We start from the raw sequence: 57,671 nt of genomic DNA, 5'->3' as shown, positions 1-57,671 counted from the left end.
CATCAATTGATGAGACTTATATTGTTTGAGCAAGTTTATCGTTGGTTTAGTATATTAGGAAATAGTAAATATCATAAGTGAGGTGGGAAAAATGTATGCTGTTGGAGAAAATTTTGAATATATGATAGAAGATGAAGAACGTGACATGTCCGTAGTAGGAGATATAATGATGTTCGGAGATGAATATTTAATCGGAGAAGACCTAGATGGAAAAAGGTATGTTTTTATATATAGAGAAGATGAAGAAATAGTGGAATTAGTAGATGAAGAGGATGAAGCATCAGATATATTAGATAACTGGGAAGATGAATATTATGCCGGTGGAACAAATATTGGTGACTGGGATGATGATTCTTATTATGAAAGAGAAGATAAAATAACTACTGGTTCTGAGGAGACAGAAGAGTATTTTGAAGAGGAAGATTATTCTGAAATTGAAGAAGATGTAGATTCATTTATATCCGGCTTAATGGGAGACTAGAAGATGAAATTAAGGATAAGAACAACAGATAGTTTTGGAGAAAAGTATGACGCTACCTTTGATGCGACTAGAGAAGAAAATGAAAAAGGTGTTAAATACACTTATGCTGATGAATATGCAAAGGTAAGAATATTTATCTTAAAGGACAAGATGCAGATAGTAAGAGATGGAGATATAAAGAGTAATAAGCTATTGAAAGAAAATCAAAAGACAAGTTTTTCTTATAGGGCATCATATATGAATAGAAATTTTGAAATTTTTACAAAATCTTTAATCATAGAAGAGAAAAAGATCAGTGCTGAATATTCTATAATTGAAGAAAATGCAGTTGTGAATGAATTGACACTAAAGATAGATGAACTATAATTTATGGTAAAAATATAAAAAATTTGATATAATAGAGCAAGAGATTGCTCTATTTTTATTTAAAATTAACCTTTGGAGGATGAGATGAAAAAATTAATATTATTTATGACCATCTTATTGGGGGTTAATATAGGATCTTATGGTGCTGTGAACAGTTCTAAAGAGGTAGATGAGGTCAATAAAAAAATAATTAAAGAACTATCTTTATTCTATGGAGGATATGAAAAAATATATTCTAGTGGGATAGATAAACAAAATATTAATTTTCTTTTGGGAGAAGTAGAACCTAAGGGAGCTAAGAAGGTTGAATACGACTTTCAGACCATTCCAAATGGGAAGAAAATAGACCTGGCTTTGGATGAGAAAATTGAGCTTAAAAACATATCTGAGATAAAAAAACTAAAAGTAATAGGAAAAACTTATAAAAATTCCCTTGTAGATCTGAAGAAAGAGGGAGAAAATCTGAGTATTACTTTTTCTAGTATAGGGGAATACAAGATATCTTTTACAGAAAAAAATCAGGTAACTAAAGAGATAATTTTTAAGAAAATTTCAAAGTATCAGCCGTTTCCTGAAGATATAGAAAATAATATAGAAGACTCCTACAATGATGGAGATTTTAAATTCTTAAATAAGAATTTATTGCTTTTAGAAACTTTTTTCCCTGATTCAGAGGAGATAGAAAAGGGCCTTTTTTATGCTTTGGAATTAAATGAAAAAAATAAAAACTACCATATGGTGAGAAATATCTCAAAAGTATTGGTAAGTAAATATAAATTAGATGATGAAAAAAAGGCAGAGATAATAAAAATTTATCTAAATGCTTTAAAAGAATTAGGAGAAACAGAGGAATATCTTAAGTTTTTAGAAAAATTATCCACCTATGATAAAAAATATGAACTAGAATACTTAGATGCTTCTATAAATTATAAAAATTATAGTTCAGGAGCTGTTAAATTAGCTGAAACTCAAATTTTAATTGAACCTGTTCCAAAGATATTAGATTATTTAGGAGATTACCATTATCAATTAAAAGATTATAATAAAGCAATTACCTATTATAAAACAAGTGGAAACTTAGAAAAATTAGCTCTTATATATTTGGAAACAGATGATAAGAATAGCTACGAGACCCTAAAATCAGGGGTGAATCCTGAACAATTGGATAAAATTAAGCAAATAGAAATAAAATATTTAGACAGAAAAAAACTTGAAAAATATATTGGAACTGCTGAAAAGTATGTTCAAGAGGGAAGGCTTCAAGAAGCCGAACTTTATTATAAGAGGTCTCTAAAAAAAGATATATCATCTGAATTAAAAAATAATATCTATTATAAATTGGCAGATTTGTATTATAATTTAAATGAGTTAGAATTGGCAGAAAAAAACTTAAAATTTATAGATGTTAAAATTTTAGATGAAGAGTTTTTTGGAGATTACTACTATTTAGGTGGGATGATCTACTATAACTTAGAAAACTATGATGAAAGTTCTAAATATTTCAGAACATTGATCAAAAAATTTCCAAACACTACCCTTAGCAATAGGGGAAGGATATATATATTAAAAATAGAAAAATTAAATAAAAATAAATTAGAGAAAGAGGTAGAGAATGAATCAAACAGTTGAAAACAATGACCACATTGTCTTAGACAAGTGGAACAAGGTAGAAGAGATCAAAGCAATGGGAATCGAACCATTTGGTAGAAAGTACAGCAAGTTAAATATGGTAGAAGATATTATAAATTCAGAGGTTGAATTTGATAAAGATCCTGAAAATTATAATGAAACATTCCAAACTGCAGGAAGAATCATGGCATTCAGACCAGCAGGAAAAAAAGCAGTATTTGGTCATATTGAAGACCAAACTGGAAGAATCCAATTTTATATCAGAAAAGATGTAGTTGGAGATGAAGCATTTGAAGTAATCAGTAAAATTGGAACTGGAGATTTCATCGGAATCAAAGGTGGAGTATTTAAAACAGGAAAGGGAGAATTCACTCTAAGAGCAGTTGAATTTGAATTTTTATCTAAAAATATCAAACCATTACCAGATAAATTCCATGGTTTAACAGATGTAGAAACTAGATATAGACAAAGATATGTAGACCTTATCATGAATAGAGATGTAAAAGAAACATTTATAACTAGAGCAAAAATAGTTAGTTTTATAAGAGCATTCTTAACTAAGAAAGATTTCTTAGAAGTGGAAACTCCTATTATGCATCCAATCGTTGGTGGAGCTTCGGCAAAACCATTCGTAACACACCATAACGCTTTAGATATGGAATTATACTTAAGAATAGCTCCAGAATTATACCTTAAAAGGTTAATTGTTGGTGGATTTGACAAGGTATTTGAAATCAATAGAAGTTTTAGAAATGAAGGAATATCTACTAGACATAACCCTGAATTTACAATGATGGAATTATACCAGGCATATGCTGACTTTGAAGATATAATGGATCTTACAGAAGAGATCATCACAAACACTGCAAAAGAAGTACTTGGAACGACTGACGTTGTATACAATGGTAAGGAAATAAAATTAGAAGGGTTTGCAAGAATACACATGGTTGACATAATCAAAGATGTTACAGGTGTAGACTTCTGGCCTGAGATGAGTGTAGAAGCTGCTAAAGAATTAGCTGAAGCAAATGAAGTACACTTAGCTCCTCATATGGATACAGTAGGACATATCATCAATGAATTCTTCGAGCAAAAATGTGAAGAGACAATAGTACAACCTACATTTGTAATGGGTCATCCAGTAGAGATCTCTCCATTAGCTAAGAGAACAAAAGATGATGGTAGATTTACAGATAGATTTGAGTTATTTATCGATGCAAGAGAATATGGAAACGCATTCTCTGAGTTAAATGATCCAGCTGATCAAAAATCAAGATTTATGGACCAAGTAGCGGAAGCTACAAAAGGTAATGACGAAGCCAATGCAGTAGTAGATGAAGACTACATCAACGCATTAGAATATGGTCTTCCACCAACAGGAGGATTAGGAATTGGTATCGATAGATTAGTAATGTTATTAACAGGATCTGAATCTATTAGAGACGTATTATTATTCCCACACATGAGAAAAAAATAGACTCCTACTTCGATGGTTTTTATAACCTGGGCAGGAATCAAAATTATAAATTATAATATGAAAGGGCATAGAGAGATCTATGTCCTTTTTATTTGAAAAAATATTAATTTCAGAAGAAGGATAAAGGTTGTTTATAAAACTTTACCCGATGAGTAAGAAATAATTGTTGACAGGGTTAGTAACCTATGGTATTATCATTTCACAGATAACTACTTAATTCCTATGTATTAAGTGTATTTTAGGAGGAGGAAGATGACAACAACTAAAAAAAGTAAATATGGATTGAGAGCTTTGGTATATATGGCATGTAATCCAGAAAGAAAATTTAGTGTTAAGGAGATATCTGAAAAAGAAGATATTTCTAAGAGATATTTAGAGCAGATATTTTTAACTTTAAAAAAAGCAGGATTAATAATAAGCAGTAAGGGAGCTCAGGGAGGATATGTTTTAGCCAGGTCTCCAAAGGAAATAAGTGTTGGAGATATTTTAAATATATTGGAGGATACTCAAGATTCACCCTGTTGCAGCAGCTATAATTTAGAAGCTTTAGAATCTGTCTTGGAAAAAGAAGTATGGGAAAAGATAGATGATAAAATAAAAGAATTAACTGAAAATATAAGTTTAGAAAGCTTAAAAGATAAATACAATGACGGCCGTACGGATATTTATTATATATGATTAAATAGGAGGAGATTATGAACAGATTTAAAATTTTATTATTGGGAATATTATTAGGAACTTTATTTATAGCATGTGGAAAGGAAGAGTCTAAAAAAGAGGTTATAAGAGTAGGAACTTCTGGTGGATACTATCCATTCACTTATACAGAAAATGATGAACTTAAAGGTTTTGATATAGATGTCTGGAATGAAATAGGAAAAAGATTAGGAAAAGATATCGAGTTTAAACAGGCTAAATTTAGTGGCTTATTTGGGATGTTAGATACGGGAAAGATAGATACAATATCTAATCAAATTACCATTACAGATAAAAGACTGGAAAAATATAATTTCTCAGTTCCGTATGTTTATTCTGGAGCTCAGTTCTTTGTGGCTAAAGGAAATCCAAAAGGAATAATGGGAATAGAGGATCTGGCAGGTAGAAGAGTTGCCACTGAAGTAGGAACAAATTATGAAGAAATAGTCAGAGAACTATCTAAAAAAATAGATTTTGAAACTGTGGTTTATAATTCAGGAAGTTTAGTTAAAGATGTAGAGCTAGGAAGAGTGGATACGTTTATGATGGATAAGGTATCTATCATAGAGTTGATCAAAAAAAATGATCTTCAAATTGAACTACTAGATAAACCGGCTAAATATATAGCCAATGCTTTTCCTTTTGTAAAGAAAGAAAAAAATGAAATTATGATGAAAGAGATCAATGAAACTTTAGATGAGATGAGAGCAGACGGAACTCTTGTAGAGATCTCTAATAAGTATTTTGGGATGGATATAACTTCAAATTAATTTTGAGTTAATTTATATCTAATTACATAATTAATAGGCATTTTAATTCTGAAGAGAGAAAACTTTTTCAAAGTTAAAATGCCTATTTTTTTAAAAAATAAAATTAAAGAGAGGGAAAAAATGGATTTTAAAATAGAAGCAATGATAGGGTTGTTCCCAATTTTATTTAAAGCTTTGGGACTGACATTAAAAATAACATTTATATCAACAATTATATCGGTTTTACTGGGGATACTAGTAGCAGTTATCAGATTTTTTAAAGTGAAAGTTTTATATGAGATAACGGGATTATTTGTATCTTTCTTCAGGGGAACTCCATTATTGGTACAATTATTTTTAATCTACTATGGATTGCCTCAGGTATTTCCTATATTTATAAATATGAGTGCATTTACAGCTACTGTACTGGGACTTAGTCTGCATTTTTCTGCTTATATGGCTGAAACTATAAGGGGAGCCCTGTCATCGGTAGATAAAGGACAGTTAGAGGCTGGTTACTCCGTTGGGATGAATACTATTCAAGTGATGGTAAGGATAGTTATACCTCAGGGAATAAGAGTTGCAATTCCTTCAATTGTAAATATCTCTATAGATCTATTGAAATCTTCATCTTTAGCATTTACCCTGGGGTTAGCCGATATCATGGCAAAGACACAACTGGAAGCAGCCAGTTCATATAGGTTCTTAGAGAGTTATCTAGCTGTGGCTTTGGTTTATTGGGCATTGGTAATTTTACTTGAAAGGGTTCAAAAAATACTAGAAATCAGATTAAATAGAGGTTATTAGGAGGGGAACTGTGAATAGAAATAATATATTAGAGGTAAAAGGATTACATAAAAATTTTGGAGAATTAGAAGTTTTGAAAGGAATAGATTTTTCTCTGAAAAAAGGAGAGATTGTATCTATTATTGGGCCCTCTGGAAGTGGAAAATCAACTTTTTTAAGGTGTTTAAATTATTTGGAAGAGCCTACAAAGGGGTCTATAACAATAGATAGTTTAAAGCAGGAAGCGAGCAATCATAAGAAGAAAGATATAGTATCTTTTAGACAGAAGACATCTATGGTATTTCAAAACTATAATCTATTTAAGAATAAAACAGCACTAGAAAACATAACAGAAGCTCTTATAATAGTAAAAAAAATAGATAAAAGATCAGCTGATAAAAAAGGCAGAGAGATAATAAAAAAAATAGGATTAGAGGGGAAAGAAGGGTTTTACCCCAGTGAACTCAGTGGAGGACAGCAGCAAAGGATAGGAATAGGAAGGGCTATGGCTCTTGAAAATAAATTGATATTGCTGGATGAACCTACATCAGCTTTAGATCCAGAATTAGTAGGAGAGGTTTTAGATCTCATAAGACTATTAGTTTCTGAGCATATAAGTATGATAATAGTAACCCATGAAATGAAGTTTGCCAGAGAGGTATCTGACAGGGTTATCTTTATGGAAGACGGAATAATTGTAGATGAGGGAACCTCTGATGAAATTTTAGTATCTCCTAAAAATAAAAGGATAGAGTCATTTTTGGGGAAAGTATAATATTGTTATCTAAATGAGAGTAATTTTTTCGGATTACTCTTTTTTATTGTGTACATTATAGCTTATAAAGTTATAAAAAAAAGCGATTAATAGTTTTTTCCTATGAATAACCAATGAAATTCATATATGGTATATATTGACAAAGAATAATATATATACTATACTGATGGAATAAATAAATAATAAAGCATCAGGGAGGAATAAAGTATGGTAGATTTTTTAAATAACATTTTATGGTCATATGTATTGATAGTAGGTTTAATAGGTGTAGGGATATATTTCTCTGTAAAAACAAAGTTTGCTCAGTTTAGAATGTTAAAGGAGATGGTAAGACTTTTAACTGAAGGAGCAGCAGATGGAGTAAAGGGAAATAAAGAGGAAAAAGGGATATCGTCATTTCAGGCTTTTTGTATAAGTACAGCTTCTAGAGTAGGAACTGGAAATATGGCAGGGGTTGCGCTGGCTATCGCAGCAGGTGGACCAGGAGCAGTATTCTGGATGTGGATGTTAGCACTTATTGGTTCTGCATCAGCTTTTGTAGAATCTACTTTGGCACAACTATATAAGGTAAAGGATGGAGACGCATTTAGAGGCGGACCTGCATATTATATGGAGAAGGCTTTAAAAAATAGAACATTAGGAATAGCATTTTCGATCTTAATCACAGTATGTTTTGGACTGATATTCAACTCGGTTCAATCAAACACAATAGCTATGGCATTTAATGGGTCATTTGGAATAAGTAAAACTGTAGTTGCAGTTGTATTAGCAGTATTAACAGCTGTTATAATATTTGGTGGAGTAAAAAGAATAGCAAGTTTCGTAGAAAAAGTAGTTCCTGTAATGGCAGTATGTTATGTTGTTGTTGCAACGGTGGTTATAGTAATGAATATTACACATATACCAGCAGTATTTGGAATGATTATTGATGGTGCATTTAACTTTAAATCGGCAGCAGGAGGAGCACTGGGTGCGGCTCTTATGCAGGGTATTAAAAGAGGATTATTTTCCAATGAAGCAGGAATGGGTAGTGCTCCTAATGCAGCAGCTACGGCTACAGTAAGTCATCCGGTAAAGCAAGGGCTTATCCAAGCATTGGGAGTATTTACAGATACAATATTAATCTGTAGTGCAACAGCATTTATAATCTTATTATCAGGATACCAATCACTTAGTGGAGACGGGATCCAAATGACTCAGTCAGCACTTAGTATGCACTTAGGAAACTTCGGTGGAATATTTATAGCTGTATGTATCTTCTTATTCGCATTCTCTTCAGTAATCGGAAACTATTATTATGGGGAAGCAAATATTGAATTTATGACTGAAAATAAATTATGGTTACAAGGGTATAGAGCAGCAGTTGTTATGATGGTGTTATTAGGAGGAATTGCAGGATTAAAAGTAGTATGGGGATTAGCGGATCTATTCATGGGATTCATGGCTTTATTAAACCTGTATGCGATCTTAAAGTTAGGTCCTATTGCATTCAGATTATTAGCTGATTACTCAGATCAAAGAAAACAAGGATTGGATCCAGTTTTAAAAGCTGAAACAGTGGCAGACTTAGATGGTGTAGAGTGCTGGACTGGTTCTGAAACAGCTACACAAAAAGCAGGACAAAAATTAAAGACTATATAATAATATGAAATACCTCCCGATAATGGGAGGTATTTTTTTCTAAAGAATAAAAAAACTCCTTCATTGAAGGAGTTTTTTAAATAAATTTTATAGATCGAATCTATAACCAGCTGAAAGCACAACTCTTCCATAGTCGTTATCTTCTTTTCCGTCAAGTTCTTTAACTTCAGTTTCTGCTTTAGTTACAGCATACATTAGATCTACAGTAAAATTCTTATACTCTACTCCTCCACCTAAAGCCCAGTAAAGACCATTTTCTACATCTGCATTCATTTTATAATTCTGACCAGTGTTTGTTCCTGTTCCTTTTGCTTCTAAATCAGATCCATCAAAGTTAAACGAATACCCTAAGTTAGCTTTTAAATATGGCTTGATATCTGAATCTAAATTAAAATTATATTTTGCAGTTAGATAGATGGGTAAAGATTTATATTCTGCCCCAGAAACTTCTCCTTCATTTCCAACTTCAGAAATTCCTTGTTTTTTTCTGTCTGCATGGAATTGATATGCCAGACCTAAACCCAGATCAAAATTATCAGTTATACTTTTATAACCTTCCAATGCTAGCTCTCCACCGAATCCATCTGTTTCATCATTTAAGAAATCCATTCCTTCTTCCTTATACCCAGTATATGAAGCTCCTAAATCTCCACCAAATCTTGCGTTTAAATATGTGTCTCCCTGTGCAGCAAATGATACTGCTGATAATGCTGCTAATCCTAATAATACTTTTTTCATGTTTTTTTTCTCCTTAAATGTCTATATTTATAATATCGTCCAATAACTTTACTTACTTAGTTGTCTAAATTTTTTAAATCTTTCTTGCTTTTTCATGAGATAAATAATAACATTTAATAGAAACAAAAGTGTCCAATTGGTGGACATTTTTTAGATTTTTTTAGTTTATTTAATTAAAAAATTAAACAACAAGTTGGGGGTCAATAAATGGAAGGTAAATTTGGGGTTTTAGAAAAAATAATGTCTAAAGATTTAGTTAAGAATCTAAGGATCAAAGAATACCATAGGGGAGAATTTCTACTGACCATAGATGAACATAAAATTGTATATATTCTTGAGGGGACAGTATATGCTGTAAGATATCATGGGGAGAAAAAAATAATTAATCCATATTTTTTTAATAAGAATCAATTTATAGGTGTAAATATGTATCTGCAAAAAGATATAAGAGATTGGGAGATGGTGGCAGCATCTAAAACCGTAAGAGCAGTGGTACTAGATGAGAAACTCCTGGAAGGACATCTGTTAAATGATGCTAAGATCCTTAGGTTTATTTTAGAAAGAGGTGCGGGGGCCATAAGAAGAGGGATGAGAGGGTTCTTTATTCGTTCTCATGGAGGAGCCAAGGTATTCTTTGCATTTTTACTTATAAGTAATTCCGTGAACGGAAAGATGTATTTTTTGAAGTATGGTGATATTGCTGATGTTCTTAATGTAGGGAAGAGTATGCTCTATAAATTAACCGGTGAATTAACAGAGGAAGGGTGTATAAAAAAAGAAAAAAATTATATAACGATATTGGATGAGGAAAAACTTATGAAATATTATGAGGAGTATCAGTATTAGGGTAAAAAATTATATAGATTAAAAGTGAGGAGTAAAGATCCAAGAACCATTGCTTCTCACTTTATAAAAGTTTTGTATTAATTTTATAAACTTATAAAAAGTCTATTTTAAACTTCATTTAAAGCTCTTTCTAAATCTAAGATTAACTCTCTAGAGCTTTCAAGGCCAACGGAGATTCTGATTACTCCAGGGGAAACACCCATAGATTTTATTTGATCTTCTGGCATCTCTTTTAATATAGATATTATAGGAGCATAAGCTAAACTTTCATATCCTCCCCAGCTGACTCCAATACTAAAAATTTCAAGAGTATTTATGAAATTTTTGATGCCTTTGACATTAGTATTAATTTCAAAACTCATAAGCCCTGAAAACCCTGTCATTGTTTGTTTAGCTATATTGTGTTGAGGAAATGACTCTAACCCAACATAGTTAACTTTTTTTATTTTAGGGTGTTTTTCTAAAAATAGAGCTATTTTTAGAGCATTTTCACTGTGTTGTTTTAACCTTAGTGGTAAAGTTCTTAGTCCTCTGAGTATTAACCATGCATCAAAGGGTCCTAAGACACCACCGAGGTAAGAAAACTCCTCATAAAACATCTCTTTGATATCTTTTTCCTTTCCAATGACACATCCTGCCACTACATCACTATGTCCACTTATATATTTACTAGCACTGTGTACTTCGAGATCTATTCCAATCTCCATAGGCCTTTGATAAACAAAAGTAGCCCATGTATTATCAAGGATGGTTTTTATATTTTTGGATTTTGCTAACTTTACAACTTCTTTTAAATTTTGAATGGAAAAAATTGCACTTGAAGGACTTTCAAGGTAAAAAAGTTTGGTATTTTCTTTAATTTCACTTTTAAATTCTTCAATATCATTTCCACTGATAAATGTAATTTCTACATTAAATTTTTCTTTTAAATATTTATTTAAAAAATTATTAGCTGGACCATATATATTTTTTATAGCAATAATATGATCGCCACTTTTTATATAGTGAAGGATAGCGCTTGAAATTGCAGCCATTCCCGATGAAAAAAACTTACATGCTTCTCCGCCAGCAGCAGCAGCCACTTTTTCTTCTAATATCCTTACTGTAGGGTTATTTCCCCTAGAATAAATCGGGGTGTTATATGGATCATCAAATGCTTTTGAAATCTCCTCATATGAGTCAAAAGTGAATAAGCTACTTTGGCAAATAGGAGGTGCCACTCCCATTTTGTTTCTTTTTTCTCCTGCGTGTGCAATAATAGTTTCTAAGTCTTTCATAGCAATCTCCTATGTACCTTACTTTTTATACAAATGTTTTTAAATCTTTTAAAAAATTAGAATCTAATTCTTTTATAACCTTCATAAATAGCTTTGTAGCATTTTCTAAATCATCTGTATTAATTATGCTGTTATGTGAGTGTCCATATCTTGTTGGTATTGAAATTGTAACTCCAAATGCTCCTCTTTCATTTAAGTGCATAGCACCATTATCTGTACCACCATTCATCATAATATCTAATTGGTATGGGATATTGTTTTCTTTGGCAACTTTTTTTATTAATTTAATAAGTTTTTTATTCCCAAGGGAAGTGGCGTCAAATATACAAATAGCAGGTCCTTTTCCACACTCTAAAGTGGAGTCATATTTATTAAAAGAAGGTGTATCTCCATAAGCTCCTATATCAATAGAAAAACAAATATCAGGATTAACAACCTTTGATGCTGTTTTTGCACCTCTAATACCAACTTCTTCTTGAACTGTTCCTGCAAGGAATAAATTACACGGAATATCCTTTCCTTTTAAATTTTTGATGAGCTCAGAGATAATAGCACAACCAACTCTATTATCCCAAGCTTTGGTGGCAACAAATTTTGGATTTATAAGCTTTTTGTAGGAGGACAGTGGGGTAATAGGATCACCTATTTGAACCCCAGAACCTTCTAATTCCTCCTTAGAATTAACTCCAAAATCAATATAAATATCCTGCCATTCAATTTCTTTTTTCTTTCTCAACTCTCCAACAGCTTTATGACCAAATATTCCTATATATTTATCACCATTTTCAGTTTCAACTTCAACTTCTTGAGTTAATAGCTGAGTAGGATACCACCCACCAATTGGTTTTACAAAACAAAATCCTTTTTCATCAATATAGTTAACAATAAAGCCTATTTGGTCTATGTGTGCAGCAATCATAACATTTACATCTTCTATAGCCGTATCTTTTTTTTCTTTCTCGAAAATAATGCTGCCAAGATTATCAAAATGAATATTATCCACATCATCTTTTAAGTAGTTATATAATTCTTTTCTAATTTTCTCCTCATGACCGCTTATTCCATTGATTTGAGTAAGTTTTTCAATAAATTCATAATTAAATTTCATTTTTTCCTGTATGATAAGCGTATAGGATTCCTACCACACCCTCCTCTCTTATTCATTTTAAATACCCTATAAAATATTTTTTATGGTTTCTAAGTGTAAAATATACTAATACTGTGAACTTCTTCCTCTTTTTTTCTAGATTTTCAGTATATAACTGTTAGTTATAGAATACCCTATCCTATTGTTGAGTCTTTTTATTTATATTAAATTACTTAAACTTAGCTTTTACAATTGCATATGGCCATTCCCATAATGCATTAGTTTTAAAATCTACAACTTTATTTGTATAAGCATCATAGAAATTATTTGAATACAACGGTAATATAGGTAAGCTATGGTTGACTTCTACAATCCATTTTCTCCAGTTAGCTTTATACATAGTTTTTCCTTCTGTAGTTGAAGGGTTTGAGAATCGGATACTATTAAGTAATTCTTCATTAGATCTATATCTTGAACCATTTGTTGATGCTCCCTTCCCATATGGTAAAACCCTTGTTCCAGACCAGCTAGGATATGGGTCATATTGAATACCATAAGAATCACCAAGTGTAAATGCGTGATATTTTCTTTCGCTTAAAGGTATTACTCCATCTAGATTTTTAGAGAGTACAGACCAGTCCATAGAATCTATATTAACAAAGATACCGAATTCATCTTGAATGTTTTTAGTTAAAGTAAGGTTAAGTGAATCTACCCATACAGGGGTAGTAGCTATATTTAAAGTAATTTGTTTTCCATCCCATAAATAAGCTCCATTTCCATCTTTAGTCAATTTAGCATATGCTTCATCTGTTCTAGTTGCAGCTTGATCCAGTAACTTATGGGCAATCCTAAGGTTAGCTTCTTTATCCCAATTACCGTCTGCATTTATAATATCGTAATTTGTCAATGATTTTTCAAATTTACCCTCTGTTCCTAAATTTTCTCCTTTATCATACATCATCCATAGATTTCTAGAGTAGGGTGCATTGGAAGATATTGCGTATTTTCCTAAGAAAATGTCTCTAAATTTAACTCTATTAAATTCATAAGCAAAAGCTTTTCTAACTTCTGGTAATTGCATAGGGCCGAAATCAGTATGGAAAGTAAATTGCCCTCCACCATTACGTAAATAGTTATTAGTAGATAAAGTTGGTGTTGCTAATATAGCCTCTATATCTTCTTCATTGCCAAGGTTTACAAGACCATCTACTTCTCCAGTGATTAGTTGTGTTATCTGTGTTTCACTAGGAATGTTTTGAATAATTAAGTAGTCTATACTAGCCTTATCTCCTTCAAAATTTCCTTGGTAATTTTCATTAATACCTAATTTAACGTATTGTGACTCTACATATTTTTCTATCTTATATGGACCATAACCTATTGGAGTAGATATATTAGCTTTTACCCATTGTTGAGGAGAAAGTCCTGTTTTTTCTACTCCGGCAAGTATCATCGTCGAATCTAATATAGACTGATTTTCAAAGAATATAGATGAGCCTACTGTATACATTGGATTTTTCAAGTAAAAGGTTACAGAATTCTTAGCTTCGTCTAGTTCTACTCTATCTATATACTCTGATAATCCACTTGTTCCACCAGTGGCATTTAATGCTTCTTTATCCATATAGAAATCATAAGTAAACTTGACATCTTTAGCAGTTAGTGGATCTCCATTTGAAAATGTCATCCCATTTTTAATTTCAAACTTCCAAACGTCGTCGCTTTTTTTCTTTGGATCAGATTTATAGGTCTCTTTTTTTTCCACAAAAGAAGCAATTACTAGTTCTCCTTTATCTGTAGGGGATAAAAGCCCTCCACCCCAAATTAATTTTCTAATATAACCATCATATGCTGAGTTTGTCCAACCATAATAAAAATCACCGTTAAAGTTGGCACTACCCATTATGAAAGTATTCTCTTTGGTCTTCTTTCCATTTTCAGACGTTCCATTTTTCTTTTCTTTTCCACACCCTATCATTAGTAAGAGTATTAATATTCCAAAAATAGTTTTTTTCATCAAATCCTTCCTCCTTTAATTATATTTTACCTAATTATTTTCCAGAATTAAAACTGAGTTAAACCTTCTAAGAGCTTTTCACCCCCTTATTTAATTCAGCTTTCTTTACTTGTGATATTATATTATTTAATATTTTTGTATTTATTTGTTGGGCTTTCCTAACGTCTTTATTCTTTAGTGCATAAAATAAATCTTCGTGTAAAGGTATTGTATCTGTAAATGGGTCAGCTAGGCCAAGTGGAAAATTCCAAAGTTCTACTAGGAGTTCTTTTATAGAAAAAATTACTGCACATAAGGCTTTGTTATGACAGCAAGAGTATATCTTTGTGTGAAACTCCTTATCTTCTTTATTTTGCTTTTCACCATTTTTATATTTAGTCATTATGACTTTCAATATATCTTCTATCTCTTGTATTTCACTCTCCTGAGCATTTTTTATAAATAACTTTATGACTTCTTTTTCAAGAATTTTCCTGACATGTAATAACTCTAAGATCGATTCTTTTTCTTTTTTAAAACTTATCTGTGAAGTAATCATGTTCATAGATGAATTTTTAACATATACTCCTTTACCATTTATCACTTCTAAAATATTATTAGCTTCGAGAGTTTTAACCGATTCTCTCAATGAGCTTCTACTCACTCCTAATAAGTCTGTGAGTTCTTTTTGTGATGGAAGTTTGTCCCCATCTTTTAAATCATTTTCTGTAATATATCTTTTTATAAACTCAATTATTTTAAGTTGTAATGAAACTCCTTTTAACATAATTACCCCCTTTATTTTCAAACCCTATCACCTATCCGTTAGCTTACATCTTGATTATACTTTTATTGTCTATATTTTTTCAATATGCTAATTCGGCATTACTAAATTGGTTCAACCTATTTATTTTCAACTTATTTTGTAAAGGTTTAGTGGCCTTATTTTTACAAGCTTCCGAAGAATTATAATGTTTTTTTTTAGAGAAAATAAAAATTTCAAAAAAATTTCTATTTTCCAACTTCTGTACATAGGATGACCTGTCGATTTTTTATTCAATTATTTAAAGCTTGATTTTGAATAAAAATATTAGTAATCTTTTATTAGTTCATATTTTAAGGAGGAAATTATATGTTATTAGGAGCAATAGAAGCTGGAGGAACAAAGTTTGTGTGTGCTATAGGTGATGAAAATGGAGGGGTAAGGGAAAGAGTAAGTTTTCCAACAACAACTCCAAAAGAAACTTTAGGAAAAGTGGTGAATTTTTTTAAAGGGAAAGACATAGAAGCTTTAGGAGTCGGTTCATTTGGGCCTATAGATCCTAATATTAATTCTAAAAATTATGGTTATATAACAACAACTCCTAAACCTCACTGGGGAAACTACGATATATTAGGGGAGTTAAAAAAACATTTTAAACTACCTATGGGATTTGACACCGATGTAAACGGAGCTGCTCTTGGAGAGTTAAAATGGGGAGCTGCTAAGAATTTAAAATCAGCTATGTATATTACAGTCGGGACTGGGGTAGGAGCAGGAGCTGTAGTAGAAGGAAATATGATCCATGGATTGCTGCACCCAGAGATGGGCCATATATTAATAAGGAGAGATCCTAGTGATGAATATAAAGGTAAATGTCCGTTTCATTCAGATTGTTTAGAAGGGTTAGCATCGGGGCCTGCTATTGAAGAACGATGGGGAAAAAAAGCATATGAATTACCAAAAGATCATGAAGCTTGGGACTTAGAAGCTTATTATTTAGCTCAAGCTTTAGCTAACTATATCCTAATAATATCTCCTGAAAAGATAATATTAGGTGGTGGAGTGATGAAGCAAAATCAGTTATTTCCTAAGATAAGAAAGAATGTAAAAAAAATATTAAATGGTTATATTAGTAAAAAAGAGGTTTTAGAAGGTATAGATGATTATATTGTATCTCCTGGATTAGAAGATAATGCCGGAATTTGTGGAGCACTAGCACTAGCACTAAAATCTTTAGAAAAATAAAGGGCGTAATAATATGTATATTGAAATATACCGATGTTGCCAATGTCTTGAATGTAAGTAAGAGTATGCTCTATAAATTGACCGGAGAGTTAATAGATGAAGGATGTATAGAAAAAGAAAAAAATTGTATAACTATATTGGATGAGGAGAAGTTGAAGAAGTATTATGAGGAATATCAGTATTAGGTAATATATTTCTTTAGGGAAGAAGTAAACAAAAGATATCAACGGAGATAATTAAAAGCTAGGTTATAGAGTAAACCGTAACCTGTAAACTAGACATTAAAAAAGTGTCTAAATTTACAGGTTTTTTATATGTTTGAAGTAAGGTTACAGAAATCAAAACAATTAGGATAACGAGGAAAAAAGTGATGAATACTGTATAATTGAGAAAGAAAAGAGTAGCTATGAATAGACATGAATTTTAGTAGGAGGAGAAAAAGATGGAAGAAAAAGAAAAAATCATAGGAAATATTAAATATTTAATAGAAAAATCAGAATATTTTACGAGGTTAAAAGATGAAGAATCCTTTTTATTTGAAGAGTTAAAAAAAATAAAAAAAAGTGATTTGGTCGAAGTAATGAAATATTACAAAGGTGGAGAAAAGGTAAAAAAAATTAGATATTTAGCAGCAAAATCAATATTAGAAAATGAATTAACGCAAGAAAAATTAGAAACAATAAAAATAGAAGTTAATTCGGAGTATAAAAAAAATATACTTCATGCTTGGAAAAATTTTGGATTATTATATGTTTTATTTTTCAATCCAATTAAAGAAAAAGTAAAAAATCATCTTAAAGAAATTTCAAGTTTTATATCGCCAAACTTAGAGTTGAAATTTAAAATAAAGAATATAGATTTTGATGGTTCACAAAACCAGGGGAGGTGTTCATGTTGGATAGCATTTTATAATGCAAAATATAAAAGTCAAAGTGAAGGTTATCAATATGCATTAGATTTGAATATAAAGGATTTACACTATGGTGTATATCATCATAAAACAAAAGAAAATTTTTTTGAAGAAACTTTTAATAAAGAAGAAATTAATGAAGAGTTGTTAGAAAAAATAATTAAAAACCTAAAAGAATATTCTTCTATTATATTAGAGGAAGGAAAGAAGGGGTCTGTAAATAAAAATAAAGTACCTTTAAACCAAATATTATATGGACCTCCAGGAACAGGTAAAACATATAATACTGTCAATAAAGCCTTGGAAATAATAGATAATCAATTTTATTTAGAAAATCAAAACAATAGAGAAATTTTGAAAGAAAAATTTGAAGAATATAAGGAAAATGGGCAAATTGAATTTATAACCTTTCATCAAAGTTATGGATATGAGGAATTTATAGAAGGGATAAAGGCAATTCCCTCTGGGAAAGAAGGCAACGAAACAAATGAAATGATTTATGATGTTGTTGACGGTGTATTTAAATTAATTATTAAAGAATGTATATCAAAAAATGAAGTGGAGACAAATGATATATTAATCAATGAAAATACAACAATATGGAAAATGTCATTAGGTAATTCCCAAAATGGTGAGGATAAATATTATTATGAAGAAGCGTTAAATACAGATACTATTATTATGGGCTATGGTAATAATGTAAATTTTTCAAATTGTAATTCAAAAAAAGATATAGAAAAACTTTCAGATGACCAAACTACCATTGATATGATAGATAGATTCAAACATCAAATAAAAATTGATGATATTGTCATCATTAGTGATGGGAATAGAAAATTTAAAGCTATAGTACAAGTTATAAGTGATTATTATTTTGATGGAAAATCTAATTTTAATCAAAAAAGAAAAATTAAATGGTTACAACGGTTTTCGAATTCAAAAGATGCTTTAAAAGTTAGTGATCGCTACTTTACACAAGTTACATTGAATAAACCACAAGGTATTAATAAAGATAACTTGATTAACTATTTATCAAATAAGGATATGGTAGATAATAGAGATAAAAATTATGTTTTAATTATAGATGAGGTTAACCGTGGAAATATATCGAAGATATTTGGTGAATTGATTACTCTTATAGAGGGGAGTAAAAGATTAGGAGGAAAAGAAGAATTAGAAATAACTTTACCATATAGCGGGGATAAATTTGGCGTACCTAATAACCTATATATCCTAGGAACTATGAATACTGCTGATAGGAGTATAGCTCTTATGGATACAGCTCTTAGGAGGAGATTTAATTTTGAGGAAATGATGCCTAACCCTTGTTTATTATACGATAAGAATGAAGTGTATGGTATAGAAGATGAAAATGAAGAAGTAAATATTCTTGAACTCAATAATTGGAATTTTGAAGATAAAGAACATGAATTATATTTTGATGAAGACTATGATCACGATTTATTTATAGGGCAGATAAATTTAAGACGATTACTTTATAAAATTAATCAAAGAATTGAATATCTATATGACAGAGATCATATGATTGGACACGCTTATTTTATAGGGGTAAAAACTAAAGAAGAATTAGATGATGTTATGAAAAATAAAATAATCCCTCTTTTACAAGAGTATTTCTATGATGATTGGGAGAAGATACAAATAGTATTAGGAGATCATAAAGAACAAAATAAGAATATAGGAGAAAATGAAAGATTTATTATTGCCAATAAAATGAATGAAGTAGATATACTAGGATTTGATCACGATGATATAGAAGATGAAAGTATTTCTTATATAATAAATAGTGAATTTATAGAAAATACATATATTAAAATTTACAAAAAATTAGAAAAAACGATTAAGGGAAAAAAAGATGAGTAAGCATATAACTGTAGTTTTAACAGAATATCAATTTCTTCAAACTAAAGATAAAAATGAAAAAAATTATATAGATGAAAAAACTTTTACAGAGTTAGAAAATTTTATTTTGGAAAATGAAAGTGTAGCACAATATCTAAAAATTACTATGAAAAGACCTTTTTGTAAGGTTCTACAGGCTCAAAATTATGTAGGAGTGATTCAGACTAAAAGTGGAATTACAATAGAAATTCTACCCAAGATAGCTGATGTAGAAGATGAGAAAAAAGAAAAAGAAATCTTAATTAAGATGTTAAAAACTCTAAAAAAATCACCCTTTAAAAATTTTAATACGGCAAATCTAAAGTCTACAAATATGCCTCTTTTAGAAATATTTATATCTATGTTTTTAGAAGAACTGTCAAAATTAATAAAAAAAGGTATTAAGTCAGATTACATATCAAAGTCAGAAAATTTAAAATTTATGAAGGGGAAGTTTAAGATGTCGGAGCAAATAAAACAAAATTATATACATAGGGAAAGGTTCTTTATAGAATATTGTGAGTTTTCAAATGACAGGATAGAAAACAGACTGATTAAGACAACGTTAAAGTTTTTATATAGCAAATCGAAGTCAAATGGTAATAAGAAGAGAATACGAGAATTTTTATTTATCTTTGATGAAATAAAAATATCTCATAATATTAAGATTGATTTTGATAAAGTAAAAATTAATAGACAGATAAAAGATTATGAACAGACTCTGCTTTGGAGCAAGACGTTTTTATTAGAAAATAGTTTTTCTCCGTATAAAGGCAGGGAGGTAGCTTTTGCATTATTATTTGATATGAACTTATTATTTGAAAGTTATGTGGGACAGTACCTTAAGAAAAAAGGATTAGACGTCAAGTTACAAGATAGTAAACATCACTTAGCGTATCTGAAAGGGCAAGGGAAATTTAGATTAAAACCAGATATTGTAATAAATATTAAAAAGAAAGAAAAAATAATAATAGCGGATACAAAGTGGAAAATATTAAATGAAAGTAAAACTCATAATGGGGTAAACCAAGGAGATATGTATCAGTTGTATGCCTATGGAACAAAATATGAAAATTGCAGAAACATGTATTTGATTTATCCTAAAAATAATAAAATTAATGGTGAAAAATATAATTATTTAAAAGAGAAGCAACTTAATTTAAATATTGTTTTTTTTGATTTAGTAAAAGATAAATTTAGAAGATCTATGTAGGGGGGATTCACGAATTACTTCTACAGAATAATGTGTTTTATGATATAATTGTAGTAAAAGTTAACAAAAAAACAGAAAAATCCACCAGAGGTGAAAAAAAGTCTCTAATAATGATAAAAAACTATACAATAAACTAGGTAAAATAACAACCATTTAATGGTAAAATAAAACAGAACGAACAAGAAAAGAAATCAAGGAGGAAAAATCAGTGTCGATCTACATATTATTTTATTTTACATTCTACTTTACTTTAGGGGCTAGTATGCTCTATTTCTCCCAATTTTTTGAAACTGTCCATATATCAGGAGGACAATCAGGGATGATTTTTGCTATAGGGTCATTTTTAGCTATGGCTTTTCAACCAGTTTTAGGATATATAAACGACAAGACAAAAAAATCTAAAGAAATATTGATTTTAATAACCGGAATTATTTTTATTACTTTATTTCTGATGAACTATATAAATTCATTTATGGGGATATTAATTTTATATTCCTTCTATGCAATAGCGGTCTTTTGTGAGATGCCCCTTATGGATACAGTATCTCTCACTACCCATTATGCCTTTGGAAAGATAAGGTTATGGGGTTCGATAGGGTTTGCTGTAGGAGCTTTAGTTTCGGGAAAAGTTATAGAGATGTTCGGGTCTTCTTCATTTTTATATTTAGGAGCAGCAGCTTCAATTATAACTGGGATAATTATTTTAAAAATCCCTGTGAAAATAAATAATTTACACGGTGACGATGAAAAGGTAGACTTAAAGAAGCTTTTAACTAATAAAAGATACATTGTTTTTGTAATGGTTTCCATGTTATTTTTAGGAACTAACAATGGTCACAACAGTTATTTTGCAGTTTATTTTAAAGAGATTGGCGGGTCCATGGCATTATTGGGAACAACGATTTTCTTGATGACCCTCAGTGAAGTACCTTTTATTGGTGTTTCTACAAAATTAATAAGTAAAAAAGGGGTAGAATTTGTAGTTACTTTAGCAGTGTTGTGTATGACTGTCAGATGGGGAGTATATTTCTTATTCTCAAAACCATCTGTGATAGCAGGAACTTTTTTATCCCAGGGAGCATCTGTAGGGTTGTTCTTTGCAGGAGCAAATCTATTTATTCGAAATATTGTAGAAAAAAATACTCTGGGGACGGCAATAACGGTATTTATGGCAGCTGGTTCCTTAGGAGGAATGTTTGTTCAATATATTTCAGGTGTGATCATAGAGCAATATGGAGCAGTTTATATCTATGGATTTTTTACAGTGCTGGCATTTGCAGCCTTGATATTGATGTTTTTAGGAAAAAAATTAAAGAACTAAAAAAATAGAATAAAAAGGAGATTGTAGTTATGGCAAGAGGATACGATGAGGCAAAGGACAGAAAAAATAAGGTATCATTATTTGGAAAAACATTGGTAAGAAGATCTAAATCAACATGTGAGTTATGTGGTGAAACAGGTCAGAAATTAAATATATTTGAGGTTGGAAAGATAGAGGTAGAACCGGATTATGATAGGTGTATCCATATCTGTGATACATGTATGGACACGATAGATCGGTTAAAAAAAGCCGATGAAAATGATCTGAGGTTTTTAAATCACGCTATTTGGAGTGAGGTAAACATAGTAAAGGCTACAGCAATAGATCTTATAAAACAAATCGAAGGAAAATACTCTTGGATAGATGACCTATTGGATATGGTCTATATGGATGAGGAGTTAGAAGAGATAGTTGAAAAGATAAGCAAGAAGTAAAAATAAAAAAGTTTCTTTATAAAAATGAGGTGTTTATCCATTTTTGGATAGCACCTTTTTTTCTTATAAAGTATTAAAAAAATCATACAAAACATTGCTTCAGTTCTAAAATGGTTCTTTTGGTTCAGAAACAAGAATAAATATTTTGTTATATAGAAAAAGTGTTGTATAAACATAAGGTGCAGAAATAGTATAAAAACTATATAAGTTATACTGGGTTTATTGTATATTAAAAAATGAAAAATTGGAGGGAGAAAATGAAACAAGAAAACGTTAAAGCAAGTTTTAAAGGGTTGGTACCATTTTTTGTTTTTATTGGAATTTATTTAGGAAGCGGATTGATGTTGCAGTCTCAGGGGGTAGAATTAGCATTTTATCAACTGCCTGCTCCTATAGCAGCTTTTGCTGGAATCGTAACTGCTTTTATTCTTTTTAAAGGCACGATCAACGAAAAATTTAGTACTTTTGTCAAGGGATGCGGTCATCAGGATATAATAATAATGTGTATAATATATCTTCTTGCCGGAGCATTTGCTGGAGTATCTAAGGCCATGGGAGGAGTAGATTCTACTGTTAATTTAGGACTTACTTATATACCGGCACAATATATTGCAGCCGGGTTATTTATCATCGCCGGATTTATTTCTACAGCTACAGGAACTTCTGTAGGTGCTATTGTTGCCATTGCTCCAATTGCTGTGGGATTAGCTGAAAAAGGGGGACTTTCCCTTCCACTAGTGCTCTCTGCTGTTATGGGAGGAGCTATGTTTGGAGATAACCTTTCAATAATTTCAGATACTACAATTGCAGCTACCAGGACTCAAGGTGTAGAGATGAAGGATAAGTTTAGAGTTAATATTTTAATTACTGCTCCTGCAGCTATTATTACAATTATACTTCTAATTATTTTTGGAAGACCTGAAATTTTACCTGAGGTTCAAAACTATGACTTTAGTCTGATTAAAATTTTGCCATATCTCTTTGTACTTGGATTTTCTTTGATTGGAATGAATGTTTTCCTAGTTTTAACCGGGGGAATTGCTCTTTCTGGAGTAATCGGTCTTATTTATGGAGATTTTACTGTCCTCACTTTTTCAAAAGAAATTTATAATGGATTTGTAGGAATGAATGAGATCTTTCTCCTTTCATTTCTTACAGGTGGTTTAGCTGCTATGGTTACTAAAGCTGGTGGAATTCAGTGGCTCCTTGAAAAAATACAAAAGAGTATCAGGGGACCAAAAACAGCTCAATTAGGAATCGGGGCATTGGTGGGACTTACAGATATGGCTGTAGCTAATAATACAGTTGCAATAATTATAAATGGTTCCATAGCTAAAAAACTCTGTAGAAAGTATGAAGTTGACCCGAGAAAAAGTGCCGCTATATTGGATATTTTTTCTTGTATAGCTCAGGGTTTTATCCCTTATGGAGCTCAAATGCTGATTTTAGTAGGTTTTGCAGGGGGGAAAGTAACACCGTTGGAAGTTATGCCTCTATTGTGGTATCAGCAATTATTGTTATTAGCTGTTATAGTTTCAGTTCATATACCGTTTGCTGATGGTCTTATGAGAAAAAAACCATGGGTATGGGAAGTTGATACAGAAAATCTCTAAAAGTGTTCTTTAAAATAATATTTTTTCTAAAAAAATATTGTGTTTTAGAAAAAAATGTTATATACATGGAGTAGAAACATTTTAAAATTTAAGGGGGCTTAAAATGAAAGGGATTCAAGAAAAAGGATTTGGAACAAAGGCAATACATGGAGGAGCAGAAAAAAATCCATTTGGAACATTAACTACACCGATATACCAAAGTTCTACATTTGTATTTGATAGTGCAGAACAAGGTGGTAAAAGGTTTGCTTTAGAAGAAGCAGGATATATTTATTCAAGATTAGGAAACCCTACATCAAGTGTTGTAGAAGGAAAATTAGCATTATTAGAGGGAGCAGAAGCGGCGTTAGCAACTAGTTCAGGAATGGGAGCTATCTCATCTACTATGTGGACATTGCTTAAAGCTGGGGATCATTTATTAGCTGACAAAACTTTATATGGGTGTACATATGCTTTCTTGTGTCATGGATTAACTAAATTTGGAATCGATGTAGAATTTGTTGATACTTCTGATTTAGAAGCTGTGAAAAAAGCTATGAAACCTAATACTAGAATAGTTTATTTAGAAACACCGGCAAATCCTAACTTAAAAGTTGTGGATGTAACAGCTGTTTGTGAGATAGCTCATAAAAATGAAGGAACTAAGGTAGTAGTAGACAATACATTTGCAACACCATACCTTCAAAATCCTATAAAATTAGGTGCTGACTTAGTAGTTCATTCAGCAACTAAATACTTAAATGGTCATGGAGACGTAGTAGCAGGATTTGTAGCAGGAGATTTAGAAACAGTAACTCAAATAAGATTAATAGGTGTAAAGGATATGACTGGTTCAGTTCTTAGTCCGCAAGACGCTTTTCTTATGATAAGAGGAATGAAGACTTTAGAGCTTAGAATGGAAAGACATTGCAGTAATGCATATGACATAGCTAGATTCTTAGATGATCATCCTATGATAGAAAAGGTATATTATCCAGGGCTTGAATCTCATGAAGGACACGAGATTGCAAAGGAGCAAATGAATGGATTTGGTGGAATAATAGCATTTGACGTAAAGGGTGGAATAGAAGCTGGGAAGAAATTATTAAATAGCTTGGAGTTATGTACTTTGGCAGTAAGTTTAGGAGATACAGAAACATTGATCCAGCATCCGGCATCGATGACACATTCTCCATATACTAGAGAAGAGAGATTAGCATCAGGAATTACAGATGGATTAGTTAGAATATCTGTAGGTTTAGAAGGTGTAAATGATATTATAGATGATTTAAAGCAGGGATTGGAAAAGTTATAGAACATATAAAATAGCGGGGATCTATCTTCGCTATTTTTTTATTAACACTAAAGTTTTTATGTTGTTTATGATATAATAACAGGTGGAAATAAGAAAATAAAAAGGAGATAGGATCATGGCTAAATGGACAGGAAGAAGTAAAGGAAGAAAAAACAATGTAGCAGAATTTGGAAAAGAATTGGTAAGAAGATCAAAATCAACCTGTGAACTATGTGGAGAATCTGGAAGGAGTCTCAGTGTATACGAAGTTGGAAAAACTGAGGAAGATGCTGACTTAGAGAGGTGTGTCCATGTATGTGATGAATGTAAAAATACAATGAAAAGATTAAATAAAGCTGGTGAGAATGATCTGAGATTTTTAAATCATGCAATTTGGAGTGAAGAAACTACAGTAAAAGCTACAGCACTTCATATTATTTCTGAGATAGAGAATAGAAATAGGTATTCATGGATCGATGATCTGGTGGATATGGTTTATATAGATAATGAATTAAAAGAAATATGCGAAAGGATGAAACATTAAAAAGGAGGACTCATGATAGATTTACATATGCATTCTACATTTTCAGATGGGACACTGACTCCTACACAGCTGATAGAACGAGCTAAACAAAATAATATAGAGGTCATGGCTATTACCGATCATGATAATGTAGATGGACTGAAAGAGGGAAGAATAGAGGCAGAAAAAAAAGGTATAACATTTATAAATGGAATAGAGGTTTCAGCTAATTTTTTGAATAAAGACATCCATATACTGGGGTATTTTTTAAATTTAGAGGATGAAGAATTTTTGGAATGGCTAAAAAATCTTCAAGAGAAAAGACAGAATAGAACCTTGGAGATACTGAAAAAATTAGCTGATTTAGGAATAGATATAAGTTTATCCGAAGTAGAAGGGGAAGTTCTTGGGAATGTAATCGGACGGCCTCATATAGCTAAGATAATAATAAAAAAAGGTTTTGCAGTTACCATGGATCAAGTATTTGACAGGTATTTGGGAGACGGAAAACCTGCATACGTTCCCAAGGTAGGGGTTGATATGGTGGAAGTAGTAAAAAAATTAAAAGCCAATGGAGCTGTAGTTATCTTGGCTCACCCACATCTGATATCCCATCCAGATGATACAGTGATAAATATAATAGATAATTTGATAAAAAATGGATTGGACGGGCTGGAACTGTATTATCCTAATATAGCTCTGAGAAAAAAAAATAAACTTATGAAGATAGCTAAAAAAAGAGATCTTATCTTAACTGGAGGTTCTGATTTTCATGGACTTCACAGGGCAGGGATAGACATAGGGCTAGGAAATATTTCTACAGAAGTGTTTCAAAAAATGGTAGAAAAAAAAGAAAAGATTGACAAAAACAGAAAAAATATATAAACTAAAATTGAATCAAGAAAGAGACAATCGAATAGACAGCTAGGGGAGCCATGTGGCTGAGAAGTATAAAATTACTGACCCTTTGAACCTGAATCTAGTTAACACTAGCGTAGGAAAGCGGAGTTTTTTTATAAAATTTATAGTAAGTTATATTTTTTTAGAGAACAATCATAACCGTATACCTGTGGGTATACGGTTTTTTTATTACATAAAGACTAAAGGGGGATAGATGGAGATAACTTTAAACGGTGAGGTAAAAAAAGTAGAAGCAGAAAATATCCATGATCTGGTAAAAAGTTTAGGGCTGGATAGTGATGGTGTGGTGATTTTACACAACGATGAGGTCGTAAAAAAGAACCTTTGGTCGAGAAGTAATTTGAATTTAAGAGATAGCGTAGAAGTATTATATTTTGTATCAGGGGGATAGAGATGGATAAATTAATATTAGGCGGAGTGGAATTTAAAAGCAGATTGTTGACAGGAACAGGCAAGTTTTCTTCTAAAGATGAGATACCAAAGATGCTAGAGGCCAGCCAGTCACAGATAATAACCATGGCTCTTAGAAGGGTAAATTTAAATAATAGTGATGAAAATATATTGAATTATATTCCTAAAGACATTACTCTACTGCCCAATACATCAGGGGCTAGAAATGCAGAGGAAGCCATAAAGATTGCAAGGATAGCAAGAGCTGCAGGATGTGGTGATTTTATTAAGATAGAGGTAATAAATGATATGAAATATTTAATGCCGGATAATGCGGAGACTATTAAGGCAACGAAGGTTCTGGCAGGTGAAGGGTTTATAGTATTACCGTATATGACTCCAGATCTAATAGCTGGACAGAGATTAAAGGAAGCTGGAGCAGCAGCAGTAATGCCTTTGGGGTCACCTATAGGATCAAATCGTGGGATAGAAACTAAGGCAATGATTGAGATAATGATAGAAAATATAGATCTTCCAATCATCGTGGATGCAGGGATCGGGAAACCATCCCAGGCAGCAGAAGCTATGGAGATGGGAGCAGCAGCAGTACTTGTAAACACTGCAATAGCGTGCTCTCCTAACCCAGCTGAGATGGGAGAAGCTTTTGCATTGGCAGTAAAAGCAGGAAGGATGGCATACAAAGCTAGGATGGCAGAGGAAAGCAGATATGCCAATGCATCGTCACCACTGACAGGTTTTTTACATAATAATTAGGAGGAAAGATGTCATTTTATAAAGAAGTAGAAAAATTCAAAGATTTTGATATGGAAAAATATATGGATGAACTTACCCATGAAGAGATAAAAAGATCTATAAAAAAAGATAAATTAACTAAGTTTGATTTTTTAAATTTGTTATCTCCTAAGGCCAAGGATCATCTGGAGGAGATGGCAAAGGAAGCCCAGAGGAGGAGTGTCCAGCAGTTTGGAAAGATAATAAGTCTGTATATCCCCATGTATATTTCAAACTACTGTACCAATGAATGCACCTATTGCGGATTCAATAAAAACAATAAGATTGATAGAAAACACCTTAAATTAAATGAGATACAAGCTGAAGCTATAGAGATCGCCAAAACAGGGATAAGACATATCCTCCTTTTAACAGGGGAAGCCGAAGGGTTAGTGGGAGTAGATTATATAGAGGATGCAGTTAAAATATTGAAAAAGCATTTTGATTCTGTAGTGGTAGAGATATACCCATTGGAGACAGAAGAATACAGGAGGTTAGGTAATATTGGAGTTGACGGACTGACTATATACCAGGAAGTTTATGATGAAAAAATCTATAAAAGTGTACATCTGGGAGGAAAAAAATCAGATTATATGTGGAGGCTGGAAACACCTGAAAGGGGAGCTAAAGCAGGACTTAGAAGTATAAATATCGGGACCTTATTTGGATTGGGAGATTTGGTAGAGGAAGCTTATCTATCGGGACTTCATGCTGAATATCTTACAGATAAATATTTAAACAGTGAGTTTTCTATCTCACTGCCTCGTATAAATGAAGCAGAGGGTGGTTATAAGAGTAAATATATCTTAGATGACGCAAGTTTTGTTCAGTTTGTTTTGGCTTATAGACTATTTCTTCCTAAAGCAGGGATAAATATATCTACCAGAGAGGTTGCGGAGTTCAGGGATAACCTGATTGGATTGGGAGTGACTAAATTTTCAGCAGGATCCAAAACCAATGTAGGAGCATATAGTGATATGGAAAAATCAACACCACAATTTGAAATTTCAGACAACAGAAGTGTGGAGGAGACAGAAAGTGCCATAAGAGAAAGGGGTTATCAGGTAGTTCATAAAGACTGGGAGCTGATTGTATGAAGATAGGTATTTTAGGAGCTGGAGGGATAGGATCAAATGTAGCAGTTAATTTAGTAAGAAGCGGGGTATCGAACCTTAAGATAGCTGACTTTGACAGGATAGAGAATTCTAATCTCAACAGACAGTTTTATTTTCATGATCAGATTGGAAAATCTAAAGTAGAAGCATTGAGGGAAAATTTAACGAGGATAGCACCAAACTTAGAGATTGAAATCATAGATAAAAAAATTGAAAAAAATAATATAAAAGATCTATTTTTTGACTGCGATATCCTGGTAGAAGCCTTTGATAAGAAGGAGTATAAGACTCTATTAGTAGAGGAGTTTTATGATTCTAATAAACTTATTGTTTCAGCCTCTGGGATAGCACATCATGATACCGACAATATACATACTAAAAAATTTGGTGAAAATCTATATGTGGTTGGAGATTTTAAAAAGGGGATCGATAAATATAAAACCTACTCTCCTAAGGTTTTGATAGTAGCTTCTATAATGGCTAATCTTGTGATGAATAAGGGAGGATATTATGAAAAAAACTAAAGGGACTATACCTCATGGAATATACGGGATCACAGGGGAGAAGTTTGCCAATGGAAGGTCTAATATAGAGTGTGTGAGATCTATGATTGATGGTGGAATAAAGATAATCCAATACAGGGAGAAGGAAAAATCTATAAAGGAAAAGGTAGAAGAGATTATAGAAATAAGAAGATTATGCCTTGAAAATAATGTTATTTTTATAGTCAACGACCATGTAGATATAGCAATTTTAGTAGATGCAGACGGGGTTCACGTAGGGCAGGATGATATGGAGATATCTCATGTAAGAAAGTTAATTGGAAAAGATAAGATAATAGGAAGATCTACCCATTGTCTGGAGCACGCCAAGAAAGCTGTGGCAGATGGAGCTGATTATATTGGGGTAGGACCTATATTTAAGACAACTACGAAGGAAAAAGATCCTGTAGGACTGGAATATTTAGAAGAAGTTATAAAAAATATAGATCTGCCTTTTGTAGCAATTGGTGGGATAAAAGAGAGTAATGTAGAGGAAGTAAAAAGGTTGGGAGCTGCCAGTATATGTATGGTCAGTGAGATAGTAGGAGCAGAAAATATTGTAGAAAAGATTAAAAAATTAAATGAAATAATAGATTAAATAGGGGGGCAAGATGAATAATTATACAACACAGATGAATGCAGCTAAAAAAGGAATAATAACAAAGGAAATGAGGGATGTATTGGCATCTGAAACTATAGATGAAAAGACATTACTTAAAAAGATGAGTGAGGGAAAGATCGTAATACCTGCAAATAAAAATCATAAATCTCTTAGAGGAATAGCTGTTGGAGAAGGTCTAAAAACTAAGGTAAATGTAAACTTAGGAGTATCGGAAGATTCATATGATTTAGACTTAGAATTTGAAAAGGTAAAAAAAGCATTGGAATATAAGGCAGATGCAATTATGGATCTTAGTATCTTTGGAGCTACCAACGAATTTAGAACTAAATTAGTAGAATATTCTGACGTTATGTTAGGAACTGTGCCTATGTATGATGCAGTAGCAAAATATGGGAAAAATATAAAAGATATGACAGTAGATGACCTCTTCGAAGTAGTGGAAGAGCATGCAAAAAATGGGATAGATTTCTTGACTATCCATGCAGGCTTAAACCAAGTATGTGCAGAAAGAGTAGATAACAACCCTAGATTAACTAAAGTTGTAAGTCGTGGAGGAGCTATCTTATATGAATGGATGAAATTAAATAAAAAAGAAAACCCATTCTATGAACACTATGACAGACTGCTTGATATATGTGTAGAGCACGATGTAACTCTTAGTTTAGGAGATGGACTTAGACCTGGAAGTATAAAAGATGCAACAGATGCTCCTCAAATTCAAGAGTTATTATTTTTAGGAGAGTTGACAAAAAAAGCATGGGCAAGAGATGTACAGGTAATGATAGAGGGACCTGGACATGTTCCATTACATGAGATAGCTGCTAATATGCAATTGGAAAAAAAATTATGTCATGGAGCGCCATTTTATGTATTGGGGCCTCTTGTTACTGATATTGCGCCAGGATACGATCATATAACTTCAGCGATTGGAGGAGCATTGGCAGCTGCCAGTGGAGCGGATTTTCTTTGTTATGTAACACCAGCAGAACACCTTAGATTACCGGATTTAGATGATATGAAAGAGGGAATAATCGCTTCTAGGATCGCGGCTCATGCAGGGGATATAGCTAAACAAATTCCCGGGGCAATAGAGTGGGATAATGCTATGAGTAAAGCCCGTGGAGAATTAAACTGGGATAATATGTTAGAACTATGCATCGACCCTGTAAAAGCAAAGGCATATAGAAAATCATCTCAACCAATAGATGGGGAAACTTGTACTATGTGTGGGGACCTGTGCCCTATAAAAAGAACTAAAGACCTTGCATAATGAAAGTTTTGGACGAAGATGATTTTAAACGAGATGAGTTTAAAATAAAATTTGTTGGAAAGATAGATAATTTTTTTATTTTAAACTCCATGCTGGAAGATCTAAATATTAGTTCAAAGGATGAAAAAGAACTTATTTTAAATGTTTTTTTTAGAAGGCCTAAAAAATTGTTGGATAGATTGTTAGATATAATAGACCTTTTAAAGGGTAATTATTCCTTTGAGATATATTCTCCTGACTATAGATTTAAATTCGTAGATTTCTATGGAGAAGCCGTATTTGATTCTGGAGACAAGAAAAAAAAAGGGAAATTTATAATAGATGATGGTGTCAGAACCCATGAAATATCAAGGTTTGAGAGGATCGTATAAATAAAATAGAAAAATATTTTAAAATAAAAGTTGACCAAATTAAATAAATCATGATAGTATTTCTTTAAATAAATTAGAGCAAAAAATTCAAAAAGGAGGTTTCGCCATGTTAATGAACAGCAGGATAAGGGAAAGAAAATTACACCCAACTAAATTTATAAACAGGCTGATCTTCGGATAGACTTTTTGCAAAGATTAGAGATAGTAACATTATGTCTCTATGAGTATATTAAGTATTGAAATTTTAGCCGTCAACTATGACGGCTTTTTTTATCCCAGGAGATGTAGTATAACTACGTGTTTTGGGATTTTTTTTATGAATAAATAAGGAGGAAAGGAAAAATGGCATATTTAGAAACACTTAAGGGAATATTTATAGACGGGGACAGATATATGTATATCCTGAAAGGGTTATTGTTTTCCATCAATGTAACAATTTTAGCAGCAATAATTGGAATAGTATTAGGAGTAGTACTCGCACTCTGCAGACTGAGTCACTTCTACCCATTTAAAAATAAATTTAATCCATTATCTCAGGGAGCGCTCATCTATGTAGATCTAATTCGTGGAACACCAGCTGTGGTACAACTGATGGTTTTAGCCAATGTAATATTTGTGGGATCTCTGAGAGATGTACCAATCTTAGTGGTAGCAGGGTTAGCCTTTGGATTAAACAGTGCAGCATATGTAGCAGAGATTATAAGAGCAGGAATAGAAGGGTTAGATAAGGGACAGAGTGAAGCAGCCAGAGCATTGGGGATGAATTATCTAACTACTATGAAGGAAGTTATAGTACCTCAGGCAGTGAGAAAGATACTCCCGACATTGGTAAGTGAATTTATATCACTATTGAAGGAAACATCTATAGTTGGATTTATCGGTGGGGTAGATTTACTGCGTTCGGCAAATATAATAACCAGTCAGACATATAGAGGGGTAGAACCACTTATAGCGGTTGGAGTTATCTACCTGATACTGACAAGTTTATTTACTAAATTTATGAGAAAAATCGAGGAGAAGGTGAAAAACTAATGATTAAAATAGAAAATTTATATAAAAGTTATGGTGACCTGGAGGTAATAAAGGGGATAAGTAAAAATATAGATAAGGGAGAAGTTGTAGCAGTGATAGGACCTTCTGGATCTGGGAAATCTACATTTTTAAGATGTATCAACATGATGGAGGAGATAACTTCAGGAAAGGTAGTTGTACAGGGGAAAGATCTTACAGATCCCAAGGTGAATATAAATAAAGTCAGACAAAATGTAGGGATGGTATTTCAGCACTTTAACTTATTTCCTCATAAGACAGTATTAGAAAACCTTATGCTGGCACCTATGAAGGTGAAAAAGATGAAAAAAACAGAGATTATGGAAAAATCAAAAACCTTATTAAAAAAAGTAGGACTGGAAGATAAGGCAGATGTATATCCCGATTCTCTTTCAGGAGGGCAGAAACAAAGGATTGCAATAGCTAGAGCGTTAGCTATGGAGCCAGATGTACTTTTATTTGATGAACCAACATCGGCACTGGATCCTGAGATGGTAAGAGAAGTACTGGATGTAATTAGAGATTTAGTAAAATCTGGTATGACTATGATAGTTGTAACTCATGAGATGGGCTTTGCCAAGAGTGTAGCCAATAGAGTATTCTTTATGGATTATGGAGTTGTTTTGGAGGATGCTAGTCCCAAGGAGTTATTTGAAGCTCCTACCCATGAAAGAACCAAAGAATTTTTAGACAAGGTATTAAATCATTAAAATTTACTTTTAAACAGTAAAAATACATAAAAAAAAAGAAGAAAGAGGAGAAAAAATGAAAAAGAGTTTAAAATTTATATTACCATCGCTATTAGGGATAGCACTATTTATCCTGCCGATAACATTCAATGGAACTACAACTGTGTTTTTAGGGCATGCCAATGGTTTTGTAAAGAATAATATTAAGGATCAGGTATTATTTTACGGGATGTTGATATCAGTCATAACGATTATCCTTAGTATACTGGGAAGTTTAGTAAAACCTAAATTTATTGAAGACAATGAGATGTTAGATTCTATGTTTAATATGAGTTTAGGAGGATTAGTAGTAAGAGTCGTAGGTGCTTTATTTTATATCATGGTTTACTTTAAGGTTGGACCTGAGATGGTTATTGGAGAATATACAGGTGGGCTGGTAGTAAATGATTTTATCGGGTCATTGTTAGTAACATTTACAGTTGGAAATTTAATACTGCCATTTCTTTTAGATTTTGGATTATTGGAATTCTTGGGGAACTTATCCAAACCAATTATGAGAACTTTATTTAAGGTACCGGGAAGAAGTGCTGTAGATGCTATCACTTCATTTGTAGGAGATGGAACCTTGGGAATATTAGTTACCGATGAACAGCATGCCAAGGGATATTATACCAAGAGGGAAGCTATTATAATCTCGACTTGTTTTTCAGTGGTAGGGATATCATTTACTTCTTTTGTAGCAGAGGAGCTGGGATTTTCAGAAAGATTTCCATTATTTTATGGGACGATAATTATGACCTGTATCCTGGTAGCAATGATAATAGCAAGATTACCAATAATGAAAAGGTACCCAGATGAATATATGAAAGGGGTAGGGAAACAAATATCAGAAGAAGGAGCTCAGGTAGATCTAAAGGTAGCATATGCCACAGCAGTAAAAAAAGCTGAGGGTGGAAACATAGCTTCATTTAGTAAGATGCTGCCCGCAATAGTAAATATCCATATGACATTTATCCCAACAATAGTTTTCGTAGGAACATTGGGATTGATCACAGCAGAACATACACAGATATTTAATTATATAGCAATGCCTATAATACCTTTATTTAAAGCTTTAAATATTCCAGATGCAGCTCTAGTAGCTAAGGCATCTCTAGTAGGGTTTACAGATATGTATCTACCGACAATTTTTATAAAAGGTTCAGAACATGAGATATCTAGATTTATAGTTGGAACTCTATCATTTACACAGTTGATATTTATGGCAGAAACTGGATCGATCTTATTGAAGACAAAGATGAAATTTAATATATTGGAAGTAGCTGGTTTTTTCTTACTTAGAACAGCTCTTAGTTTACCGATCATAATAATAGTGGCAAAATTATTTGTTTAGATTAAAAGGAGGAATAAAATGAAAAAGACGATGAAATTAATAATGGCAGTAATAGTAGGAATATTTATGGTAGCTTGTGGAAATAAGAGTGAAGAAAAAGTAGAAAAAATATATGTAGGAACTAATGCAGAATTTGCACCATTTGAATATTTAGAAGATGGAAAAACAGTGGGATTTGATATGGATCTAATGGCTGCGATATCAAAGGAAATAGGGGTAGAGATAGAGATTAAGGATATGGCTTTTGATGGTCTGTTACCAGCATTACAGGCTAAAAAAGTGGATATGATAATAGCAGGGATGACAGCTACAGAGGAGAGAAAGAAAGCTGTAAACTTCAGTGAAACATATTATAAGGCAAATCAAGTAATCATAACAGCGGAAGATGCAGAAGATATCTCAGATTTTGAAGGGTTGAAAGGGAAGAAAGTAGGAGTAATCTTAGGATTTACAGGAGATGTAGTTGTCAGTGAGATAGATGGCGTAGAAGTAAAAAAATATAATGCAGGCTATGCAGCTATCATGGACTTAAAGGAAGGAAAGATAGACGCAGTAGTATTAGACGGAGAACCAGCTAAGAATTTTGTAAAAAATAATGAAGGGATAAAAGTTACATCGGCAGAGGGAGAAAAGGAAGAATATGCAATGGCAGTATCTAAAGATAATGCAGAGTTACTAGGAAAAATAAATACAGCTTTAACAACATTAAAAGGAAATGGTACATACGATAAACTGTTAAAAAAATGGTTTTAATTAAATTTTTAAAATGAGGGATTGTAATGGAAGTAAATAGGATTATTAAAAATTAAATAGGAAATAAGTCATGCTAATCTAACAGGGATTCTGTTGAAAACAGCAGGGTCCCTTTTTTATACCTAAAAATAAGGAAATAGATGGAAAATTCTATTATTTATGGAAAAAAACATAGTGGATAAAAAAATGAATCAGGAATTATAAAAAATTAAAGGGAGATGAATATTATGAAAAAAATAATAAATTTAGTCGGGATTTTAATGATGGTTATATTGGTTGGATGCGGGAAAGAAGAGGTGCAGACTAAAAAACTATATATAGGAACAAATGCGGAATATAAACCCTATGAATATATTGAAAATGGAGAGATAACAGGGTTTGACATTGAATTTATGGAAGAATTAGCAAAGAATTTAGGATATGAAATAGAGTGGAAAAACTTAAGTTTTGACGGATTATTACCGGCACTTCAGACTAAAAAAATAGATATGGTAATAGCTGGGATGACTCCTACAGAGGAGAGAAAAAAAGCGATAGATTTTACAGATATTTATTATAGTTCTGCTCAAGCTATCTTGGTAAATAAAGATACTACTGGAATTAAAACTTTAGATAATCTAAAGGGGAAAGCAGTTGGAGTACAGTTAGGAACTATCCAAGAAACTATGGCAAATGAGATAGAGGGAGCCGAGATTAAAAGATACAACTCATTTACAGGAGCTATATTGGAACTAAATAATAAAAAGATAGATGCAGTAATAGTTGGTGAAGTAGTGGCTAATAATTATTTAGAAAACAATAAAAAATTAAAATTAGCAGGGTTACTAGACGATAGACAAGATGGATCGGCAATAGCCTTAGGTAAGGGACAGGAACAATTAATATTAGACTTAAATGAAGAGATTAAAAAAATGAAAAAAAGTGGAAAATATCAAAAGTTAGTAAACAAGTATTTTGGAGGATAATTTATGAAATCAGTTGGGATAATAGGTGGAGGAAATGGAGGGCTTACAGCGGCATATCATTTTTCTAAGATAGGAAATAAAGTTTGTCTCTATGATGCCAAAGAATTTTCTGTGAATTTAGAGGGAATTGAAGAAAATAACGGACATATAGAGGCATTAAAAGAGGTAGATGGGCTAAAATTAGAGATTCCTGGGACCCAAAAGATAGATAAGATAACAACTGATATTATAGAAGTTTTAGAATATTCTAAAATAATAGTCATAGTAGTACCATCCTATGCTCAGGAGATTATCTTTAATAAAATTTATCCATATTTAGGTGGTCATATATTAGTATCTATGCCTGGAAATTTTTCTAGTTTAGTTTTTAATAAAATTATGTTGGAGAAAGGAAAAAAAGATGTAACCTTCGTAGATGGTATCTCTATTCCTTGGGCTTGTAGAATTGAGTGTCAAGGGGGAGTAGCAATTTATGGGACTAAATCTCATCTGCCAGTAGGAGTTTTTCCAGGGGTTAAAACTGATGAAACACTGGGGATATTAAATGAAGTATTTCCAATAAAGTTAACAAAATTAGAAAATGTAGTTGCAGCAGGGATGGAAAATATAAATTTTGGAGGACATCCTCTATTATCGGTATTAAATATGGGAATAATGGAAAACTTTGGAGGAGAATTTAATTATTATAGAGATACTTGTTCTTTGGCTACTTCAAAGGCTGTATCTGTCATGGAAAAGGAAAGGTTAGCGATAGGAGATACTATAGGATTTTACTTAACTCCGGAGTTGGAGGCTATGAATTCATTGTATAGCTTAGAATATGAAAGTGTATATGAATTAAATAGAAGTTCGGTAGCACATAGTAAGATCGGAGCTCCTAGTACATCAAAACATAGATATATAACAGAGGACGTTCCCTATTTAGTGGTACCGTGTTATTCACTTGGGGAATTATTAGGGGTAGAGACTCCTATGATGTATTCTTGTATAACAATTGCAGGAGCTTATAACAGTAAAAATTATTTTAAAGATGGAAGAAATTTAGAAAAGATGGGGATCGACGGAATGGACAAAAAAGATCTAAAAAATTATCTTTATTATGGAAAATAGTGAAAAAAGGAGATAGGTATGAAACTTTGGGGTGGAAGATTTAATAAGGAAACAGCAAAAATATTAGAGAAATTCAACGGGTCTATAAATTTTGATAAAAGAATGTATGAAGAGGACATAATGGGGAGTATAGCTCACTCTAAGATGCTGGCTAAACAAGAGATCATAGGAATAGATGAACAACAACAAATAGAAAATGGGCTGAAACAGATATTAAATGAGATAAAGGAAGAAAAGTTTATATTTGATCTAAAAGATGAAGATATCCATATGGCTATCGAAAAAAGGTTGATAGAGATTGTAGGAGAAGTAGGGGGAAAGCTCCATACTGCTAGAAGCAGAAATGACCAGGTAGCTTTGGATATCAGAATGTATCTAAAAAAAGAAAGTATGGTAATTGAGGAATTATTAGGAGAGTTATTGGAGGGGTTGGTAGAAACAGCTGATAAAAATAAAGATGTTATTATGCCTGGATATACTCATCTTCAGAGAGCACAGCCTATTTTATTTTCCCATCATATGATGGCTTATTATGAGATGTTTAAAAGAGATTTAGACAGACTAAAAGACTCCTACAAAAGATTAGATGTAATGCCATTAGGAGCCGGAGCACTGGCCGGGACAACCTATAATATCGACAGACATTTTGTAGCCGGGGAACTTGGATTTTCTGGTGTAACTAAAAACAGTTTGGATACTGTCAGCGACAGAGACTTTATAATTGAATTGAATTTTATTATTTCTATGATATCTATGCATATGTCCAGATTGGCTGAAGAGATTATTTTATGGTCTACAAGTGAATTTTCCTTTGTGGCTTTGGATGATTCCTATTCTACAGGCTCTTCTATCATGCCACAGAAAAAAAATCCAGATATAGCGGAACTTATCCGGGGGAAAACAGGAAGAATTTTTGGAAATTTAATGGGAATACTGACTGTTATGAAGGGACTGCCACTGGCCTACAATAAGGATACCCAGGAGGATAAGGAGGGAATTTTTGATTCCATTGATACCATAAAGATCTCACTGGTTATCTTTAAAGAGATGCTGGTTACCATGAAGATAAATGAAGGAAATATGATGAAGGGAATTGAAGATGGATTTATAAATGCTACTGATGTAGCTGATTACCTGGCGAAAAAAGGCCTGCCATTTAGAGATGCCCATAGAATAGTCGGGGAACTGGTTGTTTATTGTGAGATGAACAAAAAAAGTTTATCAGAGTTGAAATTAGAGGAATTTAAAGGGTACAGCGACCTGTTTGAAGGTGATATAAATAAAAAGATAAGTATAGAGGAGTGTATCAATGAGAGAAAAAGTTATGGTGGAACCGGGATAGAATCAGTGGAAAGACAGATAAAGGATGCCAAGGAATTTTTAAAAAAATAAAAAGGAGGAAGAAGATGAAAAAAATAATGCAATTAGTGATGATATTAGCAGTTGGGGTAATAATGACAGCATGTGGAGGAAGTAAGGAGGAAAAGGTTGTCGTTGTAGGAACGGCTCCGAATTTTGTTCCATTTGAATATATGGATGGGGATAAAATAGTAGGGTTTGATATGGATTTATTAGATGAAGTTAGTAAGGAAACGGGCCTTAAATTTAAAGTAGTAGGAATGGATTTCAGCGGACTTCTACCAGCCCTTCAGACTAAGAAAATAGATTTAATTGTAGCGGGAATGTCCATAACAGAAGATAGAAAGAAAAATGTGAATTTCAGCCACCCATATTTTAATGTGAGCCAGGTAATTATGGTAGGAGAGGGGTCAAAAGAGATAGAGAAAGAGTCTGATATAGCAGGGAAAAAGATAGGAGTTGTAATGGGAACAACCAGCGATACCATAGCCGAGAATCTATCTAAAGAATTAGATGGTGTAGAGACTGTAAAATATAATAAATTGCACGAAGCTGTTTTATCACTGCAGGCTGAAAAAATAGATATGATAATCTTGGATTATCAGCAGGCTAAAAAAACAACTGAGAATAATAATGGTTTAAAGTTATCTGACTATACTTTACAATCAGAGGAATATGCTATGGCTATGGGAAAGGATGAAACTGAATTATTAACTCAAATAAATAAGGCTTTAGAAAAAATTATAAAAAGTAAAAAATACAATGAATTAATAGAAAAACATATAAAAAATTAATCTATTATACCTGCGAAAGAATCTGCTAATGCTGTGAAAAAATTTATAGGCAGATTTGATTATAAAAAAATTGAGAATAAATTTTAGGAGGAAGAGATGAAGGGAAAAAGTTTTTTAAAACTTTTAGATTTTTCTACACAGGAAATAAAAAGTTTAATTAAATCGGCTAAAGATCTTAAATCAGATAAAAAGAATAATAGAGAAAAACAAAATTTAAAAGGGAAAAATTTAGCTCTTATTTTTGAAAAAGATTCTACGAGAACAAGATGTGCTTTTGAAGTAGGCGCTATGGATCAAGGGGCAAATACTACATATTTAGGTGCTGTAGGTTCTCAGATAGGAAAAAAAGAAAGTATTGCAGATACAGCAAGAGTTTTAGGAGGGATGTTTGACGGTATAGAATACAGAGGAAGTTCCCAGGAAAAAGTAGAAGAATTGGCTAAATACTCAGGTGTTCCTGTATGGAATGGACTTACAGACGAATTTCATCCAACTCAAATTTTGGCTGATTTTATGACTATCGAAGAGAAAAAAGGAAAACTTTCAGATCAAAAATTAGTTTATGTAGGAGATGGAAGAAGTAATATGGGAAATTCTTTATTAATTGGTGCAGCCAAAATGGGGATGAAATTTACGATATTATCACCATTGGAATTATTTCCTGAAAAGAAATTGATCACCAAAGCTAAGGAAATAGCTATGGAAACAGGTGCAGTTATTAATTTTGAAATGTTGCCTGAGAAAGCTCTTGAGGATGCAGATGTTGTATATACAGATGTTTGGTTATCTATGGGAGAAAAGTTCGATATATGGAAGGAGAGAATAGAATTGCTCAAGGACTACCAAGTTAATAAAAAACTCATGGGATATGCTAATGAAGATGCTATTTTTATGCATTGTTTACCGGCATTTCACAACTTGGAAACCGAGATAGGAAAAAAAATATATCAAGAATTTGGTCTGGAAGAATTAGAAGTTAGTGATGAAGTTTTTGAAAGTGAGCAATCAGTTGTTTTTGATCAGGCTGCAAATAGATTACATACAATAAAATCAGTTTTGGTTAGTACATTAGTTTAAAAAAAATTAATTTAGGGGGAATATAAATGAAAAAAGAAAAAGTAGTATTAGCGTATTCAGGGGGATTAGATACATCTATAATAGTACCCTGGTTAAAGGAAAATTATGATTTAGAAGTGATAGCAGTTTGTGTTAATTTAGGGCAGGAAGATAATATGGAAGATGTAAAGGTAAAAGCTATTGAATCTGGAGCTTCTAAAATTTATGTTGAAAATGTAGCTGAAGAATTTGTCGGTGAATATGCTTTTAAAGGTCTGAAAGCAGGAGCTATATACGAAGATAGTTATCTACTTGGAACAGCATTTGCAAGACCACTTATAGCTAAGAAATTAGTAGAAGTTGCACAGAAAGAAGGGGCTGCATATATTTGTCATGGGTGTACCGGGAAGGGGAATGACCAAGTAAGATTTGAAGTTGGAATAGCTTCTATAGACCCTGCTATAAAGATAATTGCTCCTTGGAGAGAATGGGATATTAAATCAAGAGAAGATGCCATAGACTATGCTGAATCGAAAGGGATTGAACTCTCTGTGACAAAAGAAAAGATCTACTCAAGAGACCAGAATCTTTGGCATATAAGTCATGAAGGTGGAGATATAGAATTTTTAGAAAATGAGCATAAGGATGACCTGTATATGATGGTAAAATCTTTGGAGGATGCTAAGGATCAAGCTGAGTATGTGGAGATAGGTTTTGAATCAGGAATACCGGTAAGTGTAGACGGGGAAAAATTATCTGCCGCTAACCTTTTGATGAAATTAAATGAAATAGCCGGTGAACATGGTGTAGGAGTAGTAGATATTGTAGAAAACAGACTTGTTGGGATGAAATCTAGAGGGATCTATGAAACTCCTGGTGGGACTGTGCTATATAAAGCTATAAAAGAATTGGAGAGTATATGTTTGGATAAGGAAACACAGGCTTTTAAGAAAAACATAGGGCAGAAATATGGAGAGTTAGTTTATAATGGTTTATGGTTTACGCCTTTAAAAGAGGGAATGGATGCATTTATAGATGAGGTTTCCAAAGTAGTGACTGGAACGATAAAACTTAAATTATATAAGGGGAATATAAAGGTAGCAGGAAGAATATCTCCTAATGTTCTTTATGATGAGGGTATCTCATCTTTTGGAGCCAGTGATCTATACGATCATCACGATGCTGAAGGGTTTATTAAATTATTCTCCCTTCCAAGTAAGATCAGAGCCATGAAAGGATAGAGATAAAAAAAATGGAAGAGATTGATCTCTTCCATTTTTTTTACCCTATTACGGCTAGGATTTCTTCTACTTCTAAGATGAGAAAAGTCTTGTCTGAATCAGGTATTTCTATCCCAGAATGAGGTTTGAAAAACACCTTATCCCCTAGGTTGATCTCATCATTAATATTTCCAAGTGCAACAACAACTCCCATATTAGAAGACTTAGCTTCCCCAGAACTTGGCAGGATGATACCGCTAAAAGTTTTTTCTTCAGCCTTTAAAGGTTCTACTAATATTCTATTTCCAATTGGTTTAATTTTCATAAATAAACCTCCTTAAATAATTTTTTAATATCTATTATTATACACTAAAATAAAAGATATTAGAATTATCATTAATCAATGAAATAAAAGGTTAAATTAAGTAATGTTTATTTAATTGGTTTGAAAGTTTTTATTTTTATACAAAAAAGTGTTGACATAAAAAAAAATAACTGGTATTATCTTTCTTAATTACAAAAGAGGAGGAAGAGAATATGATTTTAACTAAAGTTTTATTTATGAATTTATTATTATTGCTGCTAGTCTTATTGGACTTAAACCGCAATCAATTGAATAGATTTGAAAAATAATATTAGGAAAATTATATGCTTTTAGAGTGAAAAACTTTATTTTAGAATAGTTAAAAGTATAATTTATAGGTGGTAGCTAATGTTATTGGCTGCTTTTTTTATAAAAATAAATAAATGTAGAAGATATGTAAACTTTTTTCTAGATTAGGCAGCTATAATTATAGCTGCTTTTTTTTATAACTTGATATAGGTAAAAATAATATTAGAAAATTATTGGGGGTGAGGTTAATGAGAGAGATAAATGGTGCAGAAATAATTTTAGAAATTCTGCAAGAGCATGATTTAAACACAGTATTTGGGTATCCAGGTGGATCGGTACTTCCTATCTATGATGCTCTTCATTCTTATAGAGAAAAGATAGATCATATTTTAACTAGGCACGAGCAGGGAGCAGCTCATGCAGCTGATGGATATGCCAGGTGCAGTGGTAAAACAGGAGTTTGTATAGTTACTTCGGGACCTGGAGCGGCTAATACAGTTTCTGGCTTAATGACGGCTTATATGGATTCTACACCTATGCTCGTTATTACAGGACAGGTATCTGTTAATAATTTGGGGACAGATGCCTTTCAAGAGTTGGATATAACAGGGGTAACAGATTCCATCACAAAGCATAATTACCTTGTGCGATCAATAGAAGAATTATCTGATCTTTTGAGAGAAGCAATTTATTTAACAGAAAATGGGAGACCGGGACCAGTACTTATAGATATTCCAAAGGATATTCAGACGAGTAAGATGAGCTATGACAACTTTCAGAATAGTTGTAGCAGTGAATATAATACAGTTTCAGAGTATAAATATATCTATGAAAAACCAAAAAAAAATGAAACAGATGAGTTTATAGAGATGATAAGAAAAAGTAAAAGACCGGTTATTTTGGCTGGAAATGGAGTGATGAAATCGAACTCTTCTAAAGAACTGAGAAAATTTTCTAAAAAGTTTGATATACCGGTAGCAACTACTCTTTTAGGATTAGGTATCCTTCCGGCAGAAGATAGATATAACCTTCATATGCTGGGGATGCATGGGACAGCCTATGCGAACTATGCTGCAGATGAAGCAGATCTTATAATAGCCTTAGGAATGAGATTTGATAATAGAGTAACAGGAAATATCCACAGGTTTTGTAAAGATGCAAAAATAATCCATGTAGATATAGATGAGGCAGAGATAGATAAAAATAAACGTGCTGACCTTCATATAGTTGGAGATGTAAATTTAGTCCTAAAAGCTCTCTTAAAATATAAAGCAGAGGGAGAAAATAAAGTTTGGATGAACAGGGTAATGGAACTCAAGAAAAAATACCCGTTGGATAGGAATTTTTCGACAGATTATATATTGCCGCAATACTTGATTTCTAAAATAAGTGAACTAACCAAGGGAGAAGCGATTGTATGTACAGACGTGGGGCAGCATCAGATGTGGACTGCACAATATTATAATTTTAATAGGATTAACAGTATCATAACTTCAGGGGGAGCAGGGACCATGGGATTTGGACTGCCGGCAGCTATAGGAGCAAAATTAGCGAATCCTAATAGAGAGGTTATAGCCATATTAGGAGACGGAGGATTTCAAATGAATTCACAAGAACTTATGACGATCTCTGAATATAAATTAGATATAAAAATAATCATTGTAAATAACTCATTTTTAGGAATGGTAAAACAACTACAGGAGGTTTTTTATGAAAAAAGACATTCCTTTGTAAAATTAGAAAAGAATCCTGATTTTGTAATGCTGGGCCGGGCATATGGAATAGATTCTTATCTTGCAGAGACTCCTGTAGAGTTAGATAAACTTTTGGGAGAAATATTTTCTAAAAAAAGATCAGCTCTAGTTAACTGTATTGTGTCTAAGGAGGAAAATGTGTTTCCTATGATACCTGGAGGGAAATCGGTAGATGAGATGATTATGTCCAAGGAGGAGTTATGAAGAAATACCAAATTTTAGTGATCATGAGAAATAGACCGGGGATATTATCTAAGGTCTCAGGATTATTCTCAAAGAGGGGATTTAATATAGATGGAATAACTTGCGGAGTGAGTGAAAAAAAGGAGCATTTTAGGATGACAATCACAGTCATTGGAGATGAAAGTTTTGTTGAACAGGTCAAAAGACAAGTAGCTAAACTTATAGATGTAGTAAAAGTACAAATTTTGGATGAAAAAAAGGTAGTAAAAAGAGAGTTGGCGTTAATAAAGGTTAAGTCAGATTCTGAAAATCGTTTAGAAATAATAAAAATAGTCGAGATTTACAGAGCTAAAATTATAGATATTTCCCATGAAGCACTCATTATAGAGCTTACTGGAGATTCAAATAAAGTAGAAGGATTGATAGGTGTCATGGATAAGTTTGGAATATTGGAATCAGCTAGAACTGGAATAAGTGCTATGCACAGAGGAATTTAAACTTTAGGAGGTAAAAAGATGAAAGAACTAAGATTTTTAGAGGGAAAGAAATTAACGGTAGTTGGTTATGGGAGTCAGGGACATGCACATGCATTAAATCTTCATGACCTAGGAATGGATGTAACTGTAGGTCTTAGAGAGGGCTCAAAATCATGGGGAAAAGCTGAAAATGACGGAGTAAAAGTAGCGATGATAGGAGAAGCTGTAAAAGGTGCTGATGTAGTAATGATCTTAGCTCCAGATGAAGCTCAACCAGAACTATATAGATCTGAAATTGAAGAAAATTTAAAAGACGGAGCTTATTTGGGATTTGCACATGGATTTAATATTCATTATGAAAGAATTACACCAAGAGAAGGTATAAATGTATTTATGGTTGCTCCTAAGGGACCAGGACATATGGTAAGGGAGATATTTGAAGGTGGACATGGGGTTCCTTGTTTGGCAGCAATACACAATGATGTAACTGGAGATACGAAAGAGGCAGCATATGCCTGGGCAAATGGTGTGGGGAGAAAAGTTGGAGTAATAGAAACTACATTCCAAGAGGAAACTGAAACTGATCTATTTGGAGAGCAGGCAGTACTGTGTGGAGGAGTTACGGAATTGATGCAGGCTGGATTTGATACTTTAGTAGAAGCAGGATATAATCCTGAGGTGGCATATTTTGAATGTGTTCATGAGATGAAGTTAATAATAGATTTAGTATATGAAAAAGGGTTTGCGGCAATGAGAGATTCTATTTCAAATACCGCTGAATATGGAGACTATATAACTGGTAAAAAGATAATTACAAAGGAAAGTAAGGAAGCGATGAGAGGAGTTTTAGCAGATATCCAAAATGGAAAATTTGCCAAAGACTTCATAGAGGAAACAGAAAATGGATATAAATTTATGAATGCAGAAAGATCTCAGTATTCTGACTCTAAGATAGAGGAAGTAGGATCAAAAATGAGAAAGATGGTATTTTCAAAATAAGGAATCTATTAGGAGCAGGAGTTATTTATAAACTGTACCCTTTGTCAAGGACACTTTAAAAAAAGGTATGGTTAAGATACTGTTAAAAGATGATTTCTGTATTGCACAGGAGTCATCTTTTTTAAGTTCCATTGATACCTATGGTTATTGTAATAATTCATATATTTAGATACTTCTTTCTTTACATCATCTAATGTTTTTAAGGGCTTTAAATTTATTTCATCTTTCATATGTCCAAAGAATGACTCCATAGGAGCATTATCCCAACAGTTACCTTTTCGCGACATTGATTGGATAATTTTCTTTGATTTCACTAATCTTTGAAACTTAGGATTAGTATAGTGAAAGCCTTGATCCGAATGAATAATGCACTCTGGATGGAGTTTAAACTTTCTTTTAACTAAGCGCTTAACCGTGTTTAAAGCAATATCAATACTAAGACTATGAGACACCTCATGAGCTAATACTTCATTAGTACTACCATCTTTTATTGTTGAAAGATAAGCTCTTTTTCCAATTCCATAAGTTAGATAGCTGATATCAGTTAGGAGAACTTTTTTAGGAACTTCTTGTTTAAATTCTCTTTTCAATATATTAGGGACAGTCGAATGTTCCTTAGTTGCTTTAGCTATGTTTTTATAGGGGTTCGGTTTTCTGTGAGGACATATTATTTCGTATTTTTTCATAATTCTTCTTATTTTTTTCAAATTAAAAATAGTATCAAATTCATTCTCTAAAATCATCCTGATACTTCGGGCGCCCTTCTTAAAACCTCTTCTATTAAAAGCTTTTAGAATTAATCTTTTGGAGTTTAAATCTTTAGCTTCTTTATTATTTCTATTTTTTTCTGAATTAATATAGTTGTAAAAACCAGACCTGGAAACCCCCGCTTGAAAACATAGAAATTTAATTTTTGATTTCAACTTATATCTTTTAACTATTAATTTAATAGCTTCAAAAATCTCAGTTTTATTTAAGCATCCCCCCTTTCGATCTCGTCTAACTTTTTTAAAAATTCATTCTCTATTTTTAAATATTCAATCTGTGCTTCTAAACGTTTAATTTTTTCTAAATCTGTTAACTCTCTTTTCAGAGGTCTTCCAGAAGATGTTTTCCTGGAATCCATTAAACCCAGTTCACCATTATCTTTAAAAGCTCTCCTCCAACGTTTAGAGGAAGTTTCAACTCTTTTCATACCTAAAATATCCACATCAAAGCCAGCTTCCTCAAAAATTATACGCGGAGGCTTTCCCATTTTATATTCCTCAATAAATTTCTTTTTAAATTCAAAAGTATATGTAATAGCTTTATTTGAAACTTTAGAAATATTTTTATTTTTAGATAATTTAGTAACTTCTATATCTGAAAATATTTTTTTAGACATTTAATTCACCCCTTTAAACTCTTATTAAAAAATTGTATCAAAAAAACCATGAAACTAACACTCTTTTTCAAGTGTCCAGTTTCATGGTTACAGTTTATTAAACTCCTGCTCTTTTATTAGGATAGAAATTTTATTTTAAATTTGACTTTTTCTTGAAAAAATCTAATACTTATAGTAATGAACAGTAAGGTAAAAAGACAATAAAAAGTTATAGAAAATTGAGGGAGGAGAGAGAAAAAATGAAGAAAATTTGCAGTATATTATTCCTATTGATATTAGTGGGATGTAGCGGAATAGATAAGAGAGACAACAGAGTAGAAGAAAGGGAAGGACCGGAATTCAGAGGGGTTTGGATAGCCAGTGTTGTAAATATAAACTGGCCTAAAACTGTGGGAACAGGTAAAAACGCCGAGAGATCTCAAAAAAAGGAGTTTATAAAATTACTGGATCAGGCTGTAGAAATGAATATGAATGCTGTAGTAGTTCAAATCCGACCTACTGCTGATACATTTTATCCATCTTCATTTGAACCATGGTCAAAATACCTTACAGGAACACAGGGAACATCTCCAGGATGGGATCCGTTGCAATTTATGGTAGAAGAATCTCATAGAAGAGGTTTGCAATTTCATGCATGGTTCAACCCATACAGGGTAACTATGAAAAAAGAAGATGTTCCTATGAGTAACCACCCAGCTGTTTTGAATCCAGAGTGGACATTTAGATATGGAGGCAAATTATATTACAATCCCGGAATTCCAGAAGCTATGAACTACAGTATAGATAACATTATGGAAGTGGTAAAAAACTATGATATAGATGGGGTACATATGGATGATTATTTTTATCCATACCCGGTTAAAGGAGAAAAACTGCCTGATTGGAAAACATATTTAAAATATGGAAAATATTTTCCTATAGCGGCTGACTGGAGAAGAGATAATGTAGATAAATTTATAAAAACTTTAAATAGCAGGATAAAAAAGGAGAAACCAAATGTTCAATTTGGTATCAGTCCCTTCGGTGTATGGAGAAACTATGATGTAGATAAAAGTGGATCGAAGACCAGGGCTGGGATAACGAACTATGATACCCTCTATGCAGATACCAGAAAATGGATAGACAGGGGATGGATAGATTATATCGTGCCGCAGATCTACTGGAACCAGGGATTTAAGGCAGCTGAATATAATACCCTGGTTAATTGGTGGGCTGATGAGGTAAGAGGGACCGATGTAAAATTATATATTGGTCAGGCAGCTTACAAAGTGGGCACCAAAGGGTGGAAAGATCCATATGAGCTGATAAATCAGGTTAGATATAATAGAGGAGTGGAAGGCGTAGGAGGAAGTATATATTTTAGTATAGATTCCCTCATAGATAATCCCGTGGAAATAAAAGAAAATATGAAAAAGACAGTATATAAAGAGAGGGTTAAAATCCCGAATTAGAAATTGTTTTAGGAGGGGGAAAGATGAAAAGAACTATGTATGTTTTTAGTGTTTTACTAATACTGCTGCTTACAGCATGCGGAGGTAATAAAAATGAAGATCAAGGAGAAACTGGAGCAAATAAGGTAGAACAGGTGCTGAGATTTAACTTAGATGCAGATCCTCCATCTATTGATCCACAATTAAATACCGATGTATCTGGAGCAATGGTGATCAATAATACCTTTGAAGGGTTGATGAGAAATAATGCATCAGGGAAGCCGGAGCCTGCAATGGCAGAATCTGTAGAAGTTTCTGAAGATAAGACTGTATATATCTTTCATCTGAGAAAAGATGCTAAATGGTCAGATGGTAGATCAGTGACTGCTGAAGATTTTAAATATGCCTGGTTGAGGGGATTAGATCCAGAAGTAGCCTCTGAATATGCTTATCAGCTTTATTATATTAAGGGTGGACAGGATTATTTTAAGGGTAAGGGAAAGAGGGAAGATGTAGGATTAGAGGTTTTGGATGACTATACTTTGAGGGTGGAATTAGAAGCTCCTACACCATATTTTTTAAACCTAGTGACATTTTTTACATATATGCCAGTAAGAAAAGATATAGTGGATCAAAAACCTGAAGGATGGGCAAAAGATCCTGGATTGACAGTATCAAATGGGCCTTTTGTTGTATCGAAATACAAGATAAACGATAAGATCATATTGACTCCCAATGAAAACTATTGGAATAGAGAGGATATAAAATTGAAGAAGATGGTACTTACTATGATTATAGAGGGAAGTACGGTACTGACAGCATATGATAATGACGAGATAGATGTTATATCCGGCCAGGTACCTGTGCAGGAAATTCCCAAAAGACAGATGGAAGATTCGACCTTTAAAACGTTACCATATTTGGGAACATATTATTACCTATTCAATGTAGACAGAGAACCTACAAATGATATAAATGTAAGGAAAGCACTCTCACTGGCTATAGACAGGGAAGCCATTGTAAATCAGATTACTAAGGCAGGACAGATGCCGGCAACAGGATTTGTTCCCAATGGTCTTATAGATTCTAAAGGGAATGATTTTAGAGCTACAGCCGGTGACTATGATATGTCTACAACAGCAAATATAGAGCTGGCCCGTAAATATCTGGCTAAAGCTGGATATGCAAATGGTCAGGGGATGCCTCCTGTAGAACTTATGTACAATACCAGCGAATCTCATAAAGCTATAGCAGAAGCTATCCAGAGTATGTGGAAGAAAAATCTTGGAATAGAAGTTACCTTGGCTAACCAGGAATGGGCAGTATTTAAAACTACAAGAAGTATGGGTAACTTTCAGGTGATGAGATCTGTGTGGTTAGGAGATTATAATGACCCTATGACATTTTTAGATATGTGGACCTCGTATTCAGGAAATAATAATGCTCAATGGAGAGCCACAAAAGACGGTAAATTTCCAGAGAATAAAAAATTTACAGGATTAATTGAGGAGTCTAAGTTAGTCAGCGGAGAAGCTCGGGATGAAAAACTCTATGCTGCTGAAAAGATAATGATGGATCAGGCCATTATAGCACCTCTTTATTATTATACAGGTGTGGTAATGATTAAGGATAAAGTTAAAAACTGGGAAAGGGATATACTGGGAACTTGGTATTTTGGAAATGCAGAGATAATGGAAAAATAATGATTATAAACAAAAAGAGACTTACCCAAAAGGTAAACTGTAACCATGAAACTGGACACTTGAAAAAGAGTGTTAGTTTCATGGTTTTTTTGATACAATTTTTTAATAAGAGTTTAAAGGGGTGAATTAAATGTCTAAAAAAATATTTTCAGATATAGAAGTTACTAAATTATCTAAAAATAAAAATATTTCTAAAGTTTCAAATAAAGCTATTACATATACTTTTGAATTTAAAAAGAAATTTATTGAGGAATATAAAATGGGAAAGCCTCCGCGTATAATTTTTGAGGAAGCTGGCTTTGATGTGGATATTTTAGGTATGAAAAGAGTTGAAACTTCCTCTAAACGTTGGAGGAGAGCTTTTAAAGATAATGGTGAACTGGGTTTAATGGATTCCAGGAAAACATCTTCTGGAAGACCTCTGAAAAGAGAGTTAACAGATTTAGAAAAAATTAAACGTTTAGAAGCACAGATTGAATATTTAAAAATAGAGAATGAATTTTTAAAAAAGTTAGACGAGATCGAAAGGGGGGATGCTTAAATAAAACTGAGATTTTTGAAGCTATTAAATTAATAGTTAAAAGATATAAGTTGAAATCAAAAATTAAATTTCTATGTTTTCAAGCGGGGGTTTCCAGGTCTGGTTTTTACAACTATATTAATTCAGAAAAAAATAGAAATAATAAAGAAGCTAAAGATTTAAACTCCAAAAGATTAATTCTAAAAGCTTTTAATAGAAGAGGTTTTAAGAAGGGCGCCCGAAGTATCAGGATGATTTTAGAGAATGAATTTGATACTATTTTTAATTTGAAAAAAATAAGAAGAATTATGAAAAAATACGAAATAATATGTCCTCACAGAAAACCGAACCCCTATAAAAACATAGCTAAAGCAACTAAGGAACATTCGACTGTCCCTAATATATTGAAAAGAGAATTTAAACAAGAAGTTCCTAAAAAAGTTCTCCTAACTGATATCAGCTATCTAACTTATGGAATTGGAAAAAGAGCTTATCTTTCAACAATAAAAGATGGTAGTACTAATGAAGTATTAGCTCATGAGGTGTCTCATAGTCTTAGTATTGATATTGCTTTAAACACGGTTAAGCGCTTAGTTAAAAGAAAGTTTAAACTCCATCCAGAGTGCATTATTCATTCGGATCAAGGCTTTCACTATACTAATCCTAAGTTTCAAAGATTAGTGAAATCAAAGAAAATTATCCAATCAATGTCGCGAAAAGGTAACTGTTGGGATAATGCTCCTATGGAGTCATTCTTTGGACATATGAAAGATGAAATAAATTTAAAGCCCTTAAAAACATTAGATGATGTAAAGAAAGAAGTATCTAAATATATGAATTATTACAATAACCATAGGTATCAATGGAACTTAAAAAAGATGACTCCTGTGCAATACAGAAATCATCTTTTAACAGTATCTTAACCATACCTTTTTTTAAAGTGTCCTTGACAAAGGGTACAGTTTAAAGGGTTAAGTCTCTTTTTGTTTATAAAATTTAATAATCTACAGAAAAAATATTTTTAAACTCCTCCATAAATATTTCCGGGAGTCTGTTTAAAAGAAGAGATGTGTCTCCATTGATGCAAAAATCTACATTTCCCTTCTTATTTTCTTTGTTGAAAAGATCCATGGAAATGAGTAAATTTAATAGCTCAAACACAGATTCTCTGGAAGAATCTACAATTTTTTCAGGAAAGAATTTCCTGATATCCTCCTTTATAAGGGGGTAATGTGTCCCGCCGAGGATAAGGGTATCGGTATCCTTTGGGATTTTATCCAGATATTCTTTTAGAATTTCCAGACGATGGGGGTGAGTTTCCCAGCCAGATTCAATCAGGGCACATAGTTTTTTACAGGGGATACCATGGAGGGATCCATCCTTTGAGTATTTTTTGTAAGTTTCTTCATAAATTTTAGTTTTTACAGTAAAAGGGTTTGCAATATAGGCAATCTTTTTTTTCTTACTTTCCAAAAGAGCGGCTTTTACTCCTCCTTCTACAACTCCTATGATGGGAATAGGATATTTGTTTTTTAGATATTCCAAGGAAGCTGCTGTCATAAGGCTGCAGGCTATTATGATTACCTTGCAATGGTTTTGAATCATGAACTTCACTATATCTTCACTTAGTTTTTGTATTTCTGAGGTGGTTTTAGTACCATAGGGAGTATTTTTAAAGTCTCCGTAGTAGATGATATTTTCCCTGGGTAAAATTTTTCTGATCTCTTTCAGGATGGTAAGGCCTCCAATCCCTGAATCGAATATTCCAATAGGCATTTTACTTTTCATAATTTACTCCTTAGTATCAAGATACTATTAAGTATAACTCCATATTTGAAATACTTCAAATTAATATATTTTTAATATATGTAAAAGATGCATTTAATATATGGAGTGACATTGGAATTAATGATGGTCATTTATATAATATAATATCTATATTTTACAGAATGGGGCAGAAAAGATAAGATATCTATATAAAAAATTAAAGAAAGGTGGGGATATTATGTTTGGAACTCAAGAGATTAATGGCAACGGAATTTTGGAAATCGGAGGAGTATCGGTAAAGAAATTAAAGGAAGAGTATGGAACTCCCCTCTATGTTATGGATAAAAATTATATAGTAGAAAAGGCAGAATTAATAAAGGAAAGTTTTCAATCCAGAGTTTTTAAGACTGAGGTAGCTTACGCTTCCAAGGCATTTTTAACTGTTGGGATGTGCAAGATAGTAGAGGAATTGGATCTTTGTTTAGATGTTGTTTCTGGAGGGGAGATATATACAGCTTTAAAGGCAGGCTTTCCAATGGAAAGAGCTCATTTTCATGGAAACAGCAAATCTATAGAAGAACTTGAGATGGCGGTAGAATATGGGGTAGGGACTATAATAGTAGACAATCATTTAGAATTTGAACTATTAGAGGATATATGTGAAAAAAATAAGAAAAAGATAAATGCAATTTTACGTGTGAATCCAGGGATAGATGCACATACCCATGAGTATATTCAGACCTCTAAGTTTGATTCTAAATTTGGAGAATCAATCTTTATGGAGGAGACAAAGGAGCTTATAAGAGCAATTCATAGAAGTGAATGGGTAAAATTTGAAGGACTCCATGCTCACATAGGTTCCCAAATATTTGATATCAATTCTTTTTTGAAGGAAGCCGAAGTTATGACTGAGTATATAAGGGGATTGGTTGAAGAAGGTATAGGAGTAGAAACACTTAATTTAGGTGGCGGATATGGTATCTATTATTCAGAGGGAGATGAGCCTATCGATATAGAGACTTGCCTAAAAGAACAGGTAAAGATTATAGAGAATATAAATGAAGAATATAGTTTAGGGATCAAAAAACTTCAGATTGAACCTGGGAGATCGCTGATAGCTAATGCTGGGACTACCCTTTATACGGTGCAGGGGTTAAAAACTACCTATTCAGGAAAAAATTATTATTTTATCGATGGGGGGATGACTGACAATATAAGACCGGCTCTGTATCAGGCAGTTTATAGCGGGACTATTGGAAACAGGTGTTTAGAGGAAAAAGAAAACTTGGTAACTGTAGCAGGTAAATGCTGTGAATCGGGAGATCTGATCCTAAAGGATACAAAATTACAGAGGGCAGAGTTAGGAGATATCTTATGTGTATTTGGTACAGGAGCATATAACTATTCCATGGCAAGCAACTACAATAAAATTCCCAGACCTGCTGTGGTTATGGTAGAAAACGGGGAGTCAGCCCTCATGGTTAAGAGGGAATCATATGAAGATTTAATAAGAAATGACCTGTAGAGTATTAAATAAAAAAAGTCGTGAATTTCACGACTTTTTTTAATGTCCACCTTGGGTAGAGCCTGTTGTTCTATTTGCTAAGAGTACAAATGGAACCAGAGCTAAGGTGATAAATCCGGCAATCAAGAGTACATCATTTACTCCCATTGTAGCGGATTCCTTAGTGATCAAACCATTAATGACAACTAACTTAGCCTGGATAGAACCAGGGATAGAGTTAATCAGGGGTAAAAAGTTTGGATTACCAGTATGGATATGACTAGCCAATACCTCGTGGTGATAAGCCTGAGAATGGTTCCATAAAGGAATAAATAGGCTGCTGCCAATACTATTTCCTAAATTTCTCATAAAGTTAAAAATCCCAGCGGCAGCTACAATCTCTGTAGGTTTTATACTCCCCAGGGAAACATTATTAAGGGCCACAAAGAAAAATGCAAGTCCTATACCGCTTAGAGCTCTGGTATATGAAACATAGCTGGAAGTAACATCTAAACTGTAATTAGCAGTAAAAACTGTAACGATAGTAAAAATAATAAATCCTGTAATGGTAATATATCTATTGTCTATCCTGTCTGTGTATTTACCTATGATAGGTGATAAAAGTAATATAGGTAAACCCAAGGTAGCTGTGGTTTTACCACTTATAAATGAGGTATAACCCATAACGTTTTGCAGCCAAAAAGGTAAAATAACGGCAGTCATATAAAATGCAGCAGATACAATTAGGAGGGAAAATACTCCTATGGTAAAGTTTTTATTTAGAAATAACCGGACATTTATAACTGGATTTTCATGATACCATTCCCAAATCCCCAATATAACTAGGGACATAAATGAAATAACAGCTAGTACAACGATAGATGGACTGGCAAACCAGTCTAAATCCGTACCTTGTTCTAAAAAAACTTGGAGGGAACCGATACCGCTTATGAGTAAGAAGATACCTACAACATCTGTTTTTACCCTTATAAATTTTTCACTGGCATAGTCCTTCTTAAACATATAGTAGATTACACCACTAGATAAAAAACAGAGGGGGATGCTGAAGTAAAAACACCATCTCCAAGATGCTACATCGGTAATGGCTCCTCCAATAACCGGGCCTAAGATAGGGCCTAGTATAAGGGTCATTGTCCAAATAGCTATTCCTATTCCCTGCTTTTTCTTGGGAAAAATTTTCATGATCAGGGTCTGAGAAAGGGGGATCATACTGGCTCCTACAACTCCCTGCAATAATCTGGCAGCAACCATTGAGGAGAGAGAAAAACTCAGCCCGCAGAGTAAACTGGCAATGGCAAATAATATTGTAGACCAGATATATTGTTTTACAGTTCCAAACTGTAGTGTCAGCCACCCGATAAGGGGTAAAACTATGGCTTCAGCAACGGAATAAGAGGTGATGATCCATGTACTTTTACTGGTAGCCATCCCAAAATCTCCTGCGATATGTGTCAGGGATACATTGACTATACTGGCGTTTAACATATTTAAAAATGAACCCATAGCAAGGGCTATAGTTATAAAAATTATTTTTCCTGTGATCTTATCATTTGTTTCTGGCATACAACCCTCCTATTCACTTAATATAAATTTGCCTTAACTATACGATCTATTGTTTTTTGAATTTTTTGTATATTCAGAGTATATGGATTAGAAGATTTAACCTCGATATTGGAAATTTCCTCCTCTACTGAGCTGGTGTTTATTTCAGCATCCATAGTAGTTCCCAGGGGAAGCACTCCATTTTCTTCTAAACTTTTTTTATCAAAGGCCACTCTAACAGGAAGTCTTTGAGTAATCTTAATCCAGTTACCACTTGCATTTTGAGGCGGTAGAAGGGAAAATGCGTTACCAGTACCAGCAGAGATACCTACAATATAACCCTCATATACTTTTTCATTCAGGCTGCTTGTCAATTCCACGATATTTCCAATTTTTATATTTTTCATTTGATTTTCTTTTAAATTTACCTCTACCCATTCATTGTTTAGATCTACTACAGAAAATAACGGGTGTCCGATTCCGATTTTTTGTCCCAAAGAGACAGACTTTTTAGCAATAACTCCATCTACAGGAGCATAAACTTTTGTTCTAGATAGATTAAGGTATGCCTGTTTATATTTTAAAATTGCACTTTGAATAGCAGGGTGACTGTAAGCATCTTTTGAACTAGCCTGTAATTTTGCATTAGAAAGAGCATCATTTTTTTGAGAAACAGCTAATTTTGCATTTTTTAGCTGAGTAGTGGTCGCATCCATCTGTTGACGACTGATGATACCAGCATTAAATAGCTTAAAGTTTCTATCATAATTTTTTTTCACGTTAGTTAGATTATTTATACTCTCTCCCAGGGCATATTGATACTGGGAAACATTAGTTTCAAGGGCTGAATAATTCCTAACTGCTTGAGCCAGAGCAATCTCTGCTCCTTCTAGGGCCAGCTGGTAGTCTGTATTTTCAAATTCTATCAATAGGTCACCTTTTTTTACTTTTGCAGTATCTACAAAATTGATCTGAGTTACTCTTCCTGCTATCTGGGCAGTTACAGCAGTTTGATTCCCTGTAACATAGGCATTTTCAGTAGATTCATAGCCATTGCTGTAAAGGAAAAAATAGAGAGCATAAAGAACTCCGAGAACTGCCATTCCACCAATAAAGGTTCTAATTTTTTTTTTGGCTTTTTTTCTATTTTCTTCTATTTTTATATCTTTTTTATCTTCTAAACTTTCATTTGTTTTTATAACTTCTGACATATATATAACTCCTTTTTTTTAGATTACAAAACCTAGATTTTTTCTTTTATTACCTGTTCCTTATTCTTATATACTCCTCCTAAACTATTGATCAAATCGATTTGATCTGAGTAAAGTTTGTAAGCCTGCTGGGTTTTATGAAGAGAAGAGCCCAAATAAATATAGTGATCTTTTAAATTTTGATATTCAGAAATAGAACCATTTTCTAATTTTAAATTTGAATTTTTATAGATCTTTTCTTCGTTTTTTTCAATGGTATCGAGATTCATATAGTTGATCTTTGATACTTTGGCACTGCTTAACTTACTGTTTATATCTTGGATGGAATTGTTGATAGTTTTATTGTAATTTGCAATAAATGTATTTACCTGAATATCAGCAATCTTATAATTAGCTTTAATACCAGAG

At 32.6% G+C, this 57,671-nt stretch carries 56 protein-coding genes and 1 riboswitch (2 of these 57 only partly in view); of the genes, 45 read left to right on the top strand and 11 right to left on the bottom strand.

Annotated features, from left to right (window positions below; genetic code table 11):
- The 10 genes from rlmH to K337_RS0110100 all read left to right on the top strand — a co-directional run.
- A protein-coding gene (gene rlmH, locus K337_RS0110145; RefSeq protein WP_028856510.1) for a 23S rRNA (pseudouridine(1915)-N(3))-methyltransferase RlmH crosses the window boundary here: on the top strand, window positions 1-81 show its final stretch. It extends 390 nt beyond the left edge of the window; only the last 81 of its 471 coding nucleotides appear in the window; its start codon lies off the left edge, out of view; its stop codon occupies window positions 79-81.
- Window positions 82-91: 10 nt separating this feature from the next.
- On the top strand, window positions 92-481 hold the full coding sequence (locus K337_RS0110140) for a hypothetical protein (protein WP_028856509.1): 390 nt from the start codon (window positions 92-94) through the stop codon (window positions 479-481).
- Between the two features lie 3 nt (window positions 482-484).
- Window positions 485-847 (top strand): DUF1934 family protein, encoded by a 363-nt coding sequence (locus K337_RS0110135; RefSeq protein WP_028856508.1) that lies wholly within the window; start codon window positions 485-487, stop codon window positions 845-847.
- An 84-nt stretch (window positions 848-931) separates the two neighbouring features.
- Window positions 932-2,476, top strand: coding sequence for a tetratricopeptide repeat protein (locus K337_RS0110130; RefSeq protein WP_028856507.1), 1,545 nt, complete (start codon window positions 932-934; stop codon window positions 2,474-2,476).
- Window positions 2,460-3,953 (top strand): lysine--tRNA ligase, encoded by a 1,494-nt coding sequence (lysS, locus tag K337_RS0110125; RefSeq protein ID WP_028856506.1) that lies wholly within the window; start codon window positions 2,460-2,462, stop codon window positions 3,951-3,953. The genes K337_RS0110130 and lysS overlap by 17 nt, the downstream gene beginning before the upstream one ends.
- A gap of 252 nt (window positions 3,954-4,205) precedes the next feature.
- Window positions 4,206-4,631: an RrF2 family transcriptional regulator gene (locus K337_RS0110120; RefSeq protein ID WP_028856505.1), complete on the top strand. Its 426-nt coding sequence runs from the start codon at window positions 4,206-4,208 to the stop codon at window positions 4,629-4,631.
- A gap of 17 nt (window positions 4,632-4,648) precedes the next feature.
- The gene (locus K337_RS0110115) at window positions 4,649-5,419 is read left to right on the top strand and encodes an amino acid ABC transporter substrate-binding protein (RefSeq protein WP_028856504.1); all 771 of its coding nucleotides are present in this window, start codon (window positions 4,649-4,651) and stop codon (window positions 5,417-5,419) included.
- 120 nt (window positions 5,420-5,539) lie between these two features.
- Entirely contained in the window at window positions 5,540-6,205 is a 666-nt protein-coding gene (locus tag K337_RS0110110; RefSeq protein WP_028856503.1) for an amino acid ABC transporter permease, read from the top strand.
- A 25-nt stretch (window positions 6,206-6,230) separates the two neighbouring features.
- Window positions 6,231-6,959, top strand: coding sequence for an amino acid ABC transporter ATP-binding protein (locus tag K337_RS0110105; RefSeq protein ID WP_028856502.1), 729 nt, complete (start codon window positions 6,231-6,233; stop codon window positions 6,957-6,959).
- Window positions 6,960-7,166: 207 nt separating this feature from the next.
- Window positions 7,167-8,600, top strand: coding sequence for an alanine/glycine:cation symporter family protein (locus tag K337_RS0110100; protein WP_028856501.1), 1,434 nt, complete (start codon window positions 7,167-7,169; stop codon window positions 8,598-8,600).
- A gap of 87 nt (window positions 8,601-8,687) precedes the next feature.
- Here K337_RS0110100 and K337_RS0110095 read toward each other — a convergent pair whose 3' ends face one another.
- Window positions 8,688-9,338: an OmpW family outer membrane protein gene (locus tag K337_RS0110095; RefSeq protein WP_028856500.1), complete on the bottom strand. Its 651-nt coding sequence runs from the start codon at window positions 9,336-9,338 to the stop codon at window positions 8,688-8,690.
- A gap of 207 nt (window positions 9,339-9,545) precedes the next feature.
- On the opposite strand from K337_RS0110095, the gene K337_RS0110090 reads away from it, so the two are divergent.
- Window positions 9,546-10,184 (top strand): Crp/Fnr family transcriptional regulator, encoded by a 639-nt coding sequence (locus K337_RS0110090; protein WP_028856499.1) that lies wholly within the window; start codon window positions 9,546-9,548, stop codon window positions 10,182-10,184.
- Window positions 10,185-10,291: 107 nt separating this feature from the next.
- On the opposite strand, the gene K337_RS0110085 is transcribed toward K337_RS0110090, so the two are convergent.
- The 4 genes from K337_RS0110085 to K337_RS0110070 form a co-directional block, all read right to left on the bottom strand.
- Window positions 10,292-11,461, bottom strand: coding sequence for a trans-sulfuration enzyme family protein (locus tag K337_RS0110085; protein ID WP_156877357.1), 1,170 nt, complete (start codon window positions 11,459-11,461; stop codon window positions 10,292-10,294).
- 25 nt (window positions 11,462-11,486) lie between these two features.
- Entirely contained in the window at window positions 11,487-12,569 is a 1,083-nt protein-coding gene (locus tag K337_RS0110080; RefSeq protein ID WP_037029322.1) for a M42 family metallopeptidase, read from the bottom strand.
- A 208-nt stretch (window positions 12,570-12,777) separates the two neighbouring features.
- On the bottom strand, window positions 12,778-14,568 hold the full coding sequence (locus tag K337_RS0110075) for an ABC transporter substrate-binding protein (protein ID WP_028856496.1): 1,791 nt from the start codon (window positions 14,566-14,568) through the stop codon (window positions 12,778-12,780).
- Window positions 14,569-14,635: 67 nt separating this feature from the next.
- Window positions 14,636-15,334, bottom strand: coding sequence for a FadR/GntR family transcriptional regulator (locus K337_RS0110070; RefSeq protein WP_028856495.1), 699 nt, complete (start codon window positions 15,332-15,334; stop codon window positions 14,636-14,638).
- 345 nt (window positions 15,335-15,679) lie between these two features.
- Between K337_RS0110070 and K337_RS0110065 the strand changes: the two genes are divergently transcribed.
- From K337_RS0110065 to K337_RS0109925, 27 genes are all read left to right on the top strand, one after another.
- Window positions 15,680-16,555 (top strand): ROK family protein, encoded by an 876-nt coding sequence (locus K337_RS0110065; protein ID WP_028856494.1) that lies wholly within the window; start codon window positions 15,680-15,682, stop codon window positions 16,553-16,555.
- A gap of 20 nt (window positions 16,556-16,575) precedes the next feature.
- Entirely contained in the window at window positions 16,576-16,740 is a 165-nt protein-coding gene (locus tag K337_RS19875) for a helix-turn-helix domain-containing protein (RefSeq protein ID WP_156877356.1), read from the top strand.
- Window positions 16,741-16,997: 257 nt separating this feature from the next.
- The gene (locus K337_RS20270) at window positions 16,998-19,349 is read left to right on the top strand and encodes an AAA family ATPase (RefSeq protein ID WP_051251706.1); all 2,352 of its coding nucleotides are present in this window, start codon (window positions 16,998-17,000) and stop codon (window positions 19,347-19,349) included.
- On the top strand, window positions 19,342-20,580 hold the full coding sequence (locus K337_RS0110050; RefSeq protein WP_028856493.1) for an McrC family protein: 1,239 nt from the start codon (window positions 19,342-19,344) through the stop codon (window positions 20,578-20,580). Before K337_RS20270 ends, K337_RS0110050 begins: the two co-directional genes overlap by 8 nt.
- A 208-nt stretch (window positions 20,581-20,788) precedes the next feature.
- Entirely contained in the window at window positions 20,789-21,901 is a 1,113-nt protein-coding gene (locus K337_RS0110040; protein WP_028856492.1) for an MFS transporter, read from the top strand.
- Between the two features lie 29 nt (window positions 21,902-21,930).
- A complete protein-coding gene (locus K337_RS0110035; protein ID WP_028856491.1) occupies window positions 21,931-22,335 on the top strand; it encodes a hypothetical protein in 405 nt (134 codons plus the stop codon).
- A gap of 257 nt (window positions 22,336-22,592) precedes the next feature.
- On the top strand, window positions 22,593-23,948 hold the full coding sequence (locus tag K337_RS0110030; protein WP_028856490.1) for a Na+/H+ antiporter NhaC family protein: 1,356 nt from the start codon (window positions 22,593-22,595) through the stop codon (window positions 23,946-23,948).
- Between the two features lie 103 nt (window positions 23,949-24,051).
- The gene (gene megL / locus K337_RS0110025) at window positions 24,052-25,242 is read left to right on the top strand and encodes a methionine gamma-lyase (protein ID WP_028856489.1); all 1,191 of its coding nucleotides are present in this window, start codon (window positions 24,052-24,054) and stop codon (window positions 25,240-25,242) included.
- A gap of 115 nt (window positions 25,243-25,357) precedes the next feature.
- The gene (locus K337_RS19215; protein WP_051251705.1) at window positions 25,358-25,765 is read left to right on the top strand and encodes a hypothetical protein; all 408 of its coding nucleotides are present in this window, start codon (window positions 25,358-25,360) and stop codon (window positions 25,763-25,765) included.
- 12 nt (window positions 25,766-25,777) lie between these two features.
- Window positions 25,778-26,629, top strand: coding sequence for a PHP domain-containing protein (locus K337_RS0110015; RefSeq protein WP_028856488.1), 852 nt, complete (start codon window positions 25,778-25,780; stop codon window positions 26,627-26,629).
- Between the two features lie 31 nt (window positions 26,630-26,660).
- Window positions 26,661-26,762: riboswitch (TPP riboswitch) on the top strand.
- A 96-nt stretch (window positions 26,763-26,858) separates the two neighbouring features.
- Window positions 26,859-27,056, top strand: coding sequence for a sulfur carrier protein ThiS (gene thiS / locus K337_RS0110005; protein WP_028856487.1), 198 nt, complete (start codon window positions 26,859-26,861; stop codon window positions 27,054-27,056).
- Window positions 27,057-27,058: 2 nt separating this feature from the next.
- Window positions 27,059-27,829, top strand: coding sequence for a thiazole synthase (locus tag K337_RS0110000; RefSeq protein ID WP_028856486.1), 771 nt, complete (start codon window positions 27,059-27,061; stop codon window positions 27,827-27,829).
- Between the two features lie 8 nt (window positions 27,830-27,837).
- Complete coding sequence (gene thiH / locus K337_RS0109995) at window positions 27,838-28,944, top strand: 2-iminoacetate synthase ThiH (RefSeq protein ID WP_028856485.1); 1,107 nt, start codon at window positions 27,838-27,840, stop codon at window positions 28,942-28,944.
- Window positions 28,941-29,486, top strand: a complete 546-nt coding sequence (thiF, locus tag K337_RS0109990) for a sulfur carrier protein ThiS adenylyltransferase ThiF (protein WP_028856484.1) — start codon at window positions 28,941-28,943, stop codon at window positions 29,484-29,486. The genes thiH and thiF overlap by 4 nt, the downstream gene beginning before the upstream one ends.
- On the top strand, window positions 29,473-30,102 hold the full coding sequence (thiE, locus tag K337_RS0109985) for a thiamine phosphate synthase (protein ID WP_028856483.1): 630 nt from the start codon (window positions 29,473-29,475) through the stop codon (window positions 30,100-30,102). Before thiF ends, thiE begins: the two co-directional genes overlap by 14 nt.
- Before the next feature lie 13 nt (window positions 30,103-30,115).
- Window positions 30,116-31,396 (top strand): phosphomethylpyrimidine synthase ThiC, encoded by a 1,281-nt coding sequence (gene thiC, locus K337_RS0109980; protein ID WP_037029321.1) that lies wholly within the window; start codon window positions 30,116-30,118, stop codon window positions 31,394-31,396.
- Complete coding sequence (locus tag K337_RS0109975) at window positions 31,396-31,767, top strand: hypothetical protein (protein WP_028856481.1); 372 nt, start codon at window positions 31,396-31,398, stop codon at window positions 31,765-31,767. Before thiC ends, K337_RS0109975 begins: the two co-directional genes overlap by 1 nt.
- 342 nt (window positions 31,768-32,109) lie before the next feature.
- A complete protein-coding gene (locus K337_RS0109970) occupies window positions 32,110-32,799 on the top strand; it encodes an amino acid ABC transporter permease (RefSeq protein ID WP_028856480.1) in 690 nt (229 codons plus the stop codon).
- Window positions 32,799-33,527: an amino acid ABC transporter ATP-binding protein gene (locus K337_RS0109965; RefSeq protein ID WP_028856479.1), complete on the top strand. Its 729-nt coding sequence runs from the start codon at window positions 32,799-32,801 to the stop codon at window positions 33,525-33,527. The genes K337_RS0109970 and K337_RS0109965 overlap by 1 nt, the downstream gene beginning before the upstream one ends.
- Window positions 33,528-33,582: 55 nt before the next feature.
- Window positions 33,583-34,899 carry a YjiH family protein gene (locus K337_RS0109960; protein ID WP_028856478.1) on the top strand — a complete coding sequence of 439 codons (1,317 nt, stop codon included), beginning with the start codon at window positions 33,583-33,585 and terminating at the stop codon, window positions 34,897-34,899.
- Between the two features lie 18 nt (window positions 34,900-34,917).
- On the top strand, window positions 34,918-35,652 hold the full coding sequence (locus tag K337_RS0109955; RefSeq protein ID WP_028856477.1) for a basic amino acid ABC transporter substrate-binding protein: 735 nt from the start codon (window positions 34,918-34,920) through the stop codon (window positions 35,650-35,652).
- A gap of 227 nt (window positions 35,653-35,879) precedes the next feature.
- Window positions 35,880-36,617, top strand: coding sequence for a basic amino acid ABC transporter substrate-binding protein (locus tag K337_RS0109950; protein ID WP_028856476.1), 738 nt, complete (start codon window positions 35,880-35,882; stop codon window positions 36,615-36,617).
- Between the two features lie 3 nt (window positions 36,618-36,620).
- On the top strand, window positions 36,621-37,727 hold the full coding sequence (locus K337_RS0109945; protein ID WP_028856475.1) for an NAD/NADP-dependent octopine/nopaline dehydrogenase family protein: 1,107 nt from the start codon (window positions 36,621-36,623) through the stop codon (window positions 37,725-37,727).
- Window positions 37,728-37,745: 18 nt separating this feature from the next.
- Window positions 37,746-39,119 (top strand): argininosuccinate lyase, encoded by a 1,374-nt coding sequence (gene argH / locus K337_RS0109940; protein ID WP_028856474.1) that lies wholly within the window; start codon window positions 37,746-37,748, stop codon window positions 39,117-39,119.
- A 14-nt stretch (window positions 39,120-39,133) separates the two neighbouring features.
- Window positions 39,134-39,880 carry a transporter substrate-binding domain-containing protein gene (locus tag K337_RS0109935; RefSeq protein WP_028856473.1) on the top strand — a complete coding sequence of 249 codons (747 nt, stop codon included), beginning with the start codon at window positions 39,134-39,136 and terminating at the stop codon, window positions 39,878-39,880.
- A 96-nt stretch (window positions 39,881-39,976) separates the two neighbouring features.
- The gene (gene argF / locus K337_RS0109930; protein WP_028856472.1) at window positions 39,977-40,957 is read left to right on the top strand and encodes an ornithine carbamoyltransferase; all 981 of its coding nucleotides are present in this window, start codon (window positions 39,977-39,979) and stop codon (window positions 40,955-40,957) included.
- Between the two features lie 26 nt (window positions 40,958-40,983).
- Window positions 40,984-42,177, top strand: a complete 1,194-nt coding sequence (locus K337_RS0109925) for an argininosuccinate synthase (RefSeq protein WP_028856471.1) — start codon at window positions 40,984-40,986, stop codon at window positions 42,175-42,177.
- A gap of 40 nt (window positions 42,178-42,217) precedes the next feature.
- Here the strand turns inward: K337_RS0109925 and K337_RS0109920 are convergent, their stop codons facing one another.
- On the bottom strand, window positions 42,218-42,481 hold the full coding sequence (locus K337_RS0109920; protein ID WP_028856470.1) for a co-chaperone GroES: 264 nt from the start codon (window positions 42,479-42,481) through the stop codon (window positions 42,218-42,220).
- 536 nt (window positions 42,482-43,017) lie between these two features.
- On the opposite strand from K337_RS0109920, the gene ilvB reads away from it, so the two are divergent.
- From ilvB to ilvC, 3 genes are read left to right on the top strand one after another with little or no spacing between them, the layout of a single operon-like run.
- Complete coding sequence (gene ilvB, locus K337_RS0109910; protein WP_028856469.1) at window positions 43,018-44,727, top strand: biosynthetic-type acetolactate synthase large subunit; 1,710 nt, start codon at window positions 43,018-43,020, stop codon at window positions 44,725-44,727.
- Window positions 44,724-45,203, top strand: coding sequence for an acetolactate synthase small subunit (gene ilvN, locus K337_RS0109905; protein WP_028856468.1), 480 nt, complete (start codon window positions 44,724-44,726; stop codon window positions 45,201-45,203). The genes ilvB and ilvN overlap by 4 nt, the downstream gene beginning before the upstream one ends.
- 18 nt (window positions 45,204-45,221) lie before the next feature.
- Window positions 45,222-46,181, top strand: a complete 960-nt coding sequence (gene ilvC / locus K337_RS0109900; protein WP_028856467.1) for a ketol-acid reductoisomerase — start codon at window positions 45,222-45,224, stop codon at window positions 46,179-46,181.
- Window positions 46,182-46,252: 71 nt separating this feature from the next.
- On the opposite strand, the gene K337_RS19600 is transcribed toward ilvC, so the two are convergent.
- Window positions 46,253-47,565, bottom strand: a protein-coding gene (locus tag K337_RS19600) for an IS3 family transposase (protein ID WP_425414008.1) whose coding sequence is annotated in 2 segments (ribosomal slippage) — window positions 46,253-47,175 and window positions 47,175-47,565 — 1,314 coding nt in all. Because the reading frame shifts where the segments join, the coding sequence is not laid out codon by codon here.
- Between the two features lie 239 nt (window positions 47,566-47,804).
- On the opposite strand from K337_RS19600, the gene K337_RS18200 reads away from it, so the two are divergent.
- From K337_RS18200 to K337_RS19595, 3 genes are all read left to right on the top strand, one after another.
- On the top strand, window positions 47,805-49,016 hold the full coding sequence (locus tag K337_RS18200) for a glycoside hydrolase family 10-like protein (RefSeq protein WP_037029704.1): 1,212 nt from the start codon (window positions 47,805-47,807) through the stop codon (window positions 49,014-49,016).
- A gap of 23 nt (window positions 49,017-49,039) precedes the next feature.
- Window positions 49,040-50,698 carry a peptide ABC transporter substrate-binding protein gene (locus K337_RS0109880; RefSeq protein ID WP_028856466.1) on the top strand — a complete coding sequence of 553 codons (1,659 nt, stop codon included), beginning with the start codon at window positions 49,040-49,042 and terminating at the stop codon, window positions 50,696-50,698.
- Window positions 50,699-50,828: 130 nt separating this feature from the next.
- A protein-coding gene (locus K337_RS19595) for an IS3 family transposase (RefSeq protein ID WP_425414008.1) occupies window positions 50,829-52,141 on the top strand; the annotation gives its coding sequence in 2 pieces (ribosomal slippage) (window positions 50,829-51,219 and window positions 51,219-52,141; 1,314 coding nt in all).
- A gap of 73 nt (window positions 52,142-52,214) precedes the next feature.
- On the opposite strand, the gene murI is transcribed toward K337_RS19595, so the two are convergent.
- Complete coding sequence (gene murI, locus K337_RS0109865) at window positions 52,215-53,006, bottom strand: glutamate racemase (RefSeq protein ID WP_028856465.1); 792 nt, start codon at window positions 53,004-53,006, stop codon at window positions 52,215-52,217.
- Window positions 53,007-53,223: 217 nt separating this feature from the next.
- Here murI and lysA point away from each other — a divergent pair, with 217 nt between their 5' ends.
- Window positions 53,224-54,510, top strand: a complete 1,287-nt coding sequence (lysA, locus tag K337_RS0109860; RefSeq protein ID WP_037029320.1) for a diaminopimelate decarboxylase — start codon at window positions 53,224-53,226, stop codon at window positions 54,508-54,510.
- Window positions 54,511-54,549: 39 nt separating this feature from the next.
- On the opposite strand, the gene K337_RS0109855 is transcribed toward lysA, so the two are convergent.
- The 3 genes in view from K337_RS0109855 to K337_RS0109845 are tightly spaced (at most 32 nt apart) and all read right to left on the bottom strand, a layout consistent with a single transcriptional unit that may run on beyond the window.
- Complete coding sequence (locus K337_RS0109855) at window positions 54,550-56,073, bottom strand: DHA2 family efflux MFS transporter permease subunit (protein WP_028856463.1); 1,524 nt, start codon at window positions 56,071-56,073, stop codon at window positions 54,550-54,552.
- Between the two features lie 17 nt (window positions 56,074-56,090).
- Entirely contained in the window at window positions 56,091-57,263 is a 1,173-nt protein-coding gene (locus K337_RS0109850; RefSeq protein ID WP_028856462.1) for an HlyD family secretion protein, read from the bottom strand.
- Between the two features lie 32 nt (window positions 57,264-57,295).
- A protein-coding gene (locus K337_RS0109845; RefSeq protein ID WP_028856461.1) for a TolC family protein crosses the window boundary here: on the bottom strand, window positions 57,296-57,671 show its end. The gene runs 1,148 nt beyond the window's last position; 376 of the gene's 1,524 nt are visible here — the last part of the coding sequence; its start codon lies off the right edge, out of view — the gene reads right to left on this strand; it ends in the stop codon at window positions 57,296-57,298.

This window comes from Psychrilyobacter atlanticus DSM 19335, from assembly GCF_000426625.1.
GTDB lineage: Bacteria > Fusobacteriota > Fusobacteriia > Fusobacteriales > Fusobacteriaceae > Psychrilyobacter > Psychrilyobacter atlanticus.
Note: the sequence above shows the minus strand (reverse complement) of the source record. Positions and strands in the feature narration are given on the sequence as shown.

Excerpts from the sequence above, each read along its gene's own strand:
- K337_RS0110140 (WP_028856509.1), top strand. The coding sequence starts at position 92 with ATGTATGCTGTTGGAGAAAATTTTGAATATATGATAGAAGATGAAGAA.
- K337_RS0110135 (WP_028856508.1), top strand. The coding sequence starts at position 485 with ATGAAATTAAGGATAAGAACAACAGATAGTTTTGGAGAAAAGTATGAC.
- K337_RS0110130 (WP_028856507.1), top strand. The coding sequence starts at position 932 with ATGAAAAAATTAATATTATTTATGACCATCTTATTGGGGGTTAATATA.
- lysS (WP_028856506.1), top strand. The coding sequence starts at position 2,460 with ATGAATCAAACAGTTGAAAACAATGACCACATTGTCTTAGACAAGTGG.
- K337_RS0110120 (WP_028856505.1), top strand. The coding sequence starts at position 4,206 with ATGACAACAACTAAAAAAAGTAAATATGGATTGAGAGCTTTGGTATAT.
- K337_RS0110115 (WP_028856504.1), top strand. The coding sequence starts at position 4,649 with ATGAACAGATTTAAAATTTTATTATTGGGAATATTATTAGGAACTTTA.
- K337_RS0110110 (WP_028856503.1), top strand. The coding sequence starts at position 5,540 with ATGGATTTTAAAATAGAAGCAATGATAGGGTTGTTCCCAATTTTATTT.
- K337_RS0110100 (WP_028856501.1), top strand. The coding sequence starts at position 7,167 with ATGGTAGATTTTTTAAATAACATTTTATGGTCATATGTATTGATAGTA.
- K337_RS0110095 (WP_028856500.1), bottom strand. The coding sequence starts at position 9,338 with ATGAAAAAAGTATTATTAGGATTAGCAGCATTATCAGCAGTATCATTT.
- K337_RS0110090 (WP_028856499.1), top strand. The coding sequence starts at position 9,546 with ATGGAAGGTAAATTTGGGGTTTTAGAAAAAATAATGTCTAAAGATTTA.
- K337_RS0110085 (WP_156877357.1), bottom strand. The coding sequence starts at position 11,461 with ATGAAAGACTTAGAAACTATTATTGCACACGCAGGAGAAAAAAGAAAC.
- K337_RS0110080 (WP_037029322.1), bottom strand. The coding sequence starts at position 12,569 with ATGAAATTTAATTATGAATTTATTGAAAAACTTACTCAAATCAATGGA.
- K337_RS0110075 (WP_028856496.1), bottom strand. The coding sequence starts at position 14,568 with ATGAAAAAAACTATTTTTGGAATATTAATACTCTTACTAATGATAGGG.
- K337_RS0110070 (WP_028856495.1), bottom strand. The coding sequence starts at position 15,334 with ATGTTAAAAGGAGTTTCATTACAACTTAAAATAATTGAGTTTATAAAA.
- K337_RS0110065 (WP_028856494.1), top strand. The coding sequence starts at position 15,680 with ATGTTATTAGGAGCAATAGAAGCTGGAGGAACAAAGTTTGTGTGTGCT.
- K337_RS20270 (WP_051251706.1), top strand. The coding sequence starts at position 16,998 with ATGGAAGAAAAAGAAAAAATCATAGGAAATATTAAATATTTAATAGAA.
- K337_RS0110050 (WP_028856493.1), top strand. The coding sequence starts at position 19,342 with ATGAGTAAGCATATAACTGTAGTTTTAACAGAATATCAATTTCTTCAA.
- K337_RS0110035 (WP_028856491.1), top strand. The coding sequence starts at position 21,931 with ATGGCAAGAGGATACGATGAGGCAAAGGACAGAAAAAATAAGGTATCA.
- K337_RS0110030 (WP_028856490.1), top strand. The coding sequence starts at position 22,593 with ATGAAACAAGAAAACGTTAAAGCAAGTTTTAAAGGGTTGGTACCATTT.
- megL (WP_028856489.1), top strand. The coding sequence starts at position 24,052 with ATGAAAGGGATTCAAGAAAAAGGATTTGGAACAAAGGCAATACATGGA.
- K337_RS19215 (WP_051251705.1), top strand. The coding sequence starts at position 25,358 with ATGGCTAAATGGACAGGAAGAAGTAAAGGAAGAAAAAACAATGTAGCA.
- K337_RS0110015 (WP_028856488.1), top strand. The coding sequence starts at position 25,778 with ATGATAGATTTACATATGCATTCTACATTTTCAGATGGGACACTGACT.
- thiS (WP_028856487.1), top strand. The coding sequence starts at position 26,859 with ATGGAGATAACTTTAAACGGTGAGGTAAAAAAAGTAGAAGCAGAAAAT.
- K337_RS0110000 (WP_028856486.1), top strand. The coding sequence starts at position 27,059 with ATGGATAAATTAATATTAGGCGGAGTGGAATTTAAAAGCAGATTGTTG.
- thiH (WP_028856485.1), top strand. The coding sequence starts at position 27,838 with ATGTCATTTTATAAAGAAGTAGAAAAATTCAAAGATTTTGATATGGAA.
- thiF (WP_028856484.1), top strand. The coding sequence starts at position 28,941 with ATGAAGATAGGTATTTTAGGAGCTGGAGGGATAGGATCAAATGTAGCA.
- thiE (WP_028856483.1), top strand. The coding sequence starts at position 29,473 with ATGAAAAAAACTAAAGGGACTATACCTCATGGAATATACGGGATCACA.
- thiC (WP_037029321.1), top strand. The coding sequence starts at position 30,116 with ATGAATAATTATACAACACAGATGAATGCAGCTAAAAAAGGAATAATA.
- K337_RS0109975 (WP_028856481.1), top strand. The coding sequence starts at position 31,396 with ATGAAAGTTTTGGACGAAGATGATTTTAAACGAGATGAGTTTAAAATA.
- K337_RS0109970 (WP_028856480.1), top strand. The coding sequence starts at position 32,110 with ATGGCATATTTAGAAACACTTAAGGGAATATTTATAGACGGGGACAGA.
- K337_RS0109965 (WP_028856479.1), top strand. The coding sequence starts at position 32,799 with ATGATTAAAATAGAAAATTTATATAAAAGTTATGGTGACCTGGAGGTA.
- K337_RS0109960 (WP_028856478.1), top strand. The coding sequence starts at position 33,583 with ATGAAAAAGAGTTTAAAATTTATATTACCATCGCTATTAGGGATAGCA.
- K337_RS0109955 (WP_028856477.1), top strand. The coding sequence starts at position 34,918 with ATGAAAAAGACGATGAAATTAATAATGGCAGTAATAGTAGGAATATTT.
- K337_RS0109950 (WP_028856476.1), top strand. The coding sequence starts at position 35,880 with ATGAAAAAAATAATAAATTTAGTCGGGATTTTAATGATGGTTATATTG.
- K337_RS0109945 (WP_028856475.1), top strand. The coding sequence starts at position 36,621 with ATGAAATCAGTTGGGATAATAGGTGGAGGAAATGGAGGGCTTACAGCG.
- argH (WP_028856474.1), top strand. The coding sequence starts at position 37,746 with ATGAAACTTTGGGGTGGAAGATTTAATAAGGAAACAGCAAAAATATTA.
- K337_RS0109935 (WP_028856473.1), top strand. The coding sequence starts at position 39,134 with ATGAAAAAAATAATGCAATTAGTGATGATATTAGCAGTTGGGGTAATA.
- argF (WP_028856472.1), top strand. The coding sequence starts at position 39,977 with ATGAAGGGAAAAAGTTTTTTAAAACTTTTAGATTTTTCTACACAGGAA.
- K337_RS0109925 (WP_028856471.1), top strand. The coding sequence starts at position 40,984 with ATGAAAAAAGAAAAAGTAGTATTAGCGTATTCAGGGGGATTAGATACA.
- K337_RS0109920 (WP_028856470.1), bottom strand. The coding sequence starts at position 42,481 with ATGAAAATTAAACCAATTGGAAATAGAATATTAGTAGAACCTTTAAAG.
- ilvB (WP_028856469.1), top strand. The coding sequence starts at position 43,018 with ATGAGAGAGATAAATGGTGCAGAAATAATTTTAGAAATTCTGCAAGAG.
- ilvN (WP_028856468.1), top strand. The coding sequence starts at position 44,724 with ATGAAGAAATACCAAATTTTAGTGATCATGAGAAATAGACCGGGGATA.
- ilvC (WP_028856467.1), top strand. The coding sequence starts at position 45,222 with ATGAAAGAACTAAGATTTTTAGAGGGAAAGAAATTAACGGTAGTTGGT.
- K337_RS18200 (WP_037029704.1), top strand. The coding sequence starts at position 47,805 with ATGAAGAAAATTTGCAGTATATTATTCCTATTGATATTAGTGGGATGT.
- K337_RS0109880 (WP_028856466.1), top strand. The coding sequence starts at position 49,040 with ATGAAAAGAACTATGTATGTTTTTAGTGTTTTACTAATACTGCTGCTT.
- murI (WP_028856465.1), bottom strand. The coding sequence starts at position 53,006 with ATGAAAAGTAAAATGCCTATTGGAATATTCGATTCAGGGATTGGAGGC.
- lysA (WP_037029320.1), top strand. The coding sequence starts at position 53,224 with ATGTTTGGAACTCAAGAGATTAATGGCAACGGAATTTTGGAAATCGGA.
- K337_RS0109855 (WP_028856463.1), bottom strand. The coding sequence starts at position 56,073 with ATGCCAGAAACAAATGATAAGATCACAGGAAAAATAATTTTTATAACT.
- K337_RS0109850 (WP_028856462.1), bottom strand. The coding sequence starts at position 57,263 with ATGTCAGAAGTTATAAAAACAAATGAAAGTTTAGAAGATAAAAAAGAT.